Here is a 57,671-nt window from a genome sequence, read left to right on the forward strand (position 1 = left end):
GCAAGAATCCAAGTGCCGCGATCAGAAGGCGTTTACCTTGAACAAAACTCAAACAGCAAAGATCAACACGCTCTAGTATTGCTGATTTTCGTTATAGGAGATTTTATGAAATATGTTCGGTTAGGTAGTAGCTCATTAGAAGTATCGAACGTTTGTTTAGGTACCATGACATGGGGTAAGCAAAACACACAACAAGAAGCCAATGAGCAACTTGATTATGCGCAATACCACGGGGTGAATTTTATCGACACCGCCGAGATGTATGCAGTACCACCTACGGCTGACACTTATGGCAAAACGGAAAAAATCATCGGCCATTATTTACAAGCGAATCCTTCTCGCCGAGAAAATTTAGTTATTGCTACAAAAGCTGCTGGCCCCGGGCTTCAATATATACGAGGTGGTTCAGAAATAACCCGAGAAACCGTTACTCAAGCGGTAAATGATTCACTGATGCGTTTGAACACCGATCACATTGATCTATACCAATTACATTGGCCGAATTATACCTCTCCTCATTTTGCGAAACATTGGCCAAATATGGTTGATTACACTAACGTAAACGCAACAGAAGAAACTGAGAAAATGCATGATATTTTGCGGGGGTTAGCAGATTGTGTTTCAGCCGGAAAAATTCGCTATTGCGGTTTATCAAACGATACGCCTTGGGGAATGAATCAATATATCAAACTGAGCGAACAGCACAATTTACCGCGAATAGTATCAGTGCAAAATGAATTTAGTTTACTTCATACCAAAGATTGGCCGTATGTGATTGAAAACTGTATCCACGAAGATATTGCTTATTTACCTTGGTCACCATTAGCCTCTGGTGCGCTGACCGGTAAATACCTGAACGGAAATAGACGAAAAGGGAGTAGATGGACTCTCATGCAACGGCATGGACTTTTTAGAGATACTCCGGCAGTTGAACGTGCAGTTCAAAGTCTTTGTGACATCGCTGAACAAAGAAACCTTTCTTCGACTCAACTGGCACTTGCTTGGGTTAGCCAAGTGAAAGGGGTAACGTCAACGATTATTGGTGCAACAAATATGACGCAATTAGCTGAAAACATTGCTGCATTTGAACTAACACTTGATGAAGAAACAGTGACAAACATTGAGCAATGGTTAAAAAATCACCCTTCCCCTTACTAGATAAGAAATATTACTAATATAAACCTGTAGAAGAAAAAATGCCTCATGGAGAAGTCATGAGGCATTTAGAAGTTGAATGATAAACTACTTGATCTTTTTACGATTCCAGATAAACAATCCTGATCCCAAAGCAAGTAACATCAGCATAATAGAACTAGGTTCTGGTATTTTCACCGGCGCAATATTTTGCTCGATTGGTGAGGAACCTTTTCGATGACTAACCTCTGAAAACTGCGGTGCTTTGTTAAAACTATTTTGTGGATTTAATGGTATTTCATCAGTATTTGGTGAATTATTATCACCTGTTGAACCTCCATTGCCACCTTGTTCAGCGTTTGAACTTCCCGTGTTTATATCATCTAAAGGTGTACCTTGATGTTCATCGCCTACCGTTACATCTTCAAATACATTATCGTTACCTAAACCGTCACCAGCATTATCGCCGCCTTCAGCTGTTCCACCTTGAGGGTCGGTAGTGCTTTGGCGAAATAACCGTCCCACGGTCTGTTCAGCTATTAAGGCTGCTTTTTCTTTACCTAAAGTAAGTAAAGCCATAGGTACAGATGCTCCTATCGGCTGTTCAGCAAACGATTCAGCGATATTATTACTTGCGAAAAATACTTGGGTTGCTGGATTCGTTTGATTTAAAATTGGGATCAATTGATCAGAAGAGGTGCCAATAGCAAATGAGCGAGTTGTCATATTTTTTTGCGTAAATGCTGTTGAAACTTGTGGGCTAGTTGGGCTTACTGTAGCAATACGACGATCAAAACTTCCAATATAACTATTACCAACAAAACCCGTTAACCATTGCTGAGTTTCACCAACAATTACCTCACCAAGCTCTGCAGAAACGAACTGTGGCGCGGCATAAGTATCAATCGCTAATGTCGGTTTATTCACCACATTAATGGTTAATGAAAATTCTGTAGCCCTTACATTCAACGTGTTAACGACACGAACAGTAACAGCAACATCTTCGTCTACTTCATTAACATAGACAAACAATTCGTTTTCGCTAAAAACGCCTGAAACGGCGTTGTTATCGCTGATAACTTCAAGAGTACGACCCTGTTGATTTAACTCATCAATAGGAAAAGAAAACATGGTGTTTTCATGGGCTAAAACACTGTTGTTGGCAATGCCTAACAGCGAAAAATGTGCATTATCACTGTTAAAGCCTGTTGATGTATTTTGGAAGTCGTAAATATTTGCTGTTACAAAGCTACTATAGCCTAACAATAATGCAACACTTAATAAATTACGTACTTTAGATTGATGGTATTTCACAGGGTGATCCTCGTTTGTGTATACTTTCACATCGTAATAGCGTTTAAAACGCTAGATTTACAACAGACAAGGATTGGGAAGTTCAATTCTCTGCAGCCCCGCTACCATAGTGTATACCTTAGGTCGGAAGCTTTGCGTATATGGGTTTCACCATACTTGCCTTTTAAAATTACCCTTCGATAATAATCCTAAATTGGTAAACCGTCAATAAAACGATCGAATTGTTTATAAAAGCATCAATCGTGCCAACAGCTAAATTTTTACTTTCAGCGTATAAATACCCTTTTAGCTCATTGCGTTAGAAAATAAAAACCTGACTTCACTATTAATATTTCATAACAACAAATTAACGCTATTAACAAACCGTTGATATTTATATTTTATACAATATACTTAATAGTGTATTTTACATACAAACTATAAAAACAATGAATTAAAGGAAACACAGTGAAAACACCTCTACAAATACTCTGTGCTGGTTTGGCATTTAGCACTTGCGTCGGTTATACCGCAGCTGAAAATGCAAACCCAACAGCACCAACACTTTCTAAAGCCTCGGCAAAACCATTAATTACAGCGCATTCAGCTAAAAAAGTACAAGCTGTTAAACAAACCGATATCAGTCCTCCAAGACAGGTATCGCCTAAACAATTTGAACAACTATTGCAGTCAAAGCAAACATTAAACGATCATTATCGAACTAAGCCAAGTACGCAAAACCGCTCTATGCAAACGCCTATTAAAGCTAAACTAAATAACGGCTGTAGCAGTGTAAATGAATTACAATCCTTAACAGGTGATGCGTTAGTAAATGCAGTCATTAACGGTGACTTGAATTCATGTCTTTATGGATTATTCGACGCAAACCTTGTTGGCACCTCAGTCTTTTCAGATCAAAGCTTACAGACAATTGCTGATGCGATGTCAGATTTACTGTCTGATGGTTACGACGGTACAGATGTAACTAAAGCCGCTCAATTAGAAAAATTAGTGATTTATTTACGAGCAATGTTTTGGGCTGAATGGGGCACAAATAGAGTGTTCGATGGTCAATTTACCAGTTCATTAACTAACGTATTTAACCAATATTTCTCCGGACAAAACTTTGTTAATTACAATGGCGAAGCAACCAGAGATTTCATGGTTAGATATGAAATGCTTATTTTATTACGTAGCTCTGGCACAAGTAACCTCCCGTATTTAGTACGATTAACAGAAAGCCTACTTGGGTATGCTTCAACCGTTAATCGGGCTGATGATTGGGGTGTTTACTATGAAGAGAATGGCGTTACTCAGATCCTGACACATTTATTTAATACCTCAAGTGAAGATGCAAGTGCATTGGAACAATTGGTACAAAATCAACCTGAATTACTGACAAATTTATCTTCTTTTGTGTTAAACGAAGGTCAATGGCTGGTTGGTCACACACGAGAATATCAATGGGGTGATAGTGTTAATGAGCTCGCTCGCTTTTTAAAGTTTGGTGGCGTAATTGCTGATACTATTAGACCAACCATTATTACGATACTGAATAATTACGATTACCAAGGTGCTGGCAGCACAGGCTGGTTAAAAGCTCAAACAGCTGTGATGGCTTATGATTCAGAAAATTGTGATCTATACGGCAACGCCTGTAGTTTCGATTTAGAAGCAGCCGTTTTATCGGGCAGCCATACCTGTAGCACAACGTTAAAATTACGCTACCAAGAACCCATCAATGAAAGTAATCGTGATCAAATTTGTGTACAGCTTGCTGAACAAGAAACCGCTTTTCATCAAATGTTTCAAACAGCTAAAGATACGCCAGTAGCTAACGATCATAATACTGACCTAGAAGTCGTTATTTTTAGTTCATACACTGATTATGACAACTACGCAGGTACTTTCTTCGGAATTGATACCGACAATGGTGGCATGTATTTAGAAGGTAACCCTGCTACACCAGGTAATCAAGCACGCTTTATTGCACACCAAGCGACCTGGTTGCCGACGTTCCAAGTGTGGAATTTACAACATGAATACGTTCATTATCTAGATGGGCGGTTCAACCTATGGGGTAGCTTTTCAGATCAACCAGATAACAGTGTTTGGTGGAGTGAAGGGTTAGCTGAGTATCTTTCTCAACCTAACAACAACAGTAATGCATTAGCTGTTGCTGCAAGTAAAACCTACACGTTGAGTGAACTATTCCAAACCACTTATGCTAATGGCAATACAGAGAGAATTTATCATTGGGGCTATTTAGCAACACGTTTTATGATGGAGCAAAACCGTACCGAGATCGATAACACATTATTACCTACGCTTCGTGCAGCTAAATATGTGGTTTCTGAAGCGGAATGTTCATTCGATTGGAGTTGGAAAACAAAAACAGAAGCCATCGAAAATAATTGGTACTGGGCATATGACGATAGTGAATGGGCAAGTGGCAGCTGGGTTTGGACATGTGGTCAACCGAATGTTGAACAACCAGAGCTACCTAATTATACACCTTATCAAGATATTATAACGGCATGGGGCGTCAACTTTGATGCACAATTTAACGAATGGTTAGATTGTATTATCGCAGGCAATGGTGAATGCCAAGCTATAGCACATAACCCTGCTGATATTGACGGTAACCAACACGTTGATAGCCGTGACCTTGCAGCTTTTAGTTTAATGCTGCGTCAACAAAATAATTTATCGCTAGATTACGACTTTAATCAAGACGGTACCGTTGATATACGAGACATCCGCAGCATGATGGCATTATGTGATCAAGCCCGCTGTGCAATTATCCAATAATCCAAGGAATATATTATGAAATCATTATTTATCAGTTTACTTACGTTTTTCGCCTTCAATAGCCAAGCGACACTGCTAGAACTCAAAGTAGATCAAGCATCGTATCAAGAAGGTGACACGGTAACAGCAACTATTGTCGCTAAAAACTTTCCCTATACCTTAGGTGGTTTCGCAGGTGAAGTAAGTTTTGATGACAATGCATTAGCGTTAACAAGCTGGCAGTTTGGTCAAGGTTTTGATGACGGTTTCGGTAGTTTCTCTTATGCCGATGATAGTGTTTCAGGTTCACTTTATCTTGAAGACTACGCTTATATATTTGCTGATGAGCCGACCATCATTGCAAACCAAGGTAGTGAATTCGTACTTGCCAGTATACAATTTTCCGCGATAGGTACAGGCCAACAATCATTATCTTTACTTAATGGTGTTGAAGTACTTAGTTTTGATAATACGATGTTAGAACAACTTCAAGGCATGTCTGTGACTTTTGATGTTACTTCGGTACCAACACCAGCAAGTATTGCCCTATTTAGTTTAGCGTTATTATTACTTCGCAGAGTAAAACGTTAATTTAACGTATTACTGTTAAACTTTTCACGAGGTTAATTTAGTTATTTAACCTCGTGAATTACTTTTACACATTTAACACTCAGTACACCCCTCTCCTTTCTGTGTTACAACCCCATATTTTTCACAACTATTTTTTATGCGTTATTAATTTCTTGCTCACTTTTCATCTCATCGTCTATTTTTTATAGTAACTAACGTGTGCTGAAAGTTACGTTTTCATTTCTATCGTAAAGCTCACAGGCCAAAATGACGTAATTAAACACCATTTTTAGCTTGTTATTTTATATAGAAGTATAAAACAAAAACATGAAACTCATTATTTTATTGGAATTTTTGCTTTGTTTTGCGTAAAGTAAAGAAATCAATTTGTTGTAATAAAATTACATTTAGGTGTTATCATGCTAGAAACAATTTCTAATAATGTACGAAAATTGGGCGAAGCTCTTGGCCAAACCATCGCCAACGACAAAGGTCAAAAATGGGTCGATGACATAGAAGCTATTCGTCATTTATCAAAAGAAGTCTCTAACGGTAACGAAGAAGCCTTAACAGCGCTTCAAGATAAATTCCGTGCATATGATGCTGATGAACTTATTGTCCATGCAAGGGCATTTAGTCAATTTTTGAATTTAGCCAACATTGCAGAACAGCAATATACAGCAAGTGAAAAAGGGTTAGCTGAACTTGACTTACCCCACCCACTCGATGATTTAAAAGAAAAGTTGAGCGATAAACCGGCACATATTATAGAAAAAGCAATTTCACAATTAGAAATTGAATTAGTGTTAACAGCTCACCCTACCGAAGTTAATCGCCGTACTTTTATTCATAAATATCATGAAATTGCCCAAGCACTCGACAATAACGATAATGTGCTCGGTGATCGCATCAATGAACTAATAGAACAAGCATGGCATACCCAAGAAATACGTAACAACCGCCCTTCTCCATTAGATGAATCTCGTTGGGGCTTAAACACAATCAGCGATAGTTTATGGCATGCAGTGCCTGATTTTGTTCGAGAGCTTGACCAATTTAGCCAAGAAAAAATAGGCAAGCCGCTTCCTGAAACATGCGTACCATTAACGATGGCTAGTTGGATGGCAGGGGATCGTGACGGTAACCCTTTTGTCACGGCAAAATTAAGTGAACAAGCCATTTTACAAGCAAGATTAATGGCTGCTCAATTATACCTACAAGATTTTGAAACCTTGTATTTAGAACTATCGATGGGAAAAGCAACATCTGACTTAGTTGAAAATGATGTAAATGAAATAGGCCCATACCGACAAGCATTGAAACCTGTGATTGAAAAGTTACAGCGCTCAGTATCGTTATTAGAGTCAAACATTACCGAAGGTGCGATCGCAAGCTCCAGTGAGCTGTATTTGCCATTAAAACAGTGCCGAGACAGCTTATTAGCGGTTGGTTTAACACGCATAGCAAATTCTCATATCATTGATTTAATGCGAAAAGTGCAATGCTTTGGCATTTCATTAGTAAAACTTGATGTCAGACAACACAGCGAACGTCACGATACGGCACTTGCTGAAATTCTAACGTCTTTAGGTTTGGGTGATTATCTTCAATGGTCAGAAGATGAAAGGGTTGACTTTTTATTAACTGAAATTAACAACCCAAGACCACTGATCCCCAATAAAGCTTGGAGCCAAGAAACACAAGAAGTTCTCGACACCTTTGATTTTATTGCAAAACAACCTAGGGAAGTGATGGGAATTTACATCATCTCGATGGCGAGTAAAGTCAGCGACGTTTTATTAGTAAACTTATTCTTGAAAACTGCCAATGTTTCGTGGCAAATGCCTATCGCGCCGTTGTTTGAAACACTTGATGATTTAAACAATGCGCCTAAAGTTATGGATGATTTGTTAACGATTAAAGAGTACAAAACCCGCTGTGATAACAAACACTTTGTTATGATAGGTTATAGTGATTCAGCTAAAGATGCTGGCGTATTGGCGGCAGCGTGGGGTCAATACCACTCTCAAGAAGCCTTGGTTAATGTATTTAAAAACCATGATACTGTGCTTAAGTTATTTCATGGTCGTGGCGGTACAATCGGTCGCGGTGGTGGCCCAGCACATGCCGCTATTGCATCACAGCCACCAGGTACCTTAGATGGAGGCTTACGAGTTACCGAACAAGGCGAGACGATTCGCTATAAATTTGGTTTACCAAGCCTTGCAGTTCGAAGCCTGCATTTATACGCAAGCGCAATACTTGATAGTTTGATCACTCCTCCATTAACACCAAGTGATGAATGGCGCGAATTAATGGGCAAGCTTGCCACTGAAAGTTGTGATATTTATCGTCATTATGTACAAGAAGAACCTGATTTTGTACGTTATTTTCGTCAGGCAACTCCTGAACAAGAACTTGCATCACTGCCATTAGGCTCTCGACCAAGCAAAAGAAAGGTCGACGGCGGTATTGAGTCACTTAGAGCGATTCCTTGGATCTTTGCTTGGAGTCAAAACCGTTTAGTATTACCAAGTTGGCTAGGCTTAGGACAAACACTAGCCAATGCAAACGAAAAAGACGCAAAAACGATTCAAACCATGTTGACCGAATGGCGTTATTTCAGAGCAAGGTTATCACTGATTGAAATGGTGTATTTAAAATCTGAACCTCAAATTTCAGCTTTATATGATCAAGCGCTTGTAGAACCAGAATTGCATAATATTGGTGAAACATTAAGGTCTCAGTTAGCCAAAGATAAACAAACCGTTTTATCATTATTGTCTCAAGAACACATCATGGAATCTGACCCATGGAATTTAAATTCATTCAAACTGCGTCAGCCGTATTTATTACCGCTTCATCTGATGCAAATTGAAGTGTTATCACGCTTACGCCAATCACCTGACAAAATAAAAAATGAACAAGTGTTAACCGTGACCATGGCAGGTATTGCTACAGGGTTAAGAAATACCGGCTAGTCACTATTATACTCAAGGTACATCATTAGACATGAGCGTTATTGAATGCATTTTCAATAACGCTCTTTCACTATAAACTGGCATTTCGACCTATATCAACACCATCAAGCACTTAGCGCTTACCCTACCATTAACACTGAAACTAAACATTTAACAATTTTGAAACATATTGCAACACCAAATATACAAGTCGACTTTTTATTTTGAGTAACTTTCGGTATCATGCAGCGCTTTTCAACTAAAAAATAGTTATATGTGGTTTAAAACGTTCACGGTCATTTTACTTATTTTTTCATCGTCTGACCTATTCGCGAGTGGGTTACAGTCACTGAACCAACATTTTTATAATATTGTAAAGACTGAGTTAGCACAACAGAGTATTCCGGGTGCAGCTTATACTGTCGTTCAAGGTGACAACGTAATTGTTACCGAAACGTTTGGCTATACAGATAAAACCAACTCACAAAAAATAACCCCTAGTTCGGTATTTCGCCTTGCATCAGTATCAAAGCCTTTTGCTGCTACTTTAGTTAATATGCTTGCTGATGAACAAAAATTAAGCCTGACGGACCCTGTAACAAAGTATGTACCGCATTTCAGTTTAGCGACACCCAAAGCTGCCGATAAAATCACTTTGCATCATATACTCAGCCATTCAACTGGCCTAATGCCTAATGCTTATGACAACCTACTTCATGAAAATTGGAGTATCGAAAAAATTATCGGTCGCTTCGACCGTGTAACTCCTATCTGTGAGCCAGAGAAATGTTACGGTTATCAAAATATTGCCTATGGCATGTTACAACCAGTGATCGAATCTACTACTAACACCTCTTATAAAAAATTATTAAATCAGCGTATTTTCGAACCACTAGCGATGAAAAATGCTTCTGTGGGTATTGATGTCTACCGTACAGAATCGAATACGGCAAAACCACATGTATTAAGAAAGCGTGTGAACACCAACAAATATGATAGTCGTGGCAAAAGGATAAAACGAAACATTTGGCGCACAGTAAAAGTAACACCCGATTATTACAAAGTTGCGACAGCAGCGGGCGTTAACGCCAGTATTTCTGATATGTCGCAATGGTTAATAGCCAATTTAGGCCATGCGCCTGACGTGTTACCTGACTCAATTATCACTAAAGTGACTACCCCACGGATCAAAACAAAGAAAGATTTACGACGCCTTTATTGGCGAGAACACCTTGAAGATGCTCACTATGGTTACGGATGGCGCATTTATCAATTTGACCATATAAAGCTTATATATCATTCAGGTTGGGTATCTGGCTTTAGAGCTGACATTGCATACTCTCCTGAGCTCGATCTTGGCTTTGCGATGTTAATGAACGCTGAAAGTAACAGTATTAATAAGCTTTCAACGACATTTTGGTCTTTGGTGTATGATCACTTTTTTCCCGATGTTATCGCTGACTAGTTTCAACTTTATTGAGCTTTAAAAGCATCAACTTTTGCATTACACTCAACTCATCTGACCAGAAGAGTGTAATCGATACGTATGTTATTAGAACAGCTATTTAAACCTTTTGATAAAAAACAAACACAATATGAAATCACCGTTCCTAAAAATTGGTCTCAAGGGCGTACCATTTATGGTGGTCTTTCAGCCGCATTAGCCTATCAAGCAGCTGAAAACCTAATTGACGATGAAAGGTTAGTCCGCTCTTTCCATTGTAATTTTATTGGTCCACTAATTCCTGAACAACCTATTCACATTAGTGCAGAAATTTTACGATCAGGAAAAAATGTCACTCAAATCGTCGCAAAAGTAAGCCAGAATGGTCAGGTAGGGGTAATGTCGCAGGTATGTTTCGGGATCGACCGTGACTCTGAGATATTACAAGTGGCGACTGATCGCCACGACATGCCAGCACCGAAAAAGCCTAAATATATTCCCCTTATTCCCAAAGTTGTTCCTAAATTTGTTCAACACTTTAATTACAGCTTTAACAAAGGCGATTTATCGGTAACAAAAAGCCAAAAACCCATTTTACATGGCTGGACAAGGTTTAACACGGCGCCTGCTCAGATGAACATGGCTCACTTAATTGCAATAATGGATGCCCTTCCACCAACTATGTTGCAAATGGTGCGTTTACCAGTCCCTGCAAGTACCATGAGTTGGAATATAGAATTTATTAATCCAGAGTTAATTTTTCAAGGTAATCAATGGGTGGCCAGTCAAACAGAAGCGTACCATATTCGAAATGGATATGGGCATGAACAAGCAAAGTTTTGGCATGAAAACGGCCAATTACTCGCAATTTCAAAACAAGTGGTGGCCGTATTTGGTTAAGGTGGTTTAATGTCATATCATTGCTATAATGAAACACCCTATATCATCAAGGTAAACTCTTGTAATGACTAAAATTATGATCACAGGTGCTACGGGCTTACTGGGCCGTGAACTTGTTACTAAGTTATCTGAACATCACGACATTATCGCGACTGGTTTTTCTCGTGCTAAACCGCCAATAGCGTCACTCGACTTGCAAGATAAACAAGCGGTTGCCAACTTTATCGAAACACATCAACCAAACGTTATTATTCATGCGGCAGCTGAACGCAAGCCTGATGTATGTGAAACAAATCATGAGGCAACCTTAAACTTAAACGTTGCAGTATCTGAACATTTAGCCGAGTGTTGTTTACAGCATAATATTCGCTTTATTTTTATCAGTACTGATTATGTCTTTGATGGTGATCATGCCCCTTACCAAGAAAATGCTACGCCTCGCCCACTTAACTTTTATGGCCAAAGTAAAAGCCAAGCGGAAAAAGCCGTGTTATCGGTAAGTGAGCAGCATACGATTATTCGCGTTCCGGTTTTATACGGCGAAGTGCAAACGTTAGCCGAGTCAGCGATTACGGTGATTGCCGAGCAAGTTATGGCATCAGCAGAAACTGAACATGACCATTGGGCTATTCGTTATCCAACGCACGTTCAAGATATCGCGCTAACAATACGCGATTTAATTGCCTTGTCTTCATCACAGTGTCAGGGAATATTTCATGTCAGTGATACCACAAAATTAACCAAATTTAATATTGCAGAAATTATCAAAACACAATTTTCTCTCGATGATAAAACTTTAACCCCTTTATCTGCACCATCGCAAACAGCAAGCAGGCCGTTTAATTGTGCGCTAAAAGACACGCGTTTACATGCATTAGGTATTCATCATACGCGTGATTTTACCGCAGCAATAACGAAAGCTATCGCACCGCATATTAAAGAAAATCAATTAAATTAAGCGATAATTCAATGTTGAATTGTGTCATCTCAAATAGAATATTTAGCACAGTTTAGCTTTATTATCGCGTGGTTATTTTTTCTAATATCAGCTACTAGTGAGCTTAAGAGCTTTAGCCAGATTGACTGAATTGAAAAAATAACCACAGGCTGTCATTCTATCTGTAGTATTCATCTACCATGACGGATTATGTAAGGCATCAGTCCTTGTTTGATTAAACAATGTTTTCCAGTCGTCAATGAGCTGTTGGTGGTAATGATTCTTTTTATACACCATGTAAATGGGTCTTGTTATCTGAAGAGGTGATGGTATTTCAAATAAACGCTCGTCTTTTACAAACTCAAGGGTTAATTCTGTTGGTAAATAACCAGCCCCTCCTTTCGATAACATCACTTCCAATGCCATCATCGCCGTTGATGTTTTAAATTTAGGCATAAACTTATGATGTAAAGCATGTTCTTTGTTGAAAGTAATGCCCCAGTCCACGTAAATATAATCATCCGCCTCCGGATCAAAACTACTGCTGCTTCCCACAAAGGATAGGTCAAAATAACCAATTAACTCATTGATAAAATCATCATCTTTTATTGGATCTGTCAGTAAACCTACATCAACCGTATGTTCGTCAATTTTACGTTGTATTGCTTCTCGTACAGAAATTTCGGTACTCAGCGAAACATGTTCAAATAGTGCTAATGCATCAAGAATACGTGAACTAAAAAACGCATCCCAAACATTGGGTGTTGCCGCAACATTAAATGCAATTTTTTGCTGATCAGCAATCGATAATGCCACCTTTGATTGCGCCATTTGTTGTACCATTAATTGCGCGTGAGACAAAAGCACTTCGCCAGATTGAGTCAGCCTTAAATTATTTTTATCTCTGATCAACAGCCGTGTGCCATAAAACTCCTCTAGTTGTTTTATCCTCGCACTTACCGCTGCCTGTGTAATATATAAGTTTTCTGCTGCTCGACCAAAGTGTTTATTTTCAGCCACTGAAATGAAGGTTTTAAATACACGAATATCCATGAATGCGTCCAATGTTAGCAGTACAATTGCAATGTAAATAAATCTTGTCTTCACGACAAATATTTTTTGTTTTTAAATAATCACTTTTTTACATACATTTCACGTAACCAGTAATCACCGTATCAACGTATAGCAGTGTTATATAACTTAAGTCATTTAACTTTCGTTAGTAACACTAAGAAACACCACTAATTGAGTCACAATAACCCTTTGTCATTGTGACAATGAAGGAGTATTTATGAATACCACGATTAGAAAAGGTAAAGTACCATTTTATGGCGATCATGTGTTTACACATGGTATTTCTCGTAGTGGCTTTTTTAATAAGCGAGAATCAGAAGAATTGCTCATGTACGGACATACGCTTTCTGCGTTAGCTAATGGCACTTTAACGCCTGAAAACGCAGACGAACAACTGTTTATTGACCAAATATCATCTTCAGAACCTGCGACATTTTATTTAGCAACACTGTGGAAAAAATATTTAGCCTCAGTCATGAAAAGTAAGATGCATCACGGTTTTGCTAAAAGCAGCGCAAGAAGCACTTTCTCGCAAAATAATGACTTAGAATTTGCTTAAAGGCAAAGGTAACCTAATCCAAAACATCGCATTACTGTTTACCACAATGACAGTTTTGCGATGTTTTTCTGCGTAGAATAAATTAGAGCGTGTTGATCTTTCAAGTTTGTTTTTGCAGCAATTTGTTTGGTATTTATACAAGGCAGAGCTTGTGCCGTGTAGTTATTCTACTCAAATCAAGCGATAACATAGTAGAAATGCCAAATAGGTGCTGCCCGAAGGGTTCAACTAAACTTAAACAGCAAAGATCAACACGCTCTAGTCTCAATACTATTTTTTGGTTAAGAACATAATTTATCACCAAAATAGTGCAATTAACTTATCGCTAAATCAATACTAGACTTTTACTCAAAAAAAAGTAATCTGTTAACAGCCTTTAAAGTGCTTGAGCGTGAAAGGAACACTGCCTGTCCTATGTAAATGCACCTTGCGGCTTGAAATTGTACATGGACAAACGTAGTAAAGGAGTTGTTGGTGAAAAGTGGACGCGATATACACATTCTGATCGTTGATGATGTATCAGACAACATTCAAGTTGCCATGAATGTACTCAAAGAAGAAAGCTACACCTTCTCATTCGCCCTAGATGGGCAAGAAGCACTTAACTTAATACAGCACACCGATTTTGATTTGGTTCTTTTAGACATTATGATGCCTCATGTTAATGGCTTTGATGTTTGTAAAGCAATCAAAAGCCAGCCAAATAAAAAAGATATACCGGTAATATTCTTAACAGCTAAAGCTGATGTTGATGCCATATCAACAGGTTTCGATGTTGGTGGTGTTGATTATATAACTAAACCTTTTCATGCAAATGAACTACTCTCTAGGGTAAAAACCCACGTAGAACTGTCTTCTGCGCGAAAAGCGTTACAGAAACACTCCGAAGAGGTTGCCAACAAAGCTAAATTGCAAGCGGAACGGCTTGTACTTGAAATTGAAGAACATCAGTGTGAAATGATTTACATTTTAATGGAAGTTATGGAATCAACCTCTGATGAAACCGGACAGCATATTCGCCGCGTTGCTGAAACTTGTCGATTGCTCGCTCAACATGTGAGCTACCTTAGTGACACAGACGTAAATACAGTATTTCTTGCATCGCCAATGCATGATATTGGCAAAATAGCCATTCCTAAAGAAATTTTACATAAACCAGGAAAGCTAACCACTGATGAAATGACGATAATGAAAACCCATGCTGAAAAAGGGTATGAGTTATTGAAAAATTCAAAACGACGTTTAACAACAGCGGCCGCAATCATTGCTCGTGATCACCATGAAAAATGGGATGGCTCTGGCTATCCAAGAGGATTGTCAGGTGAGCAAATTCATATTTATGGTCGCATAGTCGCACTTGCTGACGTATTTGATGCTTTAACGCATAAACGTCAATACAAGAATGCCTGGACCGTTGAAGATGCTGTAAACTATATAAAAGACAATAAAGGGGTGCATTTTGACCCTATGTTAGTTGATATTTTTGTTGAACATTTACCTGAATTTCTTGAAATAATGCACTAACACTATGCGAATTCGTGATATTAACCTACTGATTATTCTTGTACTTTTTTTAACTTCACTAACAAATGCAAGTGCTGAAAGTAATCAACAGATCACGGCTAACGTTTCATTATCCGAAGCTGAAAAGCAATGGTTAACCAACAACCCAAACGTTGTTGTTGGTGGCACCCCAGATTGGACCCCTTTCAACTTTAGTGATGGTCAAGGACAATGGCATGGTATTGCCAAAGATTACCTCGACCTAGTTGCTCTATACACAGGACTTAAATTTGAAGTAAAAATAAACCCGTGGCATACCAACTTAGCCCTCATTCAATCGGGTGATGTTCACATTTTAGGATCCGTTTATAAAACCAAAGAAAGAGAATTATTTCTAAACTTTTCAGAACCTTATTTTTTTGCGTTAGATTATTTTTTTATTAGAAAAGATTTAGATGTCGACAACTTATCAGATCTACACGGTAAACGGGTAGCGCTACCTAAAGGTTATGCACATCAAAAAATAATAAAAACGCACTTTCCTCAAATTAAGATTGTTGAAGTAAACACCTTTGGTGATGCCATTGACGCGGTATTAGAAAATGAAGCAGATATGTTATATGACACTTATGGTGCCTTAATTTACACCTTAGAAAAAGAAGGGATCAATACGATTGTGCCATTTAAATCTACACGGCATATAGGAAAAAATCCGATCCATATCGTCTCACATAAAGACCACCCTGAGCTTGCAAGTATCATTCAAAAAGGGCTAGATGCAATTACCGTTGAGCAACATCGGCAAATACAGCTCACCTGGTTTTCACCCCCTACGCAAACTGAACAAAAAATAACGTTAACAGCTAAAGAGCAACAATGGTTAGCCGAGAACCCCACAGTGAAAGTTGCAGGTAACTTCAGTTTTCCGCCTATTGATTACACAGAGCAAGATAAACCTGTTGGCTTTGCCCATGATTTATTGACACTGATTACTCAACGGACAGGCTTGCAATTTTCAACAGTCAGTTACCCATGGACAGAAGCATTACGAAATACAAAACAGGGAAACGCACACTTACTCCCTGCCATTTATCAAACCCCGAAGCGTGATGAAGATTTCATTTTCTCAGATGAATATTACAAATCTCTCGATTACTTTTTCTCAAAAAGATCTTTAGATATACGAAAAAATAACACGTTAGCAGGCCTAACCGTCGCAGTGGTAAAAGATCATGCGGCGAGTTCAATCATCAAAAAACGATACCCAGAATTAACTATCGTTCATAAAGAAACATTACGAGAAGCAATACAAGACGTTCAAGAAAATAAAGCCGATTTGGTTCATGATGGTTATAGCGCGATTCAATATCATATTACTAACAACGGTATCGTTAACTTTATCGCACAAAGACCAATCGCTGGTACGCAAGCTACACCGTTAAAAATGGCGACAACAAAGCAAAACGGTCCGTTAATTTCCATTATTAATAAAGGGCTAGCCTCAATAACAAGTGATGAACGAAACAATCTTCTTAATAAATGGTCCTTAAGTACTACCAATAACTCAAGACCACAAAAACCATCTTCATTAACACTTACACTTGAAGAAAAACAATGGTTACGCGATCATAAAACATTAAGTTTAGCGATAGATCCTGATTGGATGCCCTTTGAGTCTCTCAATGAACAGCAGCAACATATCGGCATAGTTCCTGATTACCTTTCAATTATCTCAGAATTACTCAATATCAAATTTGAACGACTGCCATCCAAAAACTGGCAAGAAAGCAAAACCTTCCTATTAACCAAAAAAGCAGATATTGGTAGCGCTGCTAATACTTACAAGCCACTTGAACATTTACTTTTTACTGACAGTATTATCAGTAGCCCTTTTGTTATCGTCATGCAAAATGAAGAAAAGTATATTGATAACATCACGCAAATATTAAATAAGCGCATCACACTGATTAATGACTATTTCAGTACAGAAGATTTAATTGGTCGATTTCCAGATAAAAACTTTCAACTCGTGAATAACGCAGCTCAAGGACTTGATGACTTGTCATCGGGTAAAACAGATGTATTTATTGCTTCGCTAGCCCAAGTAAACTATTTAATCGCAGAAAAAGGTTACAGTGGTTTACGAGTTGTAGGTAAAACTACTTATAATTTGCCGTTACGCTTTACCGTTCAAGAAGAGTTAGCACCGCTAGTGCCTATTATTAATAAAGCATTAAAAAGCATTAGCACAGCAAAAAAACAACAAATAGTAGATAACTGGGGAAACAAAGAACCGGTTATTCGTACCAATTATCAACTTATCTTTATTGTACTTATTATTGCTAGCCTAATAGTTACCATTATTTTTCTCTGGAACAGACGATTACAACAAGAAGTATTGTTGCGCACTAAAACACAACAATCACTAAAACAAAGTGAAAGGAATTTATCTGTGGTGATAGATAATATACCCGTCATTGTTTTTGTTGCAGATAGGCAGAGTAACGTTTTATTAATGGCTAATAACCACGCGGTTGATGAATTGAATATTGATGAAGATAACCTCGCTGCTTTCTCTAGCCATCAATTTTATCAAGGGGATATTGAAAACCTCCACGATGAACAAGTGACTATATCAACGCTAAAAAATTACACTATCGAGGGGTTACTATCGGTTATCCCCATACGATATCAGAATAAGAATGCCCTGTTATATATTATTGTTAACCTGAACGAACGTGTTGTAATGGAACGTGAGTTAGAACAAGCAAAAACTAACGCCGAAAATGCTAATAAAGCGAAATCAGAGTTCCTTGCTAATATGAGTCATGAAATTCGCACCCCAATGAACGCTATCATAGGCTTTACTGAACTTCTCTATGAGCAAATACAAGACAATAAATTAAAAGGCTTTGTTAAAACCATCAAGTCTGCTGGTAGCTCATTATTGTTGTTAATCAACGATATTTTAGATCTTTCAAAAATTGAAGCAGGTAAACTTAGCATCAGCAAAGACGTATGTAATCCGCATAATATTTTTGAAGAAATTAGCCAAGTATTTACCATGAATGTGCGTCAAAAAGGTTTAGACTTTATGCTTGAAGTTGATGAAAAGATTCCGCACTCGCTGCTACTTGATTCAACTCGTATTAGACAAATTTTATTTAATCTCGTTGGTAATGCAGTAAAGTTTACCGATACAGGTAGTATTACATTGAGAGCCGTTGCTGAAAACGAAAATACTATTCATAGCACCATAGATTTAAGGATTGACGTTATAGATACCGGCATAGGTATTTCTGCCGATAAGGTCGACGATATTTTTGAAAGCTTTCAACAGCAAGAAGGGCAAAGCGTCAGAAAATATGGTGGAACCGGCTTAGGCCTGACCATAAGCAAAAGGTTAACTGAGTTGATGAATGGCAAAATATCCGTGCAAAGCCAAGTAAATAAAGGGTCATGTTTTTCAGTTTATTTAAAGAAAGTAGATATTTGCGCGATTGACAATAATCACCAATCAACAGCTCTTAAAACAGCTGACAAACCTGTTGTATTCGATAATGCAAAAATATTACTCGTAGATGATATTCCTGATAACCGCCATCTATTAATTGAAATATGCAAAACATTAGACATTGAAACGTTTGAAGCTAGCAATGGGTTAGAGGCCGTCAACGCAGTAAAACAACAAACGTTTGATCTCATCATTATGGATATTAGAATGCCCGAAATGGACGGTTATGAAGCTGCAAACATCATTAATACATCACACCCTAAACTGCCTATTATTGCTTTAACAGCTTCAGTCATGCGTGATGATTATGAAAAAAAACGTCGCGAGAACTTTAATGGGTACTTAAGAAAGCCAGTATTAAAACAAGAGTTAATTAATGAATTAAAACGACATTTATCTTATCAAGAAATATCAGTCGATGAAGAAGAACCAAGCAAAGAAGCCTTCAACAAAGCGTTATTACATCACTTACAGATTAGTTATTTAGCAACTTGCCAACAATTAATGCAAAGTAATAACTTGAATGAAATATCACAATTTTCTCAAGCAATACAAGCGACAGCTAAGCAATACCAAAGTGAAGCCTTACAGCAATTTAGTGATAAACTTAAACAAGCAATTGATAGTTTTAATATAATAGAAATAAAAGCGTGCTTGAAACAGTTTGTTCAAATGTGTCATATTGATGATACTGAGTGATAAACCAAATTCAATCTGCCCTACTGCCGCACAAATTTGTTTAACCAATATACCCGTAACGTTTACTTTTCTTTATCGTCAAATGGCAATAACAATGTTTTCATTGCTGGCCGAAGAGCAATTAAAATGCCTGTTTTATCGAGTGCGGGATTTAATACTCTTCGCAAAAGTAAACCTCCCATCATTGAAAACATGACTTCAATACGGGCATCAACTTCACGAGTTGATGCCGCTTGTAGTGACCCTCGTTCCCCGATTAGTAACTTACGCATTTCATTTCTTGCATGCGTGTCTGACTGCTGTAATAAACTTGCTATTTTATCATTGCGTGCCGCTTCCGATAGCATCTCTAAATGTAATGCCTTACAGTCAGTGTTGGTGTGACGTTCGACGCCTTCATCTAAGCTATCAATTAAAATCGTTGTTAAATCGCCTGGTTTATCACCAAACTCTTGGAACAATGAGATCATTTCTTCCATATCTCGTTGAATAATTGATTCAATAATCGCTTCTTTACTGGCAAAATAATTATATATATGGCCCGCGCTCATACCGGCTGTTTTTGAAATTTCAGCCATACCTGCACCATGATACCCCTTTCGTTTAAAGCATTCTGCCGCGGCGCATAACACTTGATTTCGTCTGGTTTCAGCTAACGCAGGATCAGCATGCTTTTTAGTTTTTGCGGTCATAATCACTCCACACTCTTACTTGCTTAAGTGATGCATAAGGTTATGCACCACTTAAATTACAAACTTATCTAATACTTTAATTTTGCATGCAGCCTACGCTGCATGCTTTCCAGGAAATACTCTTCTGACTAATACAAAGAACATCGGTACAAAAATAACAACTAATATTGATGATGCTAAGGTTCCTCCAATGACAGAAATACCTAACGCATTTTGCGCACCAGAGCCAGCACTTGAAGCTATTGCCAGTGGTAAAACTCCACATATAAATGCCATAGATGTCATCAATATAGGCCTTAAACGCAATCGAACAGCATTAATGGCAGCTTCTACAAGAGGCATACCTTCATCCATTTTATGAATAGCAAATTCAACAATGAGAATCGCATTTTTTGATGCTAACCCAATCGTGGTCAATAAACCTACTTGCAAATAAATATCATTAGATAACTGAGCTGTGAACGCAGCGACTGCTGCACCAAAAACACCTAACGGTACAATTAACATCACCGCGGCCGGCACAGACCAACTTTCATATAATGCCGCTAAACATAAAAACACGACTAATAACGATAATGCGTAGAGCAACGGAGCTTGCCCGCCACTTAAACGTTCTTCATATGAAATACCGGTCCACTCAAAAGCAATACCAGGTGGTAATTGTTCAACTAATCGTTCGATTTCATCCATTGCCTGGCCAGTACTATAACCTGGCGCTGCAGAGCCTTGTATTTCCATCGCTGAAAGTCCGTTATAACGCTCTAATCGTGGTGAACCATAAGTCCAATACGAACGTGCTATCGCAGTGAAAGGCACCATTTTACCTTCGTCATTACGAACATACCATTGATTGATATCTTCCGGCACCATACGCGCTTCAGCAACACCTTGTAAATACACCTTTTTTACTCGCCCGCGATCAATAAAGTCATTCACATAACGACCACCCCACGCAGTAGATAAAGTATTATTAATATCTGCTTGCTTAACGCCTAATGCTTGGGCTTTAGCTAAATCTATATCAAGTTGTAATTCTGGTTTGTCTTCTAAGCCATTCGGGCGAACACCCGCTAAAATTGGGCTTTTTGCGGCCATACCTAAAAGCATATTTCTTGCATTAAGTAATTTTTCATGACCTAATCCAACGCGATCTTGCAAAAACAAAGTAAAACCATTGGCTGTTCCTAATTCAACAACCGCAGGGGGTGGGAATGCAAAAACAAATGCCTCTTTTATTGTAGAGAAGTATCCCATGGCTTTTCCTGCCACCGCACCAACAGATAAGTCAGGACGTTGACGCTCATCCCAGTGTTTAAGGTTAACAAACCCAATAGCAGCATTTTGACCAGAGCCAGCAAAGCTAAACCCTGCAACACTAAAAATTGAATTAACCGCTTCAGACTGATCTTCTAAAAAGTGGCGTTCCATTTTTTCAACCACTGCTAAAGTTTGTTCGGTCGTCGCACCTGCAGGTAAGCTAACCTGGTTAAATAAAATCCCCTGGTCTTCATTAGGCAAAAACGCTGAAGGAAGTTGGGAGAAAATATAAATCATGCCGCCAACAATTAATCCGTAGCACAATAAGTAACGCTTACTTTGTTTGATCATTCGACCTACAAAGCCTTGTGCACCATTATTTGTTTTATCGAAACCTCTATTAAACCCTGTGAAAAATCGCCCTATCAAAGAGGAGTTATTATGCACATGACTAGGTTTTAACATAGTTGCACACAATGCAGGAGTTAGAATTAATGCGACTAACACAGACAAGCTCATAGCAGTCACTAACGTAATGGAGAACTGTCGATAGATTACCCCGGTAGAACCAGCAAAAAAGGCCATTGGGATAAACACCGCAGATAAAACCATAGCGATACCAACCAATGCTCCTTTAATTTCATCCATTGACTTTCGTGTGGCTTCAAGAGGTGACAGCTTTTCTTCTGTCATCACTCGTTCTACGTTTTCTACCACAACAATTGCATCGTCTACTAATAAGCCGATCGCAAGCACCATGGCAAACATGGTTAGGGTATTAATCGAGTAGCCAAATACTTGCAAGATAGCAAAGGTACCTAGCAACACCACAGGAACAGCAATTGTTGGGATCAATGTTGCACGAAAGTTTTGTAGGAAGAGATACATAACTAAAAATACTAAGATCACCGCCTCAATCAGCGTACTTACAACTTTTTCAATCGATAATGACACAAAAGGCGTGGTGTCGTATGGAATGACACTTTCTAACCCTTCTGGAAAAAAAGGTGCTAACTCGTTCAACGCATCTTTAACCCCTTGGGCTGTATCAAGTGCATTGGCACCACTGGCAAGTTTTATACCTAAACCTGTTGCGGGATTACCGTTAAAGCGAGCTACCACACCGTAGTTTTCACCACCAAGCTCCACGGTTGCTACATCTGATAAACGAACAACAGAACCATCTGCGTTGGTTTTCACAAAAATATCACGAAACTGTTCTGGGGTTTGTAAGCGGCTTTGCGCCGTAACGGTTGCATTTAACTGCTGACCAGAAACCGCAGGTAACGCGCCTAGCTGCCCTGCCGATACTTGCGCATTTTGCGCTTGAATTGCAGCGCTAATGTCTCCTGGTGTCAATTGATATTTGTGCAGCATTTCAGGTTGAAGCCAAATACGCATTGCATATTGAGAGCCAAATAACTGAACTTCACCCACGCCATTAACGCGTGAAATAATATCTTGTACATTAGATGCCACATAGTCGCCTATGTCGATATTATTCATACTGCCGTCTTTAGATACAAACCCTAACACCATTAAGAAGTTTCGTGCTGATTTTGCAACGGTTACACCTTGTCGCTGTACTTCCTCAGGTAACAAAGGTGTTGCTAACGACAACTTATTTTGCACTTGGACTTGTGCAATATCTGGGTCAGTATCAGCATCAAACGTTAAGGTAAGTGTTGCTGCACCATTAGACTCTGAGGTTGATGACATATATAACAAACCATCTAAGCCTTTCATCTTTTGTTCGATAACTTGGGTAACTGTATCTTCCAGAGTACGTGCTGAAGCACCAGGATAAATAGCCTGTATGCTGATCGCAGGTGGTGCTATCGATGGATATTGCGCGATGGGTAGACTTTTAATGGCTAAAATACCTGCAAGCATAACCACAATAGCAAGTACCCATGCAAAAATAGGTCTGTCGATAAAAAAGCGTGACATATTACTTCTCCGCTATGGTGCGCTGTTTGAAGATTGTGCTGGAACGGGTGTTACAGGAGCACCACTACGTACTTTCTGTAAACCTTCTACAATGACTTTATCACCGTCAGATAAGCCCTCACTGACTAACCATTGCGACCCCATTGTTCTATCAACCACTAACACGCGAGGCTCAACGGTATTTTCTTTACTGACAACTAATGCTGTAGGTTGGCCTTTTGCGTTTCGGCTAATACCACGCTGTGGTGCCAATATCGCATTTTGTTTGACTCCTTCAACAATAACAGCTCGTACGTACATGCCCGGTAAGAGTAGTTTATCTGGGTTAGGAAACTCAGCACGTAAAGATACAGAGCCAGTGCTAGGGTCAACGGTTACTTCTGAAAACTTTAACGTACCAGTATGCGCATATGTACTACCGTCTTCTAACAGTAACTCAACTGAAGAATGCAAATCAGCATCGCGTGATAATTTTCCGCTAGCTATCGCTTGTTTTAACCGTGTTAACTCGTTACTTGATTGCGTTAAATCAACATAAATAGGGTCAAGTTGGGTTACCGTCGCTAGTGCAACAGATTGATTTGCATTGACCAAAGCCCCTGCCGTTACATTAGATTTTCCAATCTGACCACTAATTGGCGATAACACCTTGCTATAATTTAAATTAATTTGTGCCGTTTTAAGTTGTGCTTTTGTGGTTAATAAATCAGCATTAGCGCTTTTGAACGCAGCATCGGCTTCATCATATTCTTGTTGGCTTACTGCTTTAGTCTTTAGCAAGTTTTTATAACGCTGCAATTTTGCTTTAGTATTTGCAATATTGGCTTCTGCTTTTTTAATTGCCGCTTCACTTGTGGCAACTTGTGCTTCAAAAAGAGCAGATTCAATTTGATAAAGCGCTTGCCCTTCTTCAACTTCAGCACCTTCAGTAAAAAGTCTGCTTTGTACAATACCATTAACTTGCGGACGTATTTCAGCGATTTGCGAAGCCACAACACGACCAGGTAACTCTTTAGTCAGGGTGACACTTTTACTGCTCAAGGTAACAACACCAACAGGTATTGCTTGTGCTGTTCCGGCACTTGACTTGGCCTGTTCATCTTGCCCACAACCAGTGAAAAGGGCCGTTGTTACAACAACCGAAAAAATATAAAAAAGAACTCTAATTCGTTGCATGGTGTTACCTTAAACTTAGAATGAACGATCATTCTAAAACAAAATTTAGCAAAACTAAACACTTTCTATGCTTTTAAATGTTTAGTTTTGTATTTATAACGCTTTAAATGGCAACTATATTTAATTGCAAATCAACAGGCAATCAAATATAGTTGCAAATAACAATGCAACTTAATATAGTTGCCTTGTACGAATAGTGAGGTAATAAATGATCGCAGTACTGACCGGTGACCTAGTAAATTCAAGTAAAATGTCTACTACGACTTATTCTCAAGTTGTAGACCATTTAAACGATTTACTACAAGATTCACAAAAAAAATATCAGGCTAGTGGTGAAATATATCGTGGCGATGAGTTCCAAATACATTACCCAGAGCCTATTGATGCATTAAAAAGTACCCTGTTAATCAAACTTGCATTGCATATCGCCCAATACGTTGATAAACCAATACAATGCACACTGTCTTTGGCATACGGCAGCTATGAAAACTATAAAAACAAGCCCAATACTTCTTCAGGTCCTGTTTATATTGCATCTGGAAGAATGTTAGCAAAAACACCTAAAGGTGATTTATCGTTAAGTGTTGAACAAACAGCATCAGCAGCTCAATTAACGTTACTCACAACATTTTTGAGCCACTTGATCAATAAATTAACAAAAACCCAAGCATCTCTATTGTATCAATACATAGAGAGTGACTTCACTGAACATAGAAAACTAGCAAAAATAACAAACACTTCCCGACAAAACATTAGTAACCGCTTAGCGAATATTGGCGGGCACCTTGTGAGAGATTACATGCAGTTTATTCATCAAGAGGTTTTACAGTTCAAGGAATTTAAATAATGGAAATATTGCTTTTATTACTTACGGCCCACTTTATAGGGGATTTTTATTTACAACCCACAGAGTGGATTTCTTGTCGTAATCAACACCATTACGCCTCTAAAGGACTAAAAAAACATTGCTTAGTACATACGCTATTAAACGCGCTTACCCTTTTCATACTTAACATAGCGATTATACCCGCAGTTATATCTATTATCGTTATTACGCTTTCTCATGCCATCGTTGATCTGTGGAAGTCATACCGACCAAACACACTCGGATATTTTTTACTTGATCAAGGCATTCACCTCACTATTATTGGTTTAATCTCAGCTTATTTAAATGAGATCACTTTATTACAGTTACTACAATTTGCTACAGAACAATTAAGCGCAGCAAATATTATTATTGTTATGGCCTATTTAGTAGCGTGTAAACCCGCTTCCATCATTATTTCTTTAGCCTTGAAAAGACATACGGAAACCTTACTAGAAACCAATAAAAACGCTGAAAGTAATAACACAGGGCTTATTTCAGCTGGCGCTTGGATAGGGTATCTTGAACGTTGTTTAGCAATTTCATTTATGTTTACAGGGCAATTTATTGGTATTGGTTTTTTAGTGGCAACTAAAACCATATTTCGCTTTGGTGATCTCACGAAAAGCCACGACATGAAACTCACAGAATATATGTTGTTAGGTACGTTATTAAGTTATGCCATTGCATTTTTAATTGGTTGGAATGCCATTGAAGTTTATCAATGGCTAAATTAAGCGGTTGATTGTTGTTGCTGAGCAGAAAAAAGAAAACGATATAATAAGTAAACGGGCAATAACATCACGAGTTCACCTAGCAAGATCCCTATTGTAACTTGTGCATTCATGGCACCAGCCTGAATGGTTGACCATACCAATTTATACAAGGCCCAGTCAGTGTAAAGTGTCGGGTTAAATTGATACACTTCTCGATAAATGGTCATCAGTATCATAGGCTTTATTAATTGCAGTGCTACAAAGGTAGAGCCGCATAGAAATACATTTGCCCAATAATGCTTTCTTTGTGTGATACCTGCCATCAAATCCCTCAAGTTATTTTAACGTGAAGACTACAAGGTACGATGCCTAGTAGCCTATTTATTCTTTACAATAAGTTAAACCAATTAATTGGGTTGTAAATAACCAGGTGCAAAACACCCTCTACTTCCCATTTGTGCTAAAGTTGTTTTTTACTACCATCAGCTAGTAAACGATAAAACAAACTGTCTTTGATTAACAGTCCTTCTGAACTTCTAGGTGGAAAATGTGTTTCATAATCGCTTGGGTGTCTAACATCAATAGCAACAACTTTGCCTTGATAGAGCTCTTGAACTTGCCATTGAATAGTGTGACCAACAATCACAGCTTTTGCTGAAAATTTATCTAATCCTTGCTGCACTTCTTGCTGGGTTAAATCATCTTTGAAATAGCCGCGATACCAAGAAGGCCCCGTTTTATTAGAGACTAAAAAGTCATCATCTGTTGCATGTAAACGCGTGAAAAATGGTTTGCGATAATGTGCTCTAACTATTTGATTTATCTTTTCTAAACTATAGTCAAACTCACTCAATTTAGGGTGTATCCCACCATGTACAAACAAGTAACCATTAATTTTTTCTACGCTATTTTTACTAGCAAGCCACTGACCAATAAACGAGTTATCATCATAAAGCTCTGCCTGTGTTTTGCCTAACATGGCTGCAATATAAAGATATTTTTGTGATGCACTATAGAAGTTAGCCTGTAAGTTTTTTATTTCATGATTACCTAAAATATAGTGTACATGGCCCCCTTGTTTTTTCGCTTCTTGCTCTAATTTATAAATTAGCCACAACACCTGTGTTACTGAGTTTCCACGATCAACAAAGTCGCCAACCAACACTAAATGCCCTTGACCAAATTGCCATGTTAAAGCACTATCAATAACATTGTGAGCAAGCAAAAAATCACGAAACGCCTTATAACCCCCTTCTATATCTGAAATTGCTAACATGGGTTTGTTATCTTGATATGTAGATGGTGGTACTTCAATACGAGGGTTTATCGTGATAGGAATTTCCTGCTGTTCTAAAGGGAAATAAGCCATTGCTTTAATATCCTCATTGACAGAGTATTGTTGGCTATCACGATAAAAACCGCCAGATTCTTTGCTTCCTCTAACATAATTTACCGTTAAGGTTTGCTCATCAATAAAAATATGAGGCCCTTCCTTATCTAGCGTGTAAGCCAAACGATTTTCGTTAAAGTGTGCTTCGGCACCATGATAGATACCGATCGCTACAATCAGTGAGAACACAAGAATAAAGGTGACAAAAAAATGTTTAAGATTTGTTTTTAATACGTTGAACATATGAGCTCCTTTTGTCGAAGATTACATTTAATCTTCAAATCGTAAATTTTAGACACGGCTTAGCCGCATCACAGAGTCATAACTCTGTGATCGATAAATAAATAACGCTTGAAGTAGTGGTTACGCGATTATTCGTTTTAACGCTGCTAATATTTTTGTGGTTAAACGAGCGATAAATCCACCTGATAATAAGGCGATGGGAATAAGCCAATAACCAAAAATCTCTCCTGATTGTGGAATACTATGCTCAGAAAAAGTGATAGTAATACTATTTCCTTGCGAAGCTGACCAAACGCCAACCGCTTCAGGCATCACTAATTTGCATAAGCCGACAACAATTAAAAATAGTGAAATGCCATAGCCAACAAAAGCCATTGAATAAAATAAGCTTTTTGTCACGCCCCGCTTTACTGTTTGTATCGCGTTAAAACCTTCAGGTGGTGGCGCACCATTTACCACGTGTTCAATATATTGCTGCGCTAATAGCCTAGGGTCACCAAAACCGTCAAGAATAGCTTGTGCACTTGAAGGCTTACCTTGCTGCTGTTGTAATTCAAGCGCATCGTAAAGATGACTTTCTATTTCTCGGATCACATCGTTTGCGTCATTTTTATCTAATCGTGATAAATAAATAGATAATGACTTTAAATATTGGTTGATCAATTCTCGTTCAGACATATTATTTTCCTTGCGCTTTATTTACAGAAGCAGGTTGTGCAATTAATGACTCAATATCTTGTACCGACTGGCGCCACCGACTGGCTAATGCAGATAGTTTTTCTTCGCCTTGAGTCGTTAAGTGATAATACTTTCTTGGTCGTGTTTCCCCCTCTTGATGCCACGTAGCCTGTATTACACCGTCGCGCTTTAAACGATCGAGTAATGGATAAAGCGTACCTTCAGTTATTTGCATCGTTTCATAGCCATGCAAAAGTTTAAGTAGTTCTAATCCGTACAATTCTCGCGCCTTTAGTGCCGCAAGTATCACTAGCTCTAGCGTACCTTTACGCAGCTGAACATCCCATTTTTCATTCACTTTATCTCCAGTATCTTTCACAGCTCACCTTCCCATATCATGGCATATGAATTATGCATAACATCACACCTTGCAGTACATAGTATACAACTATAACACACATACTATGTACTACAAGGTATATTTTTAGCTCATAAAAATTGTACTGATAGGCAAGAAACTAAACGATGATTAACAATTAAAGAAAAAATTAACTTGCTAAGTAGCAGATTTTAAAATGTTTATTATACTAATATTCACAATGGAATGACTGAGTGACCAAACGTGTTAAGTATTTTTAAAAACCATAATGATGATATAGTAACCGCTATTAATAAATGCCAAGCAGTAATTGAGTTTGATTTACAAGGAAAGATAAAAAACGCAAATAATAACTTTCTATCACTAATGGGCTATCAAAAACAGGAAGTAATTGGTAAACACCATTCAATGTTTATTGATCAAAAAACCGCACAAAGCAATGAGTATCAACAGTTTTGGCAACAGCTACGACAAGGAAAGCCACAAACAAATCAATTCAAGCGTATTACTAAATCTAAAGAAGAAGTGTGGATTCAAGCGTCATACACACCAATCATTCATCAAAATAAAGTGCAGCGAATCATCAAGTTTGCGTCAGATATTACTGAACAAGTGATTAAGAACGCGAGTAATCAATCACAAATTAATGCTATTCACAAAGCTCAAGCTGTTATTGAATTTACCTTAGCTGGCGAAATTGTTGACGCTAATGAAAATTTTTTATCATTAATGGGTTACCAACTATCTGAAATCAAGGGTAAACACCATCGTATTTTTGTTGATCCGAACGAAGCAAGTTCATCAAGTTACGCCCAGTTTTGGGAGTCATTACGCAATGGCAATATTCAAACGGCAGAATACCAACGGTTTACCAAACATCATGAACCTGTATGGATACACGCAACCTATAACCCAATATTAGATCCTTCAGGCAATGTCATAAAAATAGTGAAATTTGCCAGTGATATTTCAGCACAAGTTGAACAGCGAAAAGAATTCTCAATGCTATCTGTTGTCGCTAATCAAACCAGTAACGCTGTACTCATTACAGACAAAGACAGGCGAATAAAATATGCAAATGAAGGCTTTACACAAATGTTAGGCTATTCAGAACAAGAAGCATTGGGTCATACGGTTAAAGAATTAATAACTGGCAATTATACTGACGAATCAACGCTTTCCCGAATAACAGCAGAACTTGAGGCACCTAATGCCTTTTATGATGAAATTCAGGTACATGATAAATACGACAATCCTAGTTGGGTTTCGGTGACCAGCAACCCTATTTTAGACGAAAACAATATTCATACGGGCTTTATGGCCATTCTAGCCAACATTGATAAAGTAAAAACAAGCGCATTAGAATTTGAAACACGGTTCAATGTTATTTGTCAGTCATTGCTTTTTGTTGAGTGGGATGCAAATAAAAACCTGCTCAATAGTAATCATTTACTACAAAAATTTGCCAACATCAGTAAAGAAAACGAGCAAGCAAGCCTAGCTAATTTAGATTCTTTAATCAGTCTAGAAGAATTAACCAAGCTTGCTGATGACACCACAATAATTAAAGAATTCGATTTAGCCATATCAGGTAGTAACCGAGTCATAGGCTTAGCTGCAACGTTTGCCGCTATAAAAGACGTACACGGTGATATCCGAAAATATGTCATGTTTGCAAACGATGTGAACAATAGGCGGCAAGTTGTCAATAAAAGTGAAGATGTTACGAATGGTTTAATTAGTTCAGGCAATAGCATTTCAAAAATGGTAGAGACCATTAACGCTATTGCCGAGCAAACGAATTTACTTGCGTTAAATGCTGCCATTGAAGCTGCACGTGCTGGCGATGCTGGTCGAGGGTTTTCAGTTGTTGCGGATGAAGTAAGAAACTTAGCACAAAAAGCCAGTACCAGTGCTGACGAAATAAACCAAGTTGTGGCTAAAAACCAACAACTCGTGAACGAGTTATCAGATGAGATAGCTAAATTGAAGAAAAATTAACATCACATCTGACATAATCTTATTATCACAACCAAGATGAAAATTACGTTACATATCACATGGCAACGTAATTTTTTTTGGTTACACAGAAGCTAAGATATGCGTTAACATAGCCAGCTGATAATATGCTCCACCCAAAAGCCTCTTACATGAATAGCAACCACGGCAAACAAAGAAAACATAAACACTCACCGCAAAAATCAATGTTATCGTTAGTAACATTAACACTATTAACCTTAATAGCTTTTGCTGGAAACTCAGTGTTATGTCGACTCGCAGTAAAAGAAGGCTATATTGACCCAGCAAGCTATACCAATATTAGACTTATTGCTGGTGTGATCGCCTTATGGTTAATTTTCGTTTTTACCCATAAACCCGCAACATTGACCGTAAATAAAAATAATTGGTTAGGTGGTGTAAGTTTGTATTTATACGCGATCACGCTTTCTTACGGTTACTTAACGGTAGAAACAGGCATTGGTGCGGTTGTACTTTTTGGTGCGGTTCAAGTGACTTTAGTGTTATTTTCTTTTATTAAAGGCCACAAAATTAAATTATTAGAATGGTTAGGATTGCTTATTGCCTTCATAGGCTTTGTTTATTTAATGGCAGATGAATTAGGACAACCCTCATTAATTGGCTTAATTTTGATGACCATTTCAGGGGTAACTTGGGGAATATATACGCAATCAGGTTTAAATGGCATTGCACCAATTCACAATACAACGGCAAACTTTACTTGCACGATACCCCTTATTTTAATTTCTATGTTCTTGCTCACCACTGAAGTATCAATGAGTTTTCAAGGTGTTATGTTGGCAATAAGTTCGGGGGCTGTTACCTCTGCAATAGGTTATGCACTCTGGTTTAAAATATTACCCTACTTCACTTCTATTCAAGCCGGTGTGATACAACTACTCGTACCGATTGTTGCCGCTATCGGAGGTGTAATGTTTGTTAATGACGCCGTTACTGTAAAACTGTTTATCGCCTCAATATTAGTATTAGGCGGTGCAGCTCTTGTCACATATGGGAAGCAACGAGTTTAGTCTTGTCATTGCTAAGCTTTAACTCCGTTAATGTAATTAACTTATCTATAAAAGAGGCGAAGTAGCATTAAAAAACAATACTGTGATTAAACAAAAAATAGCAGTGTTATTGTCCAAGTAGAGGAAGATGCTTTATCTGTTGATAAGTTAAACCTAATCTTAAGCATTGGGACAGCACATGTTTAGGTAAAGGGGATGAACGTTTTAGTACAATGGCGCGATTCCCCTGAAATTCAAGCTCATTGGCATATAGTTCGCGAAACGTTGCAATTAATTTAGTGTTACAATTGAAAAAAAGATAATAATTCTCCGGCGTTTTATCTTTCCAGTCCATTCGAATTGGGCTACCTGATTTCACTGAATAACTTGGCTCTCCCCATTTAAGTGATTCGGTCACATCCCCTAAAACGTGCGTTGATGCCAATTGTAAAATCATTGAGCGAATTTCAATAAGTAATGCATTAATATCATCAGGATAACTATCAAATTTATCTTTTACCTTCTGTTCCATCATTGCGGCACCTATAAAATCTTCCTTCATTATCAACTCACCTACTCATTACTGTTTTGTTAACCTATTCGCCCAATTGCCGCCATGTTGAGCCTCACACCATTGCTCAGTATCGAAAGATACATGTTTAGTGATATTTTTTACCTTAATATCGGTATTCATAAGCTCAGTGTGAATAAGCGACTCTAGTGATTTACTTTGTTCTGAACCGCGATAAGCTTGCAAGTTGTCACTGGTATCAAACACACAAATAATCTGTAAACTCTGCGGGAAATTAGCATAATTAACTTTATGCGTTAACCACATAAAACCAGTGATTTCTTTTAGCGCCCTTTCGCACACATCAGTTAAACAATTGCGGAGTTGGTTTTCTATTTTTTTATCTATTTTACGCATAATCTTGCTATTGATGAGTTTAGAAAGCTAGATTAACACTTTCTCTTCACCAACCTAAAGCCTCAATGATTAATTTAAATTTTCCCATAAATTCTTTATAAATTTTCGGTTGTTCGCCTCAATTACTGCGCAATTTGACTAATTAATATAGTTAAATATGAGTGGTTGTGTATGCTGATATCATATCAAAATAATAAGGATACATTGTGAACGTTCGTTTATTAACAGCTTTGTCGTTGATACTATTTTTAGCACAACCTGTACAAGCACAAAACACTTCAAAAATTCAACTTAAAGCTGACAACCTAGTTGTCACCAAGCACACCACGAAGATCAAAGGAAAAACAGTTGATTACACTGCCACAACAGGCACTCAACCTGTTTGGGATAAGGACGGCAATCCAACAGCTAGTCTGTTTTATACCTATTATCAACGCAGTAACATAAAAGATCTGGCATCACGCCCATTGTTAATTTCTTTTAATGGGGGCCCTGGCTCAGCCTCTGTGTGGATGCATGTAGCCTACACGGGTCCAAAGGTGTTAAATGTTGATAACGAAGGTTATCCTCTGCAGCCTTATGGTGTGAAAACTAACCCGTATTCTGTATTAGATGTTGCCGACATTGTGTTTGTAAACCCTGTTAATACTGGGTTTTCTCGCGTGTTACCGAACGCTGAAGGTAAATTACCAAGCCGCGACAAACAAAAATCAATGTTTTTTGGTGTCAATGCAGACATAAAATATTTAGCACAATGGGTTGAAACGTTCGTTAGTCGTAATAACCGTTGGCGTTCACCTAAATATCTCATTGGTGAAAGTTACGGAACCACACGTGTATCAGGGTTAGCGCTTGAATTACAAAATCGCCAATGGATGTATTTAAATGGCGTAATTTTAGTGTCTCCAACGGGTATTGGTATCAAACGCGACGGCCCAGTTAAAGCAGCAAACCGTTTACCCTACTTTGCCGCTGCAGCTTGGTACCACAAAGCATTATCAAATGAGTTACAACAAAAAGACTTACTTGAGCTTTTGCCTGAAGTTGAAGAATTTACTATAAATAAATATATACCAGCACTCGCAAAAGGTGGTTTTATCGACGCAACTGATAGACAAAACATCGCGCAACAAGTTGCCAAGTATTCGGGCTTAACGGTTGAAGAAGTGCTCAACAACAATATGGACATCAACCCATCTTATTTCTGGAAAGCATTATTACGAGACAAGAAGCAAACGATTGGCCGTTTAGATTCTCGCTATTTAGGTATCGATAAAAAAGCGAGTGGTAGTCGTCCTGATTATAGTGCTGAGTTAACGTCGTGGTTACACAGTTTTACGCCAGCAATAAATTATTATTTGCGTGAGGAATTAGGCTATAAAACCGATTTAAAATACGCCATGTTTGGCGACGTCCATCCATGGGATAGAACAAACAACAATACCGGTGAAAATTTACGTCAAGCAATGGCACAAAATCCTTATTTGAATGTTATGGTTCAATCTGGCTATTATGATGGTGCAACAAATTATTTTGACGCCAAATACACCATGTGGCAATTAGACCCAAGTGGTCAAATGAAAGATAGGTTATCGTTTAAAGGCTATCGAAGTGGTCATATGATGTACTTACGCTATGACGATTTAAAACAATCAAATCAAGATGTTCGTGAATTTATCAACAATAGTATTCCAGCAAAAGATAAAGCGGCTAAGTATAATTTAAGGCCATAAATATCATTTTGTGGTTAGGGAGCTTACCTCCCTAACCTTCTATAAATAACTAAATATCGCTTAAGCAAGCACATATCTATATTGCAGGGTTTCTATACAACTCATGGTGCAGCACGTTGTTTAATTTTCATCAAAGCGGTCAAAGTTATTATATTCAATAATTTCAGCAAGTTCTTCACCGTATTCACTGCCCTTTTCTGAGTAACTATCAAGTTTAGCAACGAGTTTAAATGGGTCATCTGAGGTGTAATTTAACTGTCTAAATTCACTAAATGCACGCCCCCTGCCTAACGTACGATAATAATCAAAAACGGCATCTTCAATGGTCGAATATTTTTTTACCCAGATGGTTTTATCTCCACGTTTTTGCAACGCAGCGATACGCGGTTCATCGTCGTTAAACGACCAAACACCAAAGACATTATTTGCTTGACGAAAAAACCGAGAGGTCGCCCATGAACTTTCCATTGCAGCTTGAGCAATAGCGATACTTTTTGGGTGCGGCTTTAGTGCTATCAGTAACTCTTCATCTGAGGTAACTTTATATTCATCTTTAAGAGAATCGATGCGCTCGTGATTTTGCCCTTTCTCAATCATCGCTTGAATAGTTTCATAACGCGTTTGTAACTTAGCGTAAACAGTATCTACAGCAGGTAAAATCAAAGAAATGAACCTCGCTTTTTTCTCTTTTACCGTCATTGGCGGTAATGGTTCGTCTTTTTGCTGGCTATAATAAAAAATTATTGCCAATACACACAGTAATAATGTAATAACAGCAACCATGGTTGCGCGGTATTTTAACAACATTAAACACTCCTATATGGCTTAGAATAATTATTTAAAACGCTCACCAACTAAACAGGTACTCTGTAAGCGTAGCAGTCCTGAGCACTTGAATACAGTGAAAAGAGCAACACGCTAGAACATGTGTCATTCTGATTTAATTGAATTTTTTACTTTATAGGGTATTAGGCGCGTGAAATGCGGCTTTTAGCAATGATTTTATTTCTGTATTGACCAGGGCTTATGCCAAGAATATCTCTAAATTGATGATTAAAGTGTGCTTGATCATAAAATCCTGCCAAGTAGCCAATATCGGTAAGGCTCACATCAAACAATTGCGTTTTTAATAAATGTCTCGCGTATTGATTTTGTCTGAGCCGACTATATTGCTTTGGTGCCAATCCTAAATGTTGTTTAAACAATCGATCGAGCTGACGTTGACCTAAACATAACGCGTCATTTAACACAGAAATGGGTTTCAAGCCATTATTCGCATCAATCCAATTTATCGCAAACGCTAACCGATTATCTATTTGACCTGACAACAACTTATTTTGCTTTTGCATAGTTATAAGGTGAGAAAACAAATGATATTCAATAGCAGCAATCCATTGTTCAACCGAAGAACTCATCATAAGCTCATTCATTAATTGATCGCACAGCCTCGCTAATAAAATATCTTCAGGAAGAATCGTAACACTTTCAATTTCAGTCAGCGGTAAACCAAAAAACTGATGCCCGGCTCCAGGATGAAAACGAATACCAAATGCTTCTACGCTACCTAACCCGTTAAAATGTACTGATTTACGATTAGGACCAATAATGGAGCAACCTTGTTTTAACAAAAAGTCGCCAATCATGATCGGATTTGCCAGATTAAAAATAATACCGCTGCCACCTTCTGGATGCATATACTCATCGTCATTGCCTACGTGGTCTTCTTTACGCACCATATACCAGTAGCATTGCACTAACGTTGCTAATTTAGCGGTAGGGGCATAACGTTGGAAGTAAGACGCAGAAGATGTTGCCATAACATTCGGTATTTTAAATTGAGTCACTGCAGTATATCAAAGATGAACATTGACACAAATTCAGCACTAAGCGCTCAAGCATGTCGAAAAATTACAATCTTAATGCTCATTCATACCCTATGATTTTTACCTTTACAACATAGAGGATAAATCAATGCCTATACATTTAAACTATTATCAAATCGCGCCTAAAGCAATTGCTGCACAACTTGGGCTAGAGCAATACCTATCGTCGGCAGATGTCAGCCCAAGTATTAGCAAAACGTTACTAGAACTAATAAAAATACGGGTATCGCAAATTAATCAGTGCGCGTACTGCATTGATATGCATACTAAAGATGCACGGGCTAACGGAGAAAGTGAGCAACGTATCTTTGGGCTTAGTGCATGGGAAAGCGCCCCTTTTTACACCGAAGAAGAACGAGCAACGTTAGCCTGGTGTGAAGCGATTACTAAAGTAGCTCCTCATGAAGATTGCCATGCATTACTTAACACTATGCGTAATTTTTTTGACGATAAAACCATTGTTGATTTATGTATCGCGATTTGCAGTATCAATAATTGGAATAGAATTACGTTAGCCTTTGGAGCTGATGTAGGTAGTTATCAAGTTGGTCAATTTGAACAACACTCATCTTCTGTATCAACTTAACAGCTCTATGTGCTAGTTAATGGTTCTAAGCTTAGCTAGCACACTTCTAGGTAAGAATAACTTTCTGTTATAACATTAATTTATGCTGACTCTGCAAGGTACCTCCGAAATTCACGTTTTATAGCTAACTTAATAAATTTACATTCGTAAAAATAGCCACTTATTTAGCATAAATCGAGTATGAATATACCAGCTCACTTTTCTATGGTCGTACTACAAGAGCAAAACCTTCTGAACATCAGCATCATATAATCAAATTAACAATATTTGATCTTTGTATCTGTTAAATAACGCAAAAAACATGCTGTTGCTCGTCAAACAGTTAATTATCCTAGATAGTTTGATTATAATATCACACTAGTGTCTTTTGAACTTTCGCGTTTGTTTTTGCAGCAGTTTGTTGCTATTCAGACAAGACATTGCGATTCATGTGTGGTTATGCCACATGAAAAGGCAATAACAACGTATAAGGGCTAAAAACGTTGGCCTTTGGGTTCGTACAAAATTTAATCTCGAAGTTCAACAGGCGTTAATAATCACACATTTATTCTTCCTTTTTCTAGCGGTAATCTTAAATGAAAAAACAACTCTCTGCTGTTTCTTTAATAGCACTTTCAACTCACGCATTAGCAGATGTTTCAGGCCTCGAACATTTTGTTGTTTTAGGTAAGCGAGCCAATTTAATTGGCGAAACCATGTCAGCTTCGGAAGGTTTAGTTGGCTATGGTGATATTGAACGGCGTCCGATTTTACGTTCAGGTGAAATTTTAGAGTTTGTACCAGGCATGGTTGTAACGCAGCATAGTGGCTCTGGAAAAGCCAATCAATACTTCTTACGAGGCTTTAACCTAGATCACGGTACCGATTTTAGTACCTATATTGATGGTATGCCTATTAATATGCGCACACATGGTCATGGCCAAGGTTATGCAGATCTAAATTTTATCACTCCTGAATTCATTGAAAGTATTCATTACCAAAAAGGACCATATCAAACAGCGCAAGGCGACTTTTCTACCGCGGGTTCAGCGTATTTTGCATTAAAGTCTGATTTTATCAACCCATTCGCTAAAGTAGAATTAGGTCAAGATAGCTACCGTCGAGGCGTTATTGGTCAAAACATCAAAACAACCGAAGGTAACCTTGCTATTGGTGCAGAATGGCAACAATATGATGGCGCTTGGACTGATATCGATGAAAACATAAATAAAAAGAATGTGATGCTTCGTTACCAACAAAACATTCTTGATGGCACATTAAACCTGACATTTTTGGGTTACGAAAATAGTTGGAATTCCGCTGACCAAATCCCCACTCGTGCTGTCAACAGTCAGTTAATCGACGAATTAGGCTCAATTGACGACACCTTAGGTGGTGTATCTGATCGCTATAGTTTATCGATGAATTGGCGTAATCAGCAATGGGCTGCTTCTGCATACGCCATAGAAAGCTCATTAAACCTCTATTCTAATTTTACTTACTTTCTAGACGATCAAAATAATGGCGATCAATTTGAACAAGTTGACGATAGAAAAATATTTGGTGCCAGTTTAGTCAGACTCTTTAATCAGCAACAAGGTAATGCTCATATACATCATAGTGTTGGGCTCGATGTTAGATTCGATGACATTAACGAAGTCGGCCTTTATAAAACCAATGCCAGAAAAAGGTTATCTACGGTACGTACAGATACTGTTGAACAGTATTCCGTTAGCGGCTTTTATCAAGTTAACGCTGATATCAATGACAATTTATCAGTGAATGCTGGCGTGCGTCATGATTACATGAATGTTGACGTAAACAGTGATTTAACACTAAATAGTGGCGATAACAGCGACAGCATTACAAATTTCAAGGCTGGCCTGAGTTACCAATTTAATGAACAATGGCAAACCTATGCTAATTGGGGGCAATCATTTCATTCCAACGATGCTCGCGGGGCAACAATTAAAGTTGATCCAGTCACGAACGAAGCGGCAGAATCCGTAGATTTATTGGTGCAAGGGCAAGGCGCAGAGGTAGGGTTAAGAGTTGCAGAATATGAAAACTACAACGCATCTCTTTCACTTTGGTGGTTAGAAAACGACTCTGAATTAGTATTTGTTGGTGACGCGGGCAATACAGAAGCTAGCCGTGCATCTAAACGTTATGGTGCTGAATTTTCTGCACTATATTGGCTATCGTCAGAAATTGTGGCAGATATTGAACTTGCATGGACAAAATCACGCTTTACAGAAGACGAAGTGGGTGAAGGTAATTATATTGACGGTTCACTGCCTTTTGTTGCGAGTGTTGGACTGAATTGGCATATAAATGACAACTTCAACACAAGTTTGCGTTTAAGACATTTTGGTAAACGCACACTTGATAGTTATAACCACAATCAGTCAGACACATTCAGTGTTGTGAACATGAATGCACAATACTTATTGAACGATTGGAAATTCGGGATTTCAGTATTAAATCTGCTCGACAGCAATGATCATGATATTGATTATTTATATGAAAGTCGATTACCTGGAGAAAGCGATACCGGCGAAGAAGATATTCATTATCATCCAATAGAGCCTCGCACAATACGTGCAAGTGTTACCTATTTGTTTTAACACTTAGCAAATCAGCTGGAGTAGCTCACTACTCCAGCTCCTCATTATTAACCACTTCAGAAGAAAAGCCCAAACCACGATAACCAAGAATTTCCTTGCATTTTTTTGCCATAATTGTTCATCACATTGCCCTTTTTCTCCCCTAAATAAGTCATCTCTTTCATGTTTAATACAACCTATTAAACATGGAGTACAACATGAACACGCAAACCCGAATTATTATTACACTTGCCATACTTACCATAGCGATTAGCGTCTCATTTTTTCTTAATAGTGAACATGCCGAGACCACGAGCCAATTTAATGTTGATCTGTCATATAAAACGGTTTCATCTAATAAGCCACTAGTAAAAGTAGAGCAATATGGGCAAGTACAACAAGGTAGCTTTTTTCTACAACAAGAAAATCAACAAGGCTATTTACTTTCACCTTTATTAGATACCAAGGTGGATATGACCGTGACAGGACTTATCGCTCGAGCTATAGTTACGCAAGAATTTACCAACTCAACAACTGAGTGGGTCAACGGGATTTATGCATTTCCATTGCCTGAAAATGCAGCTGTTGACCACCTAACGATGAAGATTGGCGAACGCACAATCGTTGGAAAAATTCAGCCTAAACAAAAAGCGAGAAAGTTATATCAACAAGCAAAGTCTGCCGGTAAAAAAGCCAGTCTATTAGTACAAAATCGCCCAAACCTCTTTACCAATCATGTTGCCAATATAGGCCCAGGTGAAACGATAAGTGTCACGATTGAATATCAGCAAGCGATAACGTTTGACAAAAATCTATTTAGCTTGCGATTTCCTACCACAATTACCCAGCGCTACTTACCCTCTTCTCCTCTAAGCAGCGAACAAAAATCAATTGATGAAAATGGTTGGGGGAACACTCAGCCTACCTTTGAAAATAATACTGTTGATGCATCGAAAGAAGGTGCACCACCCATGCATAAACTTGCAATGAACATCACACTCAATAGCGGTTTTGAACTTGAAAAAATTGAAAGCGAACAACATCCCATCATTACAAATAAAATGGCAACTGGCCAATATAATGTGCAATTGGAACAAGATATGATAGCCAACCAAGATTTCGTACTTCAGTGGCAAGCAAAACCTACCAATCAACCAACAGCAGCGCATTTTAGCCAAGCAACAGAAAATGGTCATTACGGTATGATAATGTTAATGCCGCCACAACTTACCAACAAAACTACACCGCTAAATCGAGACGTTGTTTTCGTAATAGACACCTCAGGCTCTATGGCAGGTACTTCAATGAAGCAAGCTAAAAACGCTCTTGCCTGGGCTATTTCAGATCTATCAAGCACTGATACGTTTAATGTCATTGCATTTAACAGTACCGCCAATAAAGTATTTCAACAATCGATGCCTGCCAATAATGCCAATAAAAGTACTGCCAGAAAGTATATAGATCAATTAAACGCTAATGGTGGCACCGAAATACTCTCAGCTCTGCAGCTATCATTAGGTCATCAAACGCCAAACCCAACCCACATAAGGCAAGTTGTGTTTATTACCGATGGCGCAGTTGGTAATGAAGCTGAATTATTTAGCTATATCAACAAGCATTTAAATCAAAGTCGGCTTTTCACTGTGGGAATAGGGTCAGCACCCAACAGTTACTTTATGACCGAAGCCGCCTTGATGGGTAAAGGCACTTATACCTATGTAAGCTCTGTTGACACAGTACAAACTAAAATGCAGCAATTGTTTGGCAAACTTAAACAGCCAGTGTTAGCTAACCTTACAGCTCAACTGAATCAAGAGGTAGACATGTACCCTCGTCAATTACCCGACTTATATCAAGGTGAGCCAATAATGCTTAGCTACTTTAGCAAGCAAGCGCCAGAGCAAATGCTCATTTCAGGTAAGTTACGTCAACAAGACTGGCAGCAAACGCTTGCGTTACAACACAGTGGGCAACAGTCAGGTTTATCTACCTTATGGGCACGTCGAAAAATTGCTCATCTCTCCAGAGAAAAATACAAAGGACAAGATGCAACCACTATCAATAAACAAATTTTAGCGATTGCGATGGAACATCACCTTGTCAGTGAAATGACAAGTTTAATCGCGGTAGACATGACGCCATCAGCAAAAGCAAAAAGCATAGATAGCGCCATCAAAAATCAACGACCTAAAGGCCAACAAGGTATGCTACCACAAACAGCAACACCCGCTTCATTACAAGCATTGATAGCCTTATTCTTTTTAATACTTGCACTGGGTGTCAACTTGCTAAATAAAAAGCGCCAATGAAATCGTTAACCGTTAATAAACCTAAAGCAATCGTGATTACTTGTTGCTTTATAAGCGCATTACTTTTTGGGTCAAGTATGTATATACACGCTAAAGCAATAGTTGCACAATGGTTAATCGAAAACGCATGGACAGCAACGCTTTCAACAGGTAAACAACAGCCACCCTGGTCATGGGCAGATACCTACCCGGTCGCTAAAATATCACTAAAAAGTCATAGTTATTATTTATTAGCAGGTATTACGGGAAGAACGCTTGCTTTTGGTCCTGGACATATGAGCAGCACACCACTACCAGGAAAGGCAGGAAACACCGTAATTGCTGGTCATCGTGATACCCATTTTGCACAACTTGAACAGCTTACTTTCGAAGATAACTTAACGGTAGAAACACTCAAGGGGCAGTTCACCTATCAAATTATTGATATTAGCATCGTACACGAAAAAGACATGAGCGTTACCGCATCAACCAGCAACGACACCTTGACCTTAATTACTTGCTACCCGTTTGATTCATTATCACCTGATACTCAATGGCGTTATGTCATACAAGCAACGTTACAAAAGCGAGATAATAACCAATCGGGTGTTTAAGGTCTTGCTAACGCCATGGAAACTTTTTCGATACCATGTGATGGAGTAAAACACTCTTGTACGACAAAACCATATTTTTGATATAACGTAATCGCAGGAACATTAACAACGGCGGTTTCGACACTTGCCGTGTGGTAATTGTCATGCTTTAGAATGAATGTCAGTAATTTACCGGCGATGCCTTTTCTAAAATGATCAGGATCAACCACTAAACTCTCAATGGCCAAATGTTTATTAGCAAAGCTAACTTCAATAACAGCCGCAAGGCCTTTATTCTCAATAAAGCCAAAAAATAACGTTGTAGAATGGGTAAAATCTTCAATAGAACGTTGCAATGGCGGGAAGTCACTTACGCCAATTAATTGCGCCTCTACCTGATATGAGCGTTGAAAAACACGATGAATTTTCTGAGCAACAAGTTCATTACTTGGTACTAACGCCTCAATCACCCAAATGCTCCATAGTGATAAAACAACCACCTGTGTCTTTTAATAAAGATAACGTATTGATCACATCACCTCAGCTAACAATGCAAACATTGAAATTAAAAAACCACTAATAACAATGCTTTGCTGTAGTTTATCATTCACCAAGGTGTCTAATTTATAGGTAGTAGAAAACAACTGCTTTATTGGCGTAAAAAACATTTTTGGTGCTAAGCTGATACCAAAAAATATTAAACTAACACCGATAATATTCACTAACTCCAGCGCAGATAAACTTTCCTGAGTAAACTTATATCCCCCAGAACTACACATGAATAAAGTGATCAGCCAGCAGATACAAACCACCATTTTTTCTTTGAAATTAAGAGACTTCATTTCCCCTACCTACATAACCATTATTATTGTTTGTTAAGCTCATTGTGTTATAAACTTTCTTGTTGGCAATTCCAACAAATATCAAACGATGCATCATTTTTCTCAGTGCAATGATTACAAATCCAATCATCGGCATGAGTGTTTTGTTTAGCCGCTTTCACAATACTAGCTGCTCGTGTTATATCTTGATCATTAACGACCCACACTTCAGGCCAGCAATCTAAAGGTGCGATCTCTCCCATCGCACCTTGTGCATATTCATTTTTTAAAAATACCGCAATACCTTCAGCTCTGATCAGATCTTTCATTCTGTTGACAAGGAAACTATGTTCATTGGTATAGACCATTTTCATGATAGATGACTCTTTAAACTTTATTGTCAGCAGCCATAATGCATTTAATACCTACTACATTGATACATCGTATAACTCAAAGCGATATCAACAGAATTTTTAGACGCCTACATCGTTAATACAAAGGCTATAATAAACGCAATACAAAATGAAACAAGCGTTGCTTTTATATCCGTTTTAGCCACTTTATGTTTTATTGTAGCTAAAGAAAATGGTATTACTTGCTCTTGATGTTCATTGCACATTAACAGTTAATTTAATTGAACATCAAAAGTAGCACATAAAGATTTAACTGACTCAGGTGAGGCTACTCCTGATTTTTCAATACGCTGAATTGTTCTTAAACTAATACCACTAACCTCAGCAAGATGAGATTGACTCCAAGCTTTTGCTTCTCTGTATTGTTTTAGTTTTACGTTATCTAGTTTCATTTCCATTACTTTTCCTCCGCGCTAAATATTGAAATAATTATCGAAGGAAAGCCTTTTAATTGATACGTCATCTGTACGACATCTTAACGTCATCACTGCGTCGTGAATGTACAATGCTCACATAATCAAGGTTTAAAATAAAGCACGCTAAAAACAATTAACACATCTACACATCTCTCGCCAGAAATATTGAACAACCTCGTTATTAACACTTACCGCTGCCCTTTGGGTTCAACTAAATTTAATCTCGAAAGGTCAACAGACCCTATGCCTTTTTAACAAACTTAGCTGTAATCATCATCTCGCCGGCTCCGTCAACCTTACAGTCTAATTGATGATCTTTCGCATCTTTTATCTGTTTAATGGTGGCTTTTGTGCCAATTTTAATCACTTGCGAACTACCTTTTATTTTTAGATCTTTTATCGCTGTAACCTTATCACCTTCATTTAACAAGGCGCCATTAGCATCTTTTACCACGACGGCATTTTCTTGGGCTTGTTCATCAGGGTTCCATTCGTAGGCACATTCAGGGCAAATTAAATGATTTTGATCTTGATAAACATATTCTGAGGAACAACTTGGACAAGGAGGAAAAGACATAAATCATCGCTTTATCAATAGAAAAAAAAGTATTTTAATAGATATCAGGATTCTATGCGAGATCTGACTTACTCCTTTGTTTTACTTCTACTTTAATACTGAACTGGTCGGCAACTGAAAAAATGCCCACCCGTTGAGAACGAGGTATTTTCTGAAGCTATTAACTGCTCGAGTCTATTCACTCTTATAGAAATAAACTAAGCATTTAATGTTGTAACGCAGTTAATCGCGCAATAGATTGAATAATATCTTCAAGTTGCCAGTGTTCAGTGTTGTTCGCAATGACTTTCGCTGTGGCTAATGTGTCTAAAGCTAGCGTTAACTTATTTAACTTTTCATATACTTGCGCTAAAGCTAAATAACTTTCTACTTGTTCAGGTGTGTACTCTACCAATCGAAGGGCAACGCTTTGAGCTTCATCAAGCCTTTCTAACTCGATTAAATGACGAACAATAAATTGCAATGAGTTAACGCTGTTCCAGCGCATAGGATTTGGTAACACAGAAAAACCAGTATGCTGACTTATCTTTTGATAATAGTTGTCGATGTTGGTTAGCGCATCACCTTTTTGAGCAACAAGTTCACGGTATTTTGGTGCCCAAAGGCTTTCAGGGTATAACGTGTCAAAAGCTAATAACAATGTTTTGATAAATGCATCATAATGGCGTTCATTATCAAACACGTGTGTTATCAATTTACCTTGCTTATTGGGAAGTTTTTGATAGCTTTCTAACACGGCTTTATTGTTATTAATGTAATCAGGTTTTCCTGCTAAATCATCATCAGCTACGGCAAAGAGAACCAGCCCAGTAAGTTCATTTACTAACTGTTTAGGTATCGTTTCACTAAACGGGCGTTTAGTTTCTTCATTAAAACTCATACCTAACATGTCACTCGCAGCAAGAAAAATATAATTATCAAAAAGCGCGGGGTTACTATCTATACTATACAAAGGAAATAGTGATGAACCAGACACACCGATAATCGAGCGTTTATTCATTGCGCGATAATGTTTTTCAAGGTATGGAAATAATTCTTGTTCTAACATTGCTTGGTATTTCTTTGCATCACCGTAACCAGATATAACCTCACGCTTGGGCCACATACCATTGGTATAAGTATCAGGAAAATGCCCGCTGTAATTTAAACTAACAACAATGCTATCTGGCATACGATCAACACTAACTAAGTGTTTCACAACTCCTGTTAACGTATGGAAAAAACGATTACCATGTGAACCATTAATAAAAATAACCGGATAACGAAACTCTTTTGATACTGTGTCAAAGTTTGCTGGCAGGTATATATTTAAAGGAATTTTTTCCTCGATAATGTCAGACTTAAAATTTAACGTATTCCCATAAGTAAGGGGCATTCCGGTTGTAGTATTACTATTTGCGCTAGTCGCAACAGATAATAAACACGTCACGATTAACGCATGAACCTTAGAACTTATTTTCATTATTTCCTCATTATTATTCATTGATTATTGAACAAGGAAAATATGACAAAAACAGGTTTGGATTACCTGAGGCGACAATGAAAAATTGCTGATTTTTCGCTGAATCCTTAAAATTCAATAGATTAACGATTATTGTAATTTATATAACAACGATATAATGTTAGCTTAACAACGATTATGAGAATTACTTTCAATGCCGACAAAATTTTTCATCGGTCAGTTTTACGTCGACATTCAGCGAAACCTAATCATCATCCAACAAGATGGGATCATTGAAGAGGAACATATTCTTCCACCGAAAACAATTGCTGTATTGCAACTTCTGGCTAAGCAACAAGGAGAGGTATTAACAACAGATTATATTATTGATCAAGTTTGGCCTGATACTGTGGTTTCTACTAATTCACTGCAACGTTGTATCACTCAACTTAGAAAAGTACTTGTTATTTCAGGTGATAACCAAGCAATTATTAAAACTCACAACAAAAAAGGTTATTGCTTAGAGTTTCCTGTAAACGTGGTAGCTGATGATTTTTCATTATCGGCCACTAAAACGTCAGAAAATTCCCCCACAGTCACACATAAAAGTAAAAATGTTAGTCAAAAATCATTATTTATATCAGCGTCTTTATTGTTGATATTATTACTTTTTATTACGTTTATTAACGATATTGAACAACCTACACACCGCTTTTCAACGATCAAACAGCTCACCCATTCTGATTTTAAAGAGCAATATCCAAGCTATGCGCCAGATGGTGATTATCTTGTATTTCATCGCTATGATGGTCGTTGTAATAATAATATATGGGCGATAAATAATACGACTAAAGAAGAAATTCAACTCACAAAATCCACTGATTTTTACGGACCGCACCGTTTTTCATCCGATGGGAAAAAATTAATCTTTTTGGCTAAAAACGCTTGTACCGAGTCCAAAAAAGAACAAAACCCAAAACAATGTTGGAAAGTAATGTCTTTAGACTTTGATGCTGCACTTTCGTCACCTCAGGCACCAATTGAATTAGCAAATTGTCGACAAGGAAAACTTAACTATCCTACATGGTTAGATAACGGTAGCATCGCAATACTACGAGGTAAAAATGAAACCTGGCGTCTTGCCAAATACATGCTCAATGCTGCTGATAGCGTTGATATTTATAACCCAAAAAACAAACAACTTTATTATTTTGATTACTTAGCCGCACAGCAACAATTCGTTGTATTATCAAAAGATAAAAGCAACCAACACTGGCGAGAACTCATTTCAATAACCGGTAACATTATTAGCAGTACACGTATATCAATACCTCAGTCTTTCAATGCTCACCGCAACATTCGACCTTTTGCGTATGATGGAAAAGGAAGACATTTTTTTGCCACTGGAAAAAACATTTATACATTGCATGACGATGGTTCGATAAAGCATTTTCAACAATTACCTTTTATAAATACTCATCAGTATGCATTATCACCAGATGGTACTTCCTTACTTGCGAGTAGAGGGCGATTAGATAATGATGTGGCACAAGTCACCTTAACTTCAACAGTTTCTGACACCGTCCATCCAAATCAAATTAATCAAGTGACAACAGATTTTCCTAGCCTTTATCGAAGTACCGCGCAAGAGCACAGCGGTAAATTCCAGCCTTTGGGTAAGCAAATTGCGTTTGTTTCTAATAGGTCAGGTCAAGCACAGATTTGGCTTGGTCAAGAAAATCGCGTTAAGCAGCTCACTTTCTTTCCTATCGACAGTCAATTAAGCAATTTTCAATGGCATCCAAAGGGCGCTCAAATGCTTGTTGCCAATAATCGCCAACTTTGGCTGATAGATATAGATGGCACAGCAAGCAAATTAAAGCACCCGCATTCAGTGACCAAAGTGTACCAATGGATAACAGATAACGAAGTACTAGTGTCATCATTTAACAACGATAAGAACCATGTTTCGTTATTATCACTAAGCTCAGGAAAGCTTACCAATGTATTCTCAGAACCCGTCCGATGGGCTCAATATACACCAAACGGCAACTTGATTTTATTAGATGACAGTAACACGTTCTGGCAAAAAGATGACCAAGTAATAAAACAATTATCAGCGCTTAATAACCAATCAGCTCGAAAAGAATTTTTACTTGAAAAACAAAATATTTATTCAGTGAATAAGAACGGACAACTCTGGCGTTATCATCTAGACACCCATGAGTTTAGTGTGATTAATCAAAAAGCCCACTACCTTTCCTCTTTAACAGATATAAAGAATTATCAAATGTTAGCTACACAAGTGGTTACCGATAAAAAAGATATTGTAGAAATTTATTAACCAATGCTGTGTTATTAAAAAAGGGGCAAAATTTGCCCCTTTTATTACTATTCGTAAAATATAATCTATTTTTTCATACGGCGTGATACGCCACCAAACAATGCCAGCGCTAACAACGCTAACGTAGAAGGCTCTGGAATATCTGCCGCAATATCCGCTCGAATTAATGTTGCATTATCAATAGTTAAATTATTATCGGTATACGTAAACCAGCCATAACGATTACCGCCAATTGAGGTTGCAATATCATCAGCATTTGATGTGCGTGTTTCAGTAAACAATAAACTTTGGTTATTATCGTATAAATTAAAATCTACTGCTAAAAAACCATTAAGATCATAAAAGTTCTGCTCAAAGGTGTACCAGCCACTTGTTCCAACGGTGAAAAAACTATTATCAGCAATCAATTTAAATTCGTTATAAGTAGAGTCAGTATTGTTAGAGCTGTTTATCACAAAACCATCATTAGCGGTTTTACCAGCATGAAAAATGAAATCACGACGGTGATTACCCGCTTGATCACTAACCGCGGAAGTATAATCAAATCCTTGGCCAATATCCCATGCGTCTAAATCTAAATATATATCTAAACTGGTAGTGAAACCGCTACCAAAAGTATCACTGTAACCACCAAATCGAGTAAAAATAGCGCCAGATTCATTCGTGACACCTACACCGGTGTTATTATCTACTGCGAACCAAGTATTGTCATTACCGTCAAATGTTTCTTGGTAAATAACATTAGCTGATGCACTTACCGAGGCAAGAACAAGCAATGAAGATGTCAGTATTTTTTTTAAGCTCATTTTATTTTCCTTACAGCTTTCAGTGATTTAAAGTTCAATATTTGCACACAAGTACAAAAGCAAGAATCGCACCTAAAAGAAAAATTCAATTAAATTCATTAACTTAATAAAATTTAAAATAAACAAACCGCTAAAATTGTAAAAATATTTGACACTAAAATACAAATTATATGAATTATAATCTGATCTTATTAAACGATTATCGCGCCTAAATAATCAAAAGTGCTAGATTAACTTACGCGCTTTAATTGCATAAATTAATGGCACTTGTTGCCCTTTGTGTAATAACTGATACCCATGCTCAGCAACATAATCTAAATCTTCTAAGCAATTATAGGGGCTATAAGGAAATTCATTTACTTGCTCAATGTATAAACCTACAGATATTAACGCAGTGATCACATCAGCTAAAGAATGCGGCCATGTGACGATTGTTGATTTAGCGCCATCACTGTTTTCTGTGTAAGTTTCTTCAACCTCAACATCAGGATCTACACTTGAAAAGTATGAATAGCCCGTCAATAAATCAATGGCGGGGTGAAACTCTATCAGGTGAAGTTCACCACCTGGCAATAAAGCCTTGGCTACCGTTTGAGCCCAACGGTCAATGTCAGGTAACCAACAAAGCGCACCATAAGAAGTATAAACAATGTCGTATTGTTTGGCGTTGTCATCTGAAAATTGATAAAGATCAGCAGCGATAAAAGTAGCTGTTAAGCCAAGTTTGTTTTTAAGTTTATTTGCTTGTGCAATAGCTTCAACGGACAAGTCAACACCAGTGACACTGGCACCTTTTCTAGCCCACGATAAGGTATCTAAACCAAAATGGCACTGCAAATGTAATAACGTTTTCCCTTTAACGTCACCTACTTGGTTAAGCTCAATTTTATTTAACGAAGACTTGCCGCCTATAAAAGCATCAACATCATAAAACCTTGAATTTATATGAATCTTGGTACGCTCATCCCATGCTTTTCGATTTATTGATAAATAATCCATATGAAATATCCTGATGTGGTTCTCAACAACGAATAAGGTCAAATAACTGCAGCTTATCGATTATTTTAAATGCCTACCACCGTCTAATTGCATGTTTCTGCCAGTCATAAATTGACTATTAAAAATAAAATCAACGGCTTGTATTACCTCATTAAAACCGCCTTCTCTCGGCAGCAGCGCTTTTGCTAACGCTTTTTGTTGGTAGGCTTCATCATCACCATCATTAAACTTTAATAACGCAGGTGAAATTGAATTCACTTTAACATTAGGTGCCAACAGCGCAGAAAAGGATAAGGTTAAACTATTTATTGCAGTTTTACTTGCCGCATAAGCAATATGTTTTTTACTGCCTTTTTCTGCAACATAGTCGCTTAAGTGAATAATATCTGCCCCGCCAATATCAGAGCTTTTCAATAACGCTTGTAATGCCAAGTTTAATTGATACGGAACGGACACGTGTATAGTCATCATCCTTTGCAAAATTTCAGCAGAAGAAAGTTGCAATCCATCTCTTTGGGCATTGTCAGGTAACCAATCTGACGCATTATGGATAATAGCGCGCAACACACTATATTTTTGCTTTAGTTGGGCAACAAACTTGTCAAGTTCAGCCTGTTGATAAAAGTCGACTTGATATAGATCAGCACCTTGTTGTTTTAAGTCATCTAGCACGGGATACACAGTTCTATAAGTACCAATGACTTGATAACCTTGAGCTAAATAATAATTTGCTAGTGCTAAACCTAATCGTTTACCAATGCCGGTAATTAATATTACTTGGCTCACGATAAAAACTCCGCGCGTGTTTGTGAATTCGTTTTAAAAATTCCACCGAGTGCCGTAGTGGTGGTTTTTGAGTTCACATCCATCACGCCTCTTGATTTAACGCAAAAATGCGTGGCGTTAATTGACACAGCAACGTTTTCAGTTTCAGTTAATGCTTGCACTGCCACCAATATTTGCTGGGTTAAACGTTCTTGAACTTGTGGTCTTTGTGCAAAAAAGCGCACCAGACGGTTTATTTTCGACAAGCCAATGATTTTCTTACTGGGAATATAAGCAACTTGCGCTAAGCCATCTATGGTAACAAAGTGATGTTCACAGGTTGAAGTTAGATTAATATCAGTCACCTTAACCATTTCATCAACAGCCATTTTATTTTCAATTATCGAAATTTTTGGAAAGTGTTCATAATTTAAACCTGAAAAAATTTCATGAACATACATTTTAGCAATACGATGCGGCGTTTCAGCAAGGCTATCATCGGTTAAGTCTAAACCAAGCGTGTTAACCACCTCAGTAAATAAGCCTTTTAGACGTGTGTACTTTTCTTCGCTAGTTAACTCAGTAACTACCATGGGCGTTTCTAAGCCTCGAGCAATTAAAGTATCTCGAACTAACACTGCTTCAGGGCTGATCATAATATGCCCCCTTCCTCTGCTTGATAGCTTAAAGTAAGTGAAACTGAATCAGCAAAACGTAATGCATGAGGTTTATCTATGGTAACCTTTGCATAATTCACCCACGGGTGATTAACACAAATATTTAATACATCACTGGTTAATTTTTCTAATAATAAGAAACGACCACTTTCAACGTGGTTAATAATATCTTTACAAATTGTTTTATAATTTAGTGCACTTTCAACGCTATCATTTAAACACAATTTGCTAACGGGATAATGTACTTCTGCATTAATAACAATGTCTTGTTGTTTGTTTTTCTCTTCTTCATTAAAGCCAATAAAGGTTCTTAACCGTAAATTGGTAATGGTGATAATGGCATTGTTGTTCATAAATCTGACCTGTTTTTTTATTCTTTTTAATCATAAGTATATACGTATAAAGGTAATTTAGGGTTCACCTTTCAATGATAAAAATATTGAATTTAAATTACTGAACACGTTAAGTGTTGTATTAAAGCAATATAATCTATGCAGCACTATCTGTTTAACGATTATTTTTTCGGTTGCCAATTAAACTCTATGGCCGATAGTTTTTGATGTTGTTTATCATAGTGCAGCCAAAGCTGTTGGTAGCTTTTATTCAATTGGGGGTGAAGTTCATCAGGGGCAACATTTGAAAGAGGTAACAATACAAAAGCATTTTCAGTAATTTCGCCGCGCGGTAATGTTACACTATCAACCGTGCCAACCACTTTCCCAAAGGTAAGAATATCAATATCTAACGTTCTTGATGAAAACTTTGGCCCAGTTCTTACTCGACCATTGTCATCTTCTATTTTTCTCAAAATAGTGGCGATCTCAGCAATTGAACAATCGCAGTCAAAACCCACCACTAAATTTAAAAAATTGTTACCCGCAAACCCCACGGGTTCACAATCATAGGCTTGTGACACGCTAAGCGGGGAAAATTCATTATTGAGCGCATCCAGTGCACGCGATATGTGCTGCTCACGTTCAATATTACTCCCAAGGCTTAGATAAACTCTAGGCATAACGATATCTCTAGCTGATAAAAATTCAACAAGTGACTATTATCACATGAAAATAGAAAAATTTATGCTTAAACTTCTTTATACGGCTACAACCTCTGTAAATCATTAATGTTTAAAAATGCTGTTGCCGCACAATGCCGCGGCTTTACCCCCTTCACGTCAATTAAAAATGTAACACCTGCCTTTACATTTACTTTGATTACATAGAGTTACAGTTTTTAAATTTTACCTTTGATAACCTCGATGATTCATAATATCAATGACAAATAAGGGATTATCATGCATAAAAACGTTGTATCGTTTATCTTGTTCTCTATTTTAGGGGCATTCTTACTTGGCTGTAATTCAAGCTCAGATGATAAAGCTATCACCGTACCTGAAAAACCAAGCTCACCATTAACGCCTAAATTTACTGAATTTGGATTGGAAAAGCATAAAATCGAAAAACTGATGCAGATTAATGGACAGTTGCTCGCGTTAACTGATCAGGGATTGTATCAATATGATACTAACTGGCAAATCATCACTGACAAAAGCTTCCACGTATTAGCTATGGTGGTAATTAGTGACACACATTGGCTTGCCAGTGTTAAACAAAAAGAACAAGGACTTTTTATTGAAACCACCGATGCTGGTGTAACTTGGCAACAGTTTGACAATAACTTTGGCGGTGATTTCTCATCTAATGAAGTGGCTCGAACTTTGGCTTATGATAATGAAAAACAAAAACTATACGCGACAGGTTCATATGTTTTAGCTAGCTCTTCAGACAATGGCCGTTCGTGGACCGTAGAAGAGGGACAATGGGACTCACTCGGTACAGGATTAGGCTCTATTTTATTGCACCCGGAAAAACAAGATGTTTGGTATGGCGGACAAAACGGTATTGAGAGCCCAATTTTAGACCAACTTAATACTGAAACCTATCAGTTAACGATGCATGGTCAAGCGATTAATGAACATTTACCTAGCCCCAGTGTAATTTATCAAATTTTATATGATCCAAAAAATAATGAGCGTATTGTCGCCAGTGGTGAAGGTGGCATTGTTCATTCTAATGACTATGGTGAAACATGGCTGCCACTGCTCACAGAGCAAGATTATCGTTTTCATTTTTCCCCCGTATTTGACCCAATCGATCAAACTGTTTTATACACCGCTGGCTGGGATAAAGGCGGAAATGTACAACCCTTAATCTTAGAAATGAGCAAAGACGAAGGCCAAACTTGGCAATCGTATACCTATGAAAAGCAAGAATTTAAAGGTGGTGTTAGAAGTATGCTAGCGGTTGAAAACTCAGGTAAAACCGTCATTTACATTGGCTTGTATAATAACGGCGTGGTGAAGGTTACGTTTGAATAGTTATTTTCAAAGTCAGAACGTTACACATAAAAGTATATAGAACGCCGACATTGAATTCGGCGTTCTAAACGTGTTTACCGCGCAATGCCGCCGGGTTTAACCCCTTCACGTAAACTAAAACTATCGCCAACAGAGCCGACAACTACTTGCTTTCTGTTTGATGCTAATAGTCGGCGTAGCGTATAAAGCGAATTAATACCTGTACAATGTGCGCCCATCATATTTTGCAAACCAAAATATTTTAACTTATCTGCAGTCCAGGTTAAATGTTTATCATCAGCATTCATCAAATGAAAACCACCTATCGCCGTGGTAATTGTTCCTGGATGAATATGCTTAACGATATGTTCCATCGTATTGATAATGCCAGCATGACCACATCCAGAAATCAAAACAAAGCCATCTTTGGTATTGATCACTAACGACATATCTTCAGGAATATTATCTTCAATATGACCGTGCGAAGTTTCAATGCGGCCTCGTCCTCCCCAATTTCGTTCGGGATGAACACGTGCAACATTACCTGTTAACCAAACACCGGGATAAATTTCTTTAACGCTAGTGTACTCATTAAATACCACGCCTTGTTTTTCTAATGTATTCTTCATTGCCAACATACGGTTAGCACGACCAACACGTTTGTTGAAAATACCTTTGCCTACATGCACACGTGAAAGTGCCTTAGAATTTTGTTCGCTAAAATGTGCTCTTAACGTTTCAAACCCACCGGTATGATCACCATGATTATGACTTAAAATCACATCTTCAACATCTGATAGGTCAATGCGTAGTTCTTTGGCATTTTGCAGCACGGTTTGTGGCCGATTACCTGTATCGAACAATATTTTACGTCCGTCTACTTCAATAAGTGCAGCATAACCCCACTCACCTATTCCCCGATTTGCTAACATGGTAGATAACGTGGTGACTTTTAATTCACTTACCTGATGTAGCTTTACCTCTCTTGCGTTGGCTTGCAGGGAAACTAAAATAAAAAAAGAACAGATTAACGAAAGTAATAATTGAGACTTCATGACGATTCCTTATACCTTTTACTGACATTACGTGTGATTTAATGACACTAGCATTAACGATTAAGTAATATCAAACGTTGGCCAATTTCACCAAAACAGCCACAAAACCTAACACACCAGAGGTGGCCGTTTATTGTTTTGTGTTTATAGTTATTCTAGCTGTTAGGTTTGTTGTATTAATAAATTAACCCACAAAACCATTACACAAATAAACGCAGCCCAAAAGGTCAACATACGATGAATAATATGATTATACGTTAAGTGAATAAAAGCATGTACGATACGTAAAATAACAAATAGCCAAGCAAATACAGTTGCAACATTACTTTCTATACCAATACTAGGGTCTGTTGATCTTTCGAGATTAAATTTTGTTTGAACTAAACGCTTTTTGTTCAAGGCGTGAGCAATGACGCATGGTTATTCCATGTAAATTGCGAACAACGATGAAGAAATAGCGTTTAGCTAAACCCAAAGGGCAGCGTTTTTTGTCATTTATACGTCGTTATTGCTTTTTCATGTGGAATAACCACACATTAATCGCAATGCCTTGTCTAAATACCAATTAACTGCTGCAAAAATAAACGCGAAAGATCAACAGACCCTAATATATAAAGTGCTAACGACATAAAATAACGTTGGTATTTCAAACTGATTATTAAAGTTTCGACTAGTTATTGTGACAACTTCGGGTATGTTATTACCATCCATTAATTTAAAATACCGTGCACTTATATTACCGCTTTTAACGCTGGAAAAACGAGCTTTCACTGCAAAACAACCGACTATAAAAGTTAACAAAACCATTAAGAACATTGGATATAACATACAAACTTCCTAATAAACATAAATATTGAAAACACATAGTTCAGAGATTTAGGATTGTACCTGACCCTTTTTATTATTTTCTCACACGAAACCCCTTCACCATCCAGTTTTAAGAAATAAATTTTATGAAATTAATCGATATTGTTTAATTCTGAACTTCAATAGACATAATAACGCTTCATTTTTTGTTAATAGTTCAACTACCGCAGTCCCGTTCCCGCCAACGACAAAACAAATAATAACTATTTAAATCAAAAAACTAGGTTTTTTATCAAAAAACTCAATCAATAAAAAAGTAAAATGGTTATTTTATATGCAATTTAATTACTAACAAATATTACCCTCTGTTTGAAAATATATTGTATACGGTATACTTTTAAATAAGCAATTTAGAAACATTTGTTTACATAATTGCGAAAAATAAAAGTACTAAAAAACAATAAAACATTAATTTTACTAGGAGGAAAAGATGAGAATTCGCTCATCCGTATTAATAAAAGGACTTTTTAGTTCTTTATTATTTATGTCATATCAATCAATGAGTAATGAATTACCTGATACCTGTGCAACGCAAGGGCCTTCAAACTCAATCAATGACGGTACACCTGTTTGTGTAAGCAATAATGGTACTGCATACCTCAGTTTGGGAGGTGCAAATTCACACAACAGTGTAGCGATAAGCACAGCGCATGGTACTGGTGACTTAGGTCTATATGTTGGCCAAGGTAATTGGCCAAGCACTGCGGCAAACAGTAATGCTTACAAATCACTGAATGTAAATACGAATAATGAATGTGTTGTTATTAATAACCCTAGCCAATATTGGCTAATGGTAGCAATAACAGGAACGCGAGATGGCGCATCATTAGCTGTTGATTTTGGTGCGAGTACATGTCGAAGTTCAACTGGCAGTAACCCCGGAGGAAATACCGGCTCTTTAGTTGCACCAAATAACCTTACAGGTACAGGCAATAGCAACTCCATCAATTTAACTTGGAATGATAATGCTAATAATGAAGATCAATTTGTTATTCAACGATCATCAGCTGGCAGCTCATGGACAACCATTGCCACCCCTACGGCCAACTCAGAAAGCTACATTGATAGCGGTTTAACAGAAAATACAACTTACTATTACACAATGTACGCTGAAAATAGCACGCATAGATCTGGCTGGAGTAATACAACAACCGTGGAAACAACAACAGGATCAACAAACCCTGATCCAAATACCGGTGCGTTGAACGATATTTGTGCTATTGAAGGCCCAACCACTGTTACATCTTTAAGTGATGGCGTGCCTGTTTGTGTGCCAGCAGCTTCAAAAGGGCATGGTTTTAGTGTTTCTACGTTTAATCAAAATGTAACAAGCATCGCTTTTAGCACAAAATATGGGTTAGGAAATTTAACTCTTGCTGCTAATGCTAATGGCTGGCCAACATCAGGCGATGACAGTATTCGTTCTTCAAGCGTTGGAAACACAGAATGTGTGGTTCTAACTCAGCCGAATAATGGTTGGAATAACGTTCGGTTAGAAGGCTTATTTAAAGACGTTAGCGTAGTTGCAGACTTTAACGCGACAAGTTGCCGTGTTACTCCTGGAGCCGCCGATCCAGGTAATGATGGTTACGATCATAATGGAGTTCATGTGCTGGTATATCCAATCAGATTTCCAGACCAAGATCTTGAATTTACAAATGCACAAATCAATACAGAAATGCAGATTGCTAAGCAATATTTTACAGAGCAATCTTACGGTAATTTTAATTTTACATGGGAAATTAAACCCAAAATAACCATGCCAAATAATCATGATTATTATAAT

The 57,671-nt window shown here is 37.8% G+C and carries 50 protein-coding genes, 1 pseudogene and 1 riboswitch (1 of these 52 running past the window's edge); of the genes and pseudogenes, 23 read left to right on the plus strand and 28 right to left on the minus strand.

The genetic code is table 11. The features are described 5' to 3' along the window. Window positions 1-105: 105 nt before the first annotated feature. Window positions 106-1,158, plus strand: coding sequence for an aldo/keto reductase (locus tag Q4489_RS12800; RefSeq protein ID WP_303481086.1), 1,053 nt, complete (start codon window positions 106-108; stop codon window positions 1,156-1,158). An 84-nt stretch (window positions 1,159-1,242) separates the two neighbouring features. Here Q4489_RS12800 and Q4489_RS12805 read toward each other — a convergent pair whose 3' ends face one another. Then, entirely contained in the window at window positions 1,243-2,448 is a 1,206-nt protein-coding gene (locus Q4489_RS12805; protein ID WP_303480985.1) for a PEP-CTERM sorting domain-containing protein, read from the minus strand. Window positions 2,449-2,536: 88 nt separating this feature from the next. Further along, window positions 2,537-2,619: riboswitch (cyclic di-GMP riboswitch) on the minus strand. A 276-nt stretch (window positions 2,620-2,895) separates the two neighbouring features. Here Q4489_RS12805 and Q4489_RS12810 point away from each other — a divergent pair. From Q4489_RS12810 to Q4489_RS12835, 6 genes are all read left to right on the plus strand, one after another. Next, on the plus strand, window positions 2,896-5,238 hold the full coding sequence (locus Q4489_RS12810; protein ID WP_303480987.1) for a collagenase: 2,343 nt from the start codon (window positions 2,896-2,898) through the stop codon (window positions 5,236-5,238). Window positions 5,239-5,253: 15 nt separating this feature from the next. Next, window positions 5,254-5,808 carry a cohesin domain-containing protein gene (locus tag Q4489_RS12815; protein ID WP_303480989.1) on the plus strand — a complete coding sequence of 185 codons (555 nt, stop codon included), beginning with the start codon at window positions 5,254-5,256 and terminating at the stop codon, window positions 5,806-5,808. A gap of 398 nt (window positions 5,809-6,206) precedes the next feature. After that, on the plus strand, window positions 6,207-8,768 hold the full coding sequence (gene ppc, locus Q4489_RS12820) for a phosphoenolpyruvate carboxylase (RefSeq protein WP_303480991.1): 2,562 nt from the start codon (window positions 6,207-6,209) through the stop codon (window positions 8,766-8,768). Window positions 8,769-9,021: 253 nt separating this feature from the next. Next, the gene (locus Q4489_RS12825; protein WP_303480993.1) at window positions 9,022-10,212 is read left to right on the plus strand and encodes a serine hydrolase; all 1,191 of its coding nucleotides are present in this window, start codon (window positions 9,022-9,024) and stop codon (window positions 10,210-10,212) included. An 81-nt stretch (window positions 10,213-10,293) separates the two neighbouring features. After that, window positions 10,294-11,091 (plus strand): acyl-CoA thioesterase II, encoded by a 798-nt coding sequence (locus Q4489_RS12830; RefSeq protein WP_303480994.1) that lies wholly within the window; start codon window positions 10,294-10,296, stop codon window positions 11,089-11,091. A 64-nt stretch (window positions 11,092-11,155) separates the two neighbouring features. After that, a complete protein-coding gene (locus Q4489_RS12835; protein ID WP_303480996.1) occupies window positions 11,156-12,049 on the plus strand; it encodes an SDR family oxidoreductase in 894 nt (297 codons plus the stop codon). A 174-nt stretch (window positions 12,050-12,223) separates the two neighbouring features. Here Q4489_RS12835 and Q4489_RS12840 read toward each other — a convergent pair whose 3' ends face one another. Further along, window positions 12,224-13,081, minus strand: a complete 858-nt coding sequence (locus tag Q4489_RS12840) for a LysR family transcriptional regulator (RefSeq protein ID WP_303480998.1) — start codon at window positions 13,079-13,081, stop codon at window positions 12,224-12,226. 238 nt (window positions 13,082-13,319) lie between these two features. Here Q4489_RS12840 and maoP point away from each other — a divergent pair, with 238 nt between their 5' ends. The 3 genes from maoP to Q4489_RS12855 all read left to right on the plus strand — a co-directional run bounded on the left by maoP (window position 13,320) and on the right by Q4489_RS12855 (window position 19,377). After that, window positions 13,320-13,661, plus strand: coding sequence for a DUF413 domain-containing protein (gene maoP, locus Q4489_RS12845; RefSeq protein WP_303481000.1), 342 nt, complete (start codon window positions 13,320-13,322; stop codon window positions 13,659-13,661). A 474-nt stretch (window positions 13,662-14,135) separates the two neighbouring features. Then, window positions 14,136-15,185, plus strand: coding sequence for an HD domain-containing phosphohydrolase (locus tag Q4489_RS12850; RefSeq protein ID WP_303481001.1), 1,050 nt, complete (start codon window positions 14,136-14,138; stop codon window positions 15,183-15,185). 4 nt (window positions 15,186-15,189) lie between these two features. Next, window positions 15,190-19,377, plus strand: coding sequence for a transporter substrate-binding domain-containing protein (locus Q4489_RS12855; protein WP_303481002.1), 4,188 nt, complete (start codon window positions 15,190-15,192; stop codon window positions 19,375-19,377). Window positions 19,378-19,439: 62 nt separating this feature from the next. Here the strand turns inward: Q4489_RS12855 and Q4489_RS12860 are convergent, their stop codons facing one another. From Q4489_RS12860 to Q4489_RS12870, 3 genes are all read right to left on the minus strand, one after another. Then, window positions 19,440-20,069 (minus strand): TetR/AcrR family transcriptional regulator, encoded by a 630-nt coding sequence (locus Q4489_RS12860; protein WP_303481004.1) that lies wholly within the window; start codon window positions 20,067-20,069, stop codon window positions 19,440-19,442. A 93-nt stretch (window positions 20,070-20,162) separates the two neighbouring features. Further along, window positions 20,163-23,276 carry an efflux RND transporter permease subunit gene (locus Q4489_RS12865; RefSeq protein ID WP_303481007.1) on the minus strand — a complete coding sequence of 1,038 codons (3,114 nt, stop codon included), beginning with the start codon at window positions 23,274-23,276 and terminating at the stop codon, window positions 20,163-20,165. Window positions 23,277-23,288: 12 nt separating this feature from the next. Beyond that, window positions 23,289-24,452, minus strand: a complete 1,164-nt coding sequence (locus Q4489_RS12870) for an efflux RND transporter periplasmic adaptor subunit (protein WP_303481009.1) — start codon at window positions 24,450-24,452, stop codon at window positions 23,289-23,291. Between the two features lie 208 nt (window positions 24,453-24,660). Here Q4489_RS12870 and Q4489_RS12875 point away from each other — a divergent pair, with 208 nt between their 5' ends. Together Q4489_RS12875 and Q4489_RS12880 are read left to right on the plus strand one after the other, a co-directional pair. Further along, on the plus strand, window positions 24,661-25,299 hold the full coding sequence (locus Q4489_RS12875) for a hypothetical protein (protein WP_303481011.1): 639 nt from the start codon (window positions 24,661-24,663) through the stop codon (window positions 25,297-25,299). Then, a complete protein-coding gene (locus Q4489_RS12880) occupies window positions 25,299-26,054 on the plus strand; it encodes a DUF3307 domain-containing protein (RefSeq protein WP_303481014.1) in 756 nt (251 codons plus the stop codon). The genes Q4489_RS12875 and Q4489_RS12880 overlap by 1 nt, the downstream gene beginning before the upstream one ends. Here Q4489_RS12880 and Q4489_RS12885 read toward each other — a convergent pair. The 4 genes from Q4489_RS12885 to Q4489_RS12900 form a co-directional block, all read right to left on the minus strand. Further along, complete coding sequence (locus Q4489_RS12885; RefSeq protein ID WP_303481015.1) at window positions 26,051-26,356, minus strand: hypothetical protein; 306 nt, start codon at window positions 26,354-26,356, stop codon at window positions 26,051-26,053. The genes Q4489_RS12880 and Q4489_RS12885 overlap by 4 nt on opposite strands. A gap of 137 nt (window positions 26,357-26,493) precedes the next feature. Further along, window positions 26,494-27,666: a metallophosphoesterase gene (locus Q4489_RS12890; RefSeq protein WP_303481016.1), complete on the minus strand. Its 1,173-nt coding sequence runs from the start codon at window positions 27,664-27,666 to the stop codon at window positions 26,494-26,496. 120 nt (window positions 27,667-27,786) lie between these two features. Then, window positions 27,787-28,344 (minus strand): hypothetical protein, encoded by a 558-nt coding sequence (locus Q4489_RS12895; RefSeq protein ID WP_303481017.1) that lies wholly within the window; start codon window positions 28,342-28,344, stop codon window positions 27,787-27,789. 1 nt (window position 28,345) lies between these two features. Next, complete coding sequence (locus tag Q4489_RS12900; RefSeq protein WP_303481019.1) at window positions 28,346-28,723, minus strand: PadR family transcriptional regulator; 378 nt, start codon at window positions 28,721-28,723, stop codon at window positions 28,346-28,348. Window positions 28,724-28,966: 243 nt separating this feature from the next. On the opposite strand from Q4489_RS12900, the pseudogene Q4489_RS12905 reads away from it, so the two are divergent. The 3 genes and pseudogenes from Q4489_RS12905 to Q4489_RS12915 all read left to right on the plus strand — a co-directional run. After that, window positions 28,967-30,067 (plus strand): annotated as a pseudogene (locus Q4489_RS12905) (PAS domain-containing protein); the annotation flags it as partial. A 324-nt stretch (window positions 30,068-30,391) separates the two neighbouring features. After that, complete coding sequence (locus Q4489_RS12910; protein ID WP_303481088.1) at window positions 30,392-30,724, plus strand: methyl-accepting chemotaxis protein; 333 nt, start codon at window positions 30,392-30,394, stop codon at window positions 30,722-30,724. Window positions 30,725-30,873: 149 nt separating this feature from the next. After that, on the plus strand, window positions 30,874-31,773 hold the full coding sequence (locus Q4489_RS12915) for a DMT family transporter (protein WP_303481021.1): 900 nt from the start codon (window positions 30,874-30,876) through the stop codon (window positions 31,771-31,773). A 106-nt stretch (window positions 31,774-31,879) separates the two neighbouring features. Here the strand turns inward: Q4489_RS12915 and Q4489_RS12920 are convergent, their stop codons facing one another. Beyond that, entirely contained in the window at window positions 31,880-32,284 is a 405-nt protein-coding gene (locus tag Q4489_RS12920) for a DUF1801 domain-containing protein (protein WP_303481090.1), read from the minus strand. A gap of 48 nt (window positions 32,285-32,332) precedes the next feature. Further along, window positions 32,333-32,680 (minus strand): Fis family transcriptional regulator, encoded by a 348-nt coding sequence (locus tag Q4489_RS12925; protein WP_303481023.1) that lies wholly within the window; start codon window positions 32,678-32,680, stop codon window positions 32,333-32,335. Between the two features lie 239 nt (window positions 32,681-32,919). Here Q4489_RS12925 and Q4489_RS12930 point away from each other — a divergent pair, with 239 nt between their 5' ends. Beyond that, window positions 32,920-34,413, plus strand: coding sequence for a S10 family peptidase (locus tag Q4489_RS12930; RefSeq protein ID WP_303481092.1), 1,494 nt, complete (start codon window positions 32,920-32,922; stop codon window positions 34,411-34,413). A gap of 120 nt (window positions 34,414-34,533) precedes the next feature. On the opposite strand, the gene Q4489_RS12935 is transcribed toward Q4489_RS12930, so the two are convergent. Both Q4489_RS12935 and Q4489_RS12940 read right to left on the minus strand, forming a co-directional pair. Beyond that, window positions 34,534-35,220, minus strand: a complete 687-nt coding sequence (locus Q4489_RS12935) for a glucosaminidase domain-containing protein (RefSeq protein WP_303481025.1) — start codon at window positions 35,218-35,220, stop codon at window positions 34,534-34,536. Window positions 35,221-35,381: 161 nt separating this feature from the next. Then, complete coding sequence (locus Q4489_RS12940; protein ID WP_303481027.1) at window positions 35,382-36,257, minus strand: helix-turn-helix domain-containing protein; 876 nt, start codon at window positions 36,255-36,257, stop codon at window positions 35,382-35,384. 127 nt (window positions 36,258-36,384) lie between these two features. On the opposite strand from Q4489_RS12940, the gene Q4489_RS12945 reads away from it, so the two are divergent. From Q4489_RS12945 to Q4489_RS12960, 4 genes are all read left to right on the plus strand, one after another. After that, window positions 36,385-36,882, plus strand: a complete 498-nt coding sequence (locus Q4489_RS12945) for a carboxymuconolactone decarboxylase family protein (RefSeq protein ID WP_303481029.1) — start codon at window positions 36,385-36,387, stop codon at window positions 36,880-36,882. Between the two features lie 575 nt (window positions 36,883-37,457). Next, window positions 37,458-39,488 carry a TonB-dependent receptor gene (locus tag Q4489_RS12950; RefSeq protein WP_303481030.1) on the plus strand — a complete coding sequence of 677 codons (2,031 nt, stop codon included), beginning with the start codon at window positions 37,458-37,460 and terminating at the stop codon, window positions 39,486-39,488. A gap of 197 nt (window positions 39,489-39,685) precedes the next feature. Next, window positions 39,686-41,776, plus strand: a complete 2,091-nt coding sequence (locus Q4489_RS12955) for a marine proteobacterial sortase target protein (protein WP_303481032.1) — start codon at window positions 39,686-39,688, stop codon at window positions 41,774-41,776. Then, complete coding sequence (locus Q4489_RS12960) at window positions 41,773-42,369, plus strand: class GN sortase (protein ID WP_303481034.1); 597 nt, start codon at window positions 41,773-41,775, stop codon at window positions 42,367-42,369. The genes Q4489_RS12955 and Q4489_RS12960 overlap by 4 nt, the downstream gene beginning before the upstream one ends. Here the strand turns inward: Q4489_RS12960 and Q4489_RS12965 are convergent. The 6 genes from Q4489_RS12965 to Q4489_RS12990 form a co-directional block, all read right to left on the minus strand. Beyond that, window positions 42,366-42,848, minus strand: a complete 483-nt coding sequence (locus tag Q4489_RS12965; RefSeq protein WP_303481047.1) for an N-acetyltransferase — start codon at window positions 42,846-42,848, stop codon at window positions 42,366-42,368. The genes Q4489_RS12960 and Q4489_RS12965 overlap by 4 nt on opposite strands. Before the next feature lie 30 nt (window positions 42,849-42,878). Continuing rightward, entirely contained in the window at window positions 42,879-43,190 is a 312-nt protein-coding gene (locus tag Q4489_RS12970; protein WP_303481049.1) for a hypothetical protein, read from the minus strand. Between the two features lie 47 nt (window positions 43,191-43,237). Continuing rightward, window positions 43,238-43,543 carry a DUF2007 domain-containing protein gene (locus tag Q4489_RS12975; RefSeq protein ID WP_303481051.1) on the minus strand — a complete coding sequence of 102 codons (306 nt, stop codon included), beginning with the start codon at window positions 43,541-43,543 and terminating at the stop codon, window positions 43,238-43,240. Between the two features lie 251 nt (window positions 43,544-43,794). Then, entirely contained in the window at window positions 43,795-43,980 is a 186-nt protein-coding gene (locus Q4489_RS12980) for a helix-turn-helix transcriptional regulator (protein WP_303481053.1), read from the minus strand. Between the two features lie 259 nt (window positions 43,981-44,239). Continuing rightward, window positions 44,240-44,575 carry a zinc ribbon domain-containing protein YjdM gene (locus tag Q4489_RS12985; RefSeq protein WP_303481054.1) on the minus strand — a complete coding sequence of 112 codons (336 nt, stop codon included), beginning with the start codon at window positions 44,573-44,575 and terminating at the stop codon, window positions 44,240-44,242. A gap of 205 nt (window positions 44,576-44,780) precedes the next feature. Continuing rightward, complete coding sequence (locus tag Q4489_RS12990; RefSeq protein WP_303481055.1) at window positions 44,781-46,037, minus strand: alpha/beta hydrolase-fold protein; 1,257 nt, start codon at window positions 46,035-46,037, stop codon at window positions 44,781-44,783. A gap of 193 nt (window positions 46,038-46,230) precedes the next feature. On the opposite strand from Q4489_RS12990, the gene Q4489_RS12995 reads away from it, so the two are divergent. Then, window positions 46,231-48,360: a winged helix-turn-helix domain-containing protein gene (locus Q4489_RS12995; RefSeq protein WP_303481056.1), complete on the plus strand. Its 2,130-nt coding sequence runs from the start codon at window positions 46,231-46,233 to the stop codon at window positions 48,358-48,360. A 65-nt stretch (window positions 48,361-48,425) separates the two neighbouring features. Here the strand turns inward: Q4489_RS12995 and Q4489_RS13000 are convergent, their stop codons facing one another. The 6 genes from Q4489_RS13000 to folK form a co-directional block, all read right to left on the minus strand. After that, complete coding sequence (locus Q4489_RS13000) at window positions 48,426-49,166, minus strand: PEP-CTERM sorting domain-containing protein (protein ID WP_303481057.1); 741 nt, start codon at window positions 49,164-49,166, stop codon at window positions 48,426-48,428. A 225-nt stretch (window positions 49,167-49,391) separates the two neighbouring features. Then, window positions 49,392-50,165, minus strand: a complete 774-nt coding sequence (locus Q4489_RS13005; protein WP_303481058.1) for a class I SAM-dependent methyltransferase — start codon at window positions 50,163-50,165, stop codon at window positions 49,392-49,394. 60 nt (window positions 50,166-50,225) lie between these two features. Further along, complete coding sequence (folM, locus tag Q4489_RS13010; protein WP_303481059.1) at window positions 50,226-50,951, minus strand: dihydromonapterin reductase; 726 nt, start codon at window positions 50,949-50,951, stop codon at window positions 50,226-50,228. Beyond that, window positions 50,948-51,586 (minus strand): GTP cyclohydrolase I FolE, encoded by a 639-nt coding sequence (gene folE / locus Q4489_RS13015; protein ID WP_303481060.1) that lies wholly within the window; start codon window positions 51,584-51,586, stop codon window positions 50,948-50,950. The genes folM and folE overlap by 4 nt, the downstream gene beginning before the upstream one ends. Next, entirely contained in the window at window positions 51,583-51,960 is a 378-nt protein-coding gene (folX, locus tag Q4489_RS13020) for a dihydroneopterin triphosphate 2'-epimerase (RefSeq protein ID WP_074499506.1), read from the minus strand. Before folX ends, folE begins: the two co-directional genes overlap by 4 nt. 161 nt (window positions 51,961-52,121) lie before the next feature. Then, window positions 52,122-52,622 carry a 2-amino-4-hydroxy-6-hydroxymethyldihydropteridine diphosphokinase gene (gene folK / locus Q4489_RS13025; protein WP_303481061.1) on the minus strand — a complete coding sequence of 167 codons (501 nt, stop codon included), beginning with the start codon at window positions 52,620-52,622 and terminating at the stop codon, window positions 52,122-52,124. Window positions 52,623-52,901: 279 nt separating this feature from the next. Between folK and Q4489_RS13030 the strand changes: the two genes are divergently transcribed. Then, a complete protein-coding gene (locus tag Q4489_RS13030; protein WP_303481062.1) occupies window positions 52,902-53,984 on the plus strand; it encodes a hypothetical protein in 1,083 nt (360 codons plus the stop codon). A gap of 74 nt (window positions 53,985-54,058) precedes the next feature. Here Q4489_RS13030 and Q4489_RS13035 read toward each other — a convergent pair whose 3' ends face one another. The 3 genes from Q4489_RS13035 to Q4489_RS18310 all read right to left on the minus strand — a co-directional run bounded on the left by Q4489_RS13035 (window position 54,059) and on the right by Q4489_RS18310 (window position 55,846). Beyond that, the gene (locus Q4489_RS13035; protein ID WP_303481063.1) at window positions 54,059-55,018 is read right to left on the minus strand and encodes an MBL fold metallo-hydrolase; all 960 of its coding nucleotides are present in this window, start codon (window positions 55,016-55,018) and stop codon (window positions 54,059-54,061) included. 162 nt (window positions 55,019-55,180) lie between these two features. After that, window positions 55,181-55,417: an MAPEG family protein gene (locus tag Q4489_RS18305; RefSeq protein WP_368389605.1), complete on the minus strand. Its 237-nt coding sequence runs from the start codon at window positions 55,415-55,417 to the stop codon at window positions 55,181-55,183. Between the two features lie 195 nt (window positions 55,418-55,612). Continuing rightward, window positions 55,613-55,846, minus strand: a complete 234-nt coding sequence (locus Q4489_RS18310) for an MAPEG family protein (protein ID WP_368389606.1) — start codon at window positions 55,844-55,846, stop codon at window positions 55,613-55,615. A gap of 469 nt (window positions 55,847-56,315) precedes the next feature. Here Q4489_RS18310 and Q4489_RS13040 point away from each other — a divergent pair, with 469 nt between their 5' ends. Next, window positions 56,316-57,671, plus strand: partial view of a hypothetical protein gene (locus Q4489_RS13040; RefSeq protein ID WP_303481064.1) — the 5' portion only. 855 nt of this gene lie beyond the right edge of the window; 1,356 of the gene's 2,211 nt are visible here — the first part of the coding sequence; it begins with the start codon at window positions 56,316-56,318; its stop codon lies beyond the right edge, outside the window.

Origin of the sequence: Thalassotalea sp. 1_MG-2023 (assembly GCF_030546745.1) — a bacterium.
Classification (GTDB): Bacteria; Pseudomonadota; Gammaproteobacteria; order Enterobacterales; family Alteromonadaceae; genus Thalassotalea_C.

What these genes read in the sequence shown, in the direction of transcription:
- Q4489_RS18310 (WP_368389606.1), bottom strand. Translation starts at nt 55,846, where the DNA reads ATGTTATATCCAATGTTCTTAATGGTTTTGTTAACTTTTATAGTCGGT.
- Q4489_RS12880 (WP_303481014.1), top strand. Translation starts at nt 25,299, where the DNA reads ATGGAAATATTGCTTTTATTACTTACGGCCCACTTTATAGGGGATTTT.
- Q4489_RS13000 (WP_303481057.1), bottom strand. Translation starts at nt 49,166, where the DNA reads ATGAGCTTAAAAAAAATACTGACATCTTCATTGCTTGTTCTTGCCTCG.
- Q4489_RS12800 (WP_303481086.1), top strand. Translation starts at nt 106, where the DNA reads ATGAAATATGTTCGGTTAGGTAGTAGCTCATTAGAAGTATCGAACGTT.
- Q4489_RS12840 (WP_303480998.1), bottom strand. Translation starts at nt 13,081, where the DNA reads ATGGATATTCGTGTATTTAAAACCTTCATTTCAGTGGCTGAAAATAAA.
- Q4489_RS13035 (WP_303481063.1), bottom strand. Translation starts at nt 55,018, where the DNA reads ATGAAGTCTCAATTATTACTTTCGTTAATCTGTTCTTTTTTTATTTTA.
- Q4489_RS12960 (WP_303481034.1), top strand. Translation starts at nt 41,773, where the DNA reads ATGAAATCGTTAACCGTTAATAAACCTAAAGCAATCGTGATTACTTGT.
- Q4489_RS12870 (WP_303481009.1), bottom strand. Translation starts at nt 24,452, where the DNA reads ATGCAACGAATTAGAGTTCTTTTTTATATTTTTTCGGTTGTTGTAACA.
- Q4489_RS12815 (WP_303480989.1), top strand. Translation starts at nt 5,254, where the DNA reads ATGAAATCATTATTTATCAGTTTACTTACGTTTTTCGCCTTCAATAGC.
- Q4489_RS12935 (WP_303481025.1), bottom strand. Translation starts at nt 35,220, where the DNA reads ATGTTGTTAAAATACCGCGCAACCATGGTTGCTGTTATTACATTATTA.
- Q4489_RS12955 (WP_303481032.1), top strand. Translation starts at nt 39,686, where the DNA reads ATGAACACGCAAACCCGAATTATTATTACACTTGCCATACTTACCATA.
- Q4489_RS13005 (WP_303481058.1), bottom strand. Translation starts at nt 50,165, where the DNA reads ATGGATTATTTATCAATAAATCGAAAAGCATGGGATGAGCGTACCAAG.
- maoP (WP_303481000.1), top strand. Translation starts at nt 13,320, where the DNA reads ATGAATACCACGATTAGAAAAGGTAAAGTACCATTTTATGGCGATCAT.
- Q4489_RS12865 (WP_303481007.1), bottom strand. Translation starts at nt 23,276, where the DNA reads ATGTCACGCTTTTTTATCGACAGACCTATTTTTGCATGGGTACTTGCT.
- Q4489_RS12980 (WP_303481053.1), bottom strand. Translation starts at nt 43,980, where the DNA reads ATGGAAATGAAACTAGATAACGTAAAACTAAAACAATACAGAGAAGCA.
- Q4489_RS12985 (WP_303481054.1), bottom strand. Translation starts at nt 44,575, where the DNA reads ATGTCTTTTCCTCCTTGTCCAAGTTGTTCCTCAGAATATGTTTATCAA.
- Q4489_RS12950 (WP_303481030.1), top strand. Translation starts at nt 37,458, where the DNA reads ATGAAAAAACAACTCTCTGCTGTTTCTTTAATAGCACTTTCAACTCAC.
- Q4489_RS12975 (WP_303481051.1), bottom strand. Translation starts at nt 43,543, where the DNA reads ATGAAAATGGTCTATACCAATGAACATAGTTTCCTTGTCAACAGAATG.
- Q4489_RS12920 (WP_303481090.1), bottom strand. Translation starts at nt 32,284, where the DNA reads ATGGAACAGAAGGTAAAAGATAAATTTGATAGTTATCCTGATGATATT.
- Q4489_RS13030 (WP_303481062.1), top strand. Translation starts at nt 52,902, where the DNA reads ATGCATAAAAACGTTGTATCGTTTATCTTGTTCTCTATTTTAGGGGCA.
- Q4489_RS12925 (WP_303481023.1), bottom strand. Translation starts at nt 32,680, where the DNA reads ATGCGTAAAATAGATAAAAAAATAGAAAACCAACTCCGCAATTGTTTA.
- Q4489_RS12910 (WP_303481088.1), top strand. Translation starts at nt 30,392, where the DNA reads ATGTTTGCAAACGATGTGAACAATAGGCGGCAAGTTGTCAATAAAAGT.
- Q4489_RS12860 (WP_303481004.1), bottom strand. Translation starts at nt 20,069, where the DNA reads ATGACCGCAAAAACTAAAAAGCATGCTGATCCTGCGTTAGCTGAAACC.
- Q4489_RS12895 (WP_303481017.1), bottom strand. Translation starts at nt 28,344, where the DNA reads ATGTCTGAACGAGAATTGATCAACCAATATTTAAAGTCATTATCTATT.
- Q4489_RS12970 (WP_303481049.1), bottom strand. Translation starts at nt 43,190, where the DNA reads ATGAAGTCTCTTAATTTCAAAGAAAAAATGGTGGTTTGTATCTGCTGG.
- Q4489_RS12995 (WP_303481056.1), top strand. Translation starts at nt 46,231, where the DNA reads ATGCCGACAAAATTTTTCATCGGTCAGTTTTACGTCGACATTCAGCGA.
- folK (WP_303481061.1), bottom strand. Translation starts at nt 52,622, where the DNA reads ATGCCTAGAGTTTATCTAAGCCTTGGGAGTAATATTGAACGTGAGCAG.
- Q4489_RS12855 (WP_303481002.1), top strand. Translation starts at nt 15,190, where the DNA reads ATGCGAATTCGTGATATTAACCTACTGATTATTCTTGTACTTTTTTTA.
- Q4489_RS12835 (WP_303480996.1), top strand. Translation starts at nt 11,156, where the DNA reads ATGACTAAAATTATGATCACAGGTGCTACGGGCTTACTGGGCCGTGAA.
- Q4489_RS12890 (WP_303481016.1), bottom strand. Translation starts at nt 27,666, where the DNA reads ATGTTCAACGTATTAAAAACAAATCTTAAACATTTTTTTGTCACCTTT.
- Q4489_RS12825 (WP_303480993.1), top strand. Translation starts at nt 9,022, where the DNA reads ATGTGGTTTAAAACGTTCACGGTCATTTTACTTATTTTTTCATCGTCT.
- Q4489_RS12990 (WP_303481055.1), bottom strand. Translation starts at nt 46,037, where the DNA reads ATGAAAATAAGTTCTAAGGTTCATGCGTTAATCGTGACGTGTTTATTA.
- Q4489_RS12945 (WP_303481029.1), top strand. Translation starts at nt 36,385, where the DNA reads ATGCCTATACATTTAAACTATTATCAAATCGCGCCTAAAGCAATTGCT.
- Q4489_RS12915 (WP_303481021.1), top strand. Translation starts at nt 30,874, where the DNA reads ATGAATAGCAACCACGGCAAACAAAGAAAACATAAACACTCACCGCAA.
- Q4489_RS12875 (WP_303481011.1), top strand. Translation starts at nt 24,661, where the DNA reads ATGATCGCAGTACTGACCGGTGACCTAGTAAATTCAAGTAAAATGTCT.
- Q4489_RS12885 (WP_303481015.1), bottom strand. Translation starts at nt 26,356, where the DNA reads ATGGCAGGTATCACACAAAGAAAGCATTATTGGGCAAATGTATTTCTA.
- Q4489_RS12830 (WP_303480994.1), top strand. Translation starts at nt 10,294, where the DNA reads ATGTTATTAGAACAGCTATTTAAACCTTTTGATAAAAAACAAACACAA.
- folE (WP_303481060.1), bottom strand. Translation starts at nt 51,586, where the DNA reads ATGATCAGCCCTGAAGCAGTGTTAGTTCGAGATACTTTAATTGCTCGA.
- ppc (WP_303480991.1), top strand. Translation starts at nt 6,207, where the DNA reads ATGCTAGAAACAATTTCTAATAATGTACGAAAATTGGGCGAAGCTCTT.
- folX (WP_074499506.1), bottom strand. Translation starts at nt 51,960, where the DNA reads ATGAACAACAATGCCATTATCACCATTACCAATTTACGGTTAAGAACC.